The sequence below is a fragment of the Labrys sp. ALF-8 genome, assembly GCF_059699065.1.
This window is the reverse complement of record NZ_AP048537.1, coordinates 1106469-1162573: the sequence shown is the minus strand read 5'-3', so window position 1 is coordinate 1162573 and position 56105 is coordinate 1106469. Positions and strand designations below refer to the sequence as shown.

Genomic DNA, 56105 nt, shown 5'->3' with positions numbered 1-56105 from the left:
GAGCCTCGTCCCTGATGCATCTGGCCCTCTATCTTCTGCTTGCCGCCCAGATCGCCCTGGGGTTCCTCTGGCGCTGGGCGCAGGCCGAGGAGTTCGATTTCTTCGGACTGTTCTCGATCCCTTCGATACCGGTCGATGCCGGCCTGCGCCCGCTGCTGGGCGATGCGCACAACATCGTCGCCTGGACCATCATCGGCCTCGCGGGCCTGCATGCGCTTGCGGCGCTTGTGCACCATTACGCGCTGAAGGACGGGGTGCTCCTGCGCATGATGCCCGGGCGTGAGAGTGCGTAGCACGGATCCGGCTGGGCGATGCCTTCATCCAAGGGCTCAGGAGGATGCGCCGATAGTACGGCCGCCAGGGCTGAATTCGGACATTAGGCCCGATACATGCGCGCGAGATATGCCCTGACGTCTCGCCTGCTGGATATGTCATTCTATCGCCTATTCCTGGGTGTCTTCTCCCGCGTTGGCGCAGCAATCCCTCTCGGAGTAAGCCATGACCGATTTGAGCAAGATCGCCGATCCCGCCGTGCGGGCCGCACTCGACGCTTTCCAGAAGGGCGACAAGGCGGGCTGGCTCGCGGCCTTCGCGTCCGATGCCGAACTGACCGACGACGGCAATCCGCGGAGCTTCTTCGGTTTCAGCAACGATGCCCTTGGCCATGAGCGCTTTACCAGCATCGACGAGGTGGAAGAGGGCGGCCTGTCTGTCACAGGCCAGTATCATTCGGACCAGTGGGGCAATTTCAGGACCTTCTTCAAGTTCCATGTCGGTGCCGGCGGCAAGTTCGAACGGCTCGATATCGGCCAGGCCGGGTAGGTCCATCCAGGCTGCGTCAGCGCCGCCACGAATAGGCGTGTCCCTCCTAATGGGCGTTTAGCTTTCTCCATTCTGTTGTCTAAAATCACATTGTGAGATGAACTTCCGTCTGGTTGACCAAGCGCCCCGTTCGTTCGGTCAACAAATCGTTGCGCGCGTCATCGTCGCGAAGTGCGGCATGATCGTGTATCAGGGCTCATTGCCGCAAAAGGGTTCCTGATAATGAAGACTGAGGTTCGCGCCGTCGTAATTGGCGGGGGTGTCGTCGGATGCTCCATCCTCTACCATCTCGCCAAGATCGGCTGGACCGACGTCGTGCTGCTCGACAAGGATCAACTCACCTCGGGATCGACCTGGCACGCGGCCGGCGGCATGCACACCTTCAACGGCGACGCCAACGTCTCCAAGCTGCAGAAATACACCATCGATCTCTATCGGGAGCTGGAAGCCCTTACCGGCCAGTCCTGTGGCATCCATGCCAATGGCGGCCTGATGCTGGCGGCCAACGAGGGGGAGATGGATTATCTGCGCCTCGTCGCCAGCCGCGCGCGCTATCTGGGCATGGAGACAGAGATCATCCCGGTGTCGGAGGCCAAGCGCCGCAACGTGTTGATCGAGGAGAAGTACTTCACCGGCGCGCTCTGGCGTTCCGATGGCGGCCATGTCGATCCGTGGGGTACCACGCACGCCTATGCGGCGGCTGCCCGCAAGCTCGGCGCGGAAATCTACCAGTACACCAAGGTCACCGGCCTGAAGCAGCGCCTCGACGGAACCTGGGACGTGACCACCGACAAGGGCACCATCCACGCCGAGCATGTGGTGAATGCCGGCGGGCTCTGGGCGCGCGAAGTCGGACGCATGGTCGGCATCGAGTTGCCGGTGCTCGCCATGGAACACCATTACATCGTCACCGAGGCCATTCCCGAGCTGGAAGGACTGGAACGCGAGATCATCAACACCACCGACTTCTCAGGCGAGATCTATGTGCGCCAGGAAGGCAAGGGAGCGCTTCTCGGCACCTACGAGCACAATTGCATTCCCTGGTCCGTCGACCATACGCCGGACGATTTCCATACCCAGCTCCTGCCCGACAATTTCGATCGCATCGCTCCCGAACTGGAGGTCGGCTTCGAGCACTTCCCCGCCGTCGGCCGGGCCGGCATCAAGAAGTCGATCAATGGCCCCTTTACCTTCGCGCCGGACGGCAATCCGCTGGTCGGCCCGGTCAAGGGCCTTCCGAATTTCTGGGTCGCCTGTGCCGTGATGGCGGGCTTCAGCCAGGGTGGAGGCATCGGCCTCACTCTCTCGCGCTGGATGGCGGAGGGCGACCCGGGAGCCGACATCATGGCGATGGACGTAGCGCGCTTCGGCATCTTCGCCACGCCGCGCTACACCAAGGCCAAGGTCATCGAGAACTATCGGCGCCGTTTCCGCCTTGCCTTCCCGAACGAGGAACTGCCGGATGCGCGCCCGCTGCGCCGTACGCCGATCTATGATCGCCTGAAAGAAGCCGGAGCGGTCTTCGGCGCCAATTTCGGCCTGGAGCATGCCCTCTGGTTCGCGCCCGAGGGCGTGGATCCGGTCGAGAACCCGACCTATCGCCGCTCGAATGCCTTTCCCCATGTAAGGGCGGAATGCCTGGCAGTGCGCGAGGCGGTCGGCATCTACGAGACGTCGAACTACGGCAAATACGAGATCGAGGGCAAGGGCGCGCGCGCCTGGCTCGACAGGCTGCTCGCCTGCAGGCTGCCCAAGCCGGGGCGCATGGCTATCGCGCCGATGCTGAACGAGGCGGGGCGCATCGTCGGCGACCTTTCCATCGCCTGCCTCGACATGGATCGCTATCTCCTGATCGGTTCGGGTTTCGCCGAGGCGTTCCACATGCGCTGGTTCTGGCTGCAGAAGCCGCCGGCCGACGTGCATGTGCGCTCAGCCGCTTCCACGCTCACGGGCTTTTCGGTGGCCGGTCCCAATGCGCGCGCGCTGATGCAGCGCCTGGTGCGCGAGGATCTCTCGCCCGACGCCTTCAAGCTCTTCGCAGTCAAGGAGACGGCGGTCGGCATGTCGCCGGTGATCTTCTCGCGTGCCGGCTTCACGGGCGAACTCGGATACGAAGTCTGGACCACGCCGGACTTCCAGGCGACTCTATACGACGAAATTTTCGATGCAGGCCGGGATCTCGGGCTCAGGCATTTCGGCGGCCGGGCGCTTTCGTCGCTGCGCCTCGAAAAGGCCTATGGCTCCTTCAACAAGGATTTCCGGCCCGACTATACGCCGGCCGAGACCGGCCTGGACCTCTTCATCGACTTCAAGAAGGAGGGTTTCAATGGCCGCGACGCTGCCCTGGCCGAGCGTGAGGGCGGGCCAAGGCGCCGTTTCGCCGTGCTGGAGGTCGATACCGATACGGAAGTGATCGGTTACGAACCGATCCTGAAGGCGGGCCAGGTCGTCGGCCACGTCACCTCGGGCGGATATGGCCACTATGTCGGCAAGAGCCTGGCCATCGGCTATGTGAAGTCGGAGCACTACGAGGATGGCGGGGAGTTCGCCATCGACATCTTCGGACAGGATCGCCCGGCCATCATCCGCAAGGCGCCGTTGCATGATCCGAACGGTGGAAGGCTGCGTGGATGAGCGACGAGAGGCCCGACCAGCAGCCTGCCGCCCGCGAGAGCGCCCATTCCCGCCGTCGGGAACGGGGCGTGCGCAATACCGGCGCCGCCACGCCGCCCATGCCGCGCCTCACAAATCGCTTCGCGCCACTCGACATCCTCTCGGCGGAGCAGGTGGAGCGCATCCTGGATGCCGCCTTCACCCTGCTCGAGACCGACGGCATGAAAATCATCAGCGCGCGTGCACGAGAGGCCTATCGCCGGCACGGCGCGCTCGTCGACGACGAGACGCAGATGGTGCGTATCGGCCGAGACATCGTCGAGGCCATGCTTGCCCTGGCGCCCTCGACTTTCATCCTGCATGCACGCAATCCCGAGCGGGACCTTCATGTCGGTGGCAACGTCGTCAATTTCGGTCCCGTCAACGGCGCTCCAAATGTGCGAGATCTCGAACGCGGGCGCCGCTACGGCGATCTGGAGGCTTTTCGGGACATCCTCAGGATCACCAACGGGCTCGGCCTGCTGCATTGGCAGGGCGGCGTGGTGGTGGAGCCGGTGGACATTGCCGTGCCGGTGCGCCATCTCGAGATGTACCGCGCCCATATCGAGCTATCGGACCTCGTCTGGGCGGCACGCGGTGTCGGTGGCGTGCAGGCCCGGGACGCCCTGGCGCTTTCCGCCATAGAACACCGGACCTCCGTGGAGGCGCTGGCCGAAAGGCCCACGCTGATGACGGTCACGAACGTCAATTCGCCGCGCGTAGTGGACGAAGAGATCATGGACTCGATCATGACCATGGCCGAGCATGGCCAGTGCGTGGTGATCACGCCCTTCACGCTGATGGGCGCCATGGCTCCGGTGACCCTGGCCGGTGCCCTCGTGCAGCAGACGGCGGAGGCCTGTGCCATCATCGCCCTCTGCCAGATGCTGCGCCCCGGCAGTCCCTGCGTGATGGGCGGCTTCACCTCCAACGTGGACATGAAGACGGGCTCGCCCGCGTTCGGCACGCCCGAATATGTCAATGCCTGTCTCGCCACGGCCCAACTCGGCCGTCGGCTCGGCGTGCCCGTGCGCACCAGCGCCGTGAACGCAAGTCCCGCGCCCGATGCGCAGGCGACCTGGGAGACCGGCTTCTCGCTCTGGGCCGCCATCATGAGCCACAGCCATCTGATCAACCATGCCGCCGGCTGGCTGGAAGGCGGATTGTCAGCGAGCCTCGAGAAGATCGTCATCGACGCCGAACTGCTGCGCGGCTGGGCGGAAATCCTGAAACCCGTCGAATTCGGCGACGACGAGATCGCCCTCGATGCCATCCGCGGCGTCAGCCCGGGCGGCCACTATTTCGGCTCACCCCATACGCTGGCGCGCTACGAGCACGCCTTCTACCGCCCGGTGCTCTCGGACTGGTCGAATTTCGAGAACTGGCGCGACGCGGGCGAACGCACCGCCACCGATCGCGCGCTCGACGTCTGGAAGAAGACCCGCGACAGCTACGGGCCCCCGCCGCTCGATCCGGCGGTAAGGGAGGCGGTGGACACCTATATTGCGAAGCGCCGGGAAGAGATCGGGGCGTAGGGGCTCTATCTCCCCGACTCCAGCCAGTTCGGGTGCGACCGAATAATCGAAGTGCTCGCGTGTTCACATTGTGAACCCGCATCGGCGGGCATCTGTTATATTATTCGGTATTGGAGGTTTCCGCCATGATCGGCCGGAACGCGATTTCGGGCGTGCGCCTTTTCACCGCCGCCCTCTCGGTGATGACACTTCTCGGTACCGCCCCCGCCAATTCGGCGGAGGCGCGCAACTGGCGCATCAATCCCTCGCGCACCTCGGTGGGCTTCGTGGTCGACGGCATTGGCTGGCCACGCACCAAGGGCCAGTTCCGCGATTTCGAAGGCAGGATCTCGATCAATTTCGACAACCCTGCCGCAAGCCATGTCTCCTTCAAGGTGGCTGCGAAATCGGTGGACGTCGGATCGCCCTCCTTTAATGATTATTTGCGCACCGATGCCTTCTTCGATGTCAGCCAGTATCCCACCATTTCCTTCTCCTCCACGAAGGTCGAGAAGGTCGACAGCAGCCATGCCAAAGTCACCGGCGATCTTACCATCCGCGGCATCACCCGTCCGATCACCATCGATGTCGCCCTTGACAAGCCGGCCGACAGTTCGAGTTCGCGCGTCGGCTTCCGCGCCACCGGCGTGATCAAGCGTCTCGCCTTCAACATGAGCGCGGGCTTTCCGGCGATCAGCAACGATGTCGACCTGATCGTCACCACGGAGGCACAGGCGCAATGACCTTATCTGCCAACCCGCGCCACCGCTGGAGCGGCGTGGGCCAGGCGCTGCACTGGCTTTGCGCCGCCCTGATCCTGTTCATGCTCGGACTGGGGCTGTACATGGTGGAGTGGGTCGACGATCCCGCCCGCAAGTTCGATCTCTACCAGCTGCACAAGACCACCGGCGCCTTCGTCTTCCTGCTCATGGCCATCCGCGCGCTCTGGCGCCTGTTCACCGTGGCTCCAGCACTCCCGCAGACCATGCCGCGGCATGAACAGATACTCAGCCGGATCGTGCATCTCCTGCTCTATGGGCTGATATTCGGTGTTCTCATAGCCGGCTATGTCTATGTTTCTGCCTCGACCCTGCCGCTGCCGATCGAACTGCCGGGCGGCTATCACGTACCGAATCTGGTGGCGCCCGATTATGCGCTTTCGGAGACCATGAAAGTGCTGCACCACCGCCTGGCCTTTGTGCTGATGGCGCTCGTGGGCCTGCATATCCTGGCCGCGCTGAAGCACAGGCTCTGGGACCGGGACGAGGTGCTGCAGAGCATGCTTCCGGGAAGAGGATAGCCTGGACCGCGGACGCGACATCCACAGGCGCTCGCTCCATAGCGTGAGGCATAGGCCCGGAGTGGCGGTCTCCGGCCGCCATCTTCGCAAGCGGTGCGTCTCCGGCGGCTTTGCCATCTTCTCCACCCCTTGCTAAAGCTGCGTATCGTTTTCGGCGGAGTCTCCCATGAACGGTGCGCAGGATCTCGGCGGGATGATGGGCTTCGGGCCTATCGCGCCGGAGAAGGACGAGCCTTTTTTCCATGCTCCCTGGGAGAAGCGTGCGATGGCGGTGACGCTGGCCATGGGCGCTACCGGTTCCTGGCCTCTCGATGCCGGTCGCTTTGCCCGCGAGAGTCTCCCGCCCGCCGAATATCTTTCCTCGTCCTACTACGAGATCTGGATCAAGGCCCTGATGCGGTTACTGCTTGCCAAGGGCATGGTCAGCGAGGAGGAACTGGACAGAGGCGAGGCGATCGAAACAGCCAGGCCTGTGAAGCGCGTCATCAAGGCTGCCGAGGTGCCGGCGGCGCTGCTCGCGGGCACGCGATGCGACCGGCCGGTGACACGGCCGGCGCGGTTCGCGGCCGGCGATCCCGTGCGGGCGCGCAACGAGCACAAGCTCACCCATACGCGCCTGCCTCGCTATGCGCGCGGCCATGTCGGCACCATCGTGGAGGCGCACACCGCGTTCGTGCTACCGGACACGAACGCTCATGGCGAGGGTGAGAATCCCGAATGGCTCTATACGGTCCGGTTCGCCGGTACCGAGCTCTGGGGCTCGAAGGCCGATCCGACGCTGACGGTCATGCTTGATCTATGGGAGAGCTATCTTGACCCCGCTTGACGCCATTCCCTCCGTCCCGCGCGACCGTGGCGAACCCGTATTCCGCGAACCCTGGGAAGCGCGAGCCTTCGCAATGGCCGTTTCGCTGCATGAAAAAGGCGTGTTTACCTGGCCGGAATGGGCCCAGGCCCTGGCCGCGGAACTCGCGGCGGCGCCGGCCGACGACGGCTCGCACTATTACGAGCACTGGCTGTCGGCTCTGGAGAAACTGGCGGTGCGCAAAGGGCTGGCGTGAACTTCCTCTCTCGGCGTGCGGTGCTGCAGGTCGGTCTCGCGTCCCTTGCTGCAGCGCTGCCGGTGGCCGCCACTGCCGAGACACCGAAGCCCGATTGGAGCCTGAAACTGGTCGAAGCCGCTCGAAGCCAGATCGGCGTTACCCTTCTCTACGATCCCGCCTATGTCGGCATCGCCTATCCAGGCGGCGACGTTCCGGCGGAAAGGGGCGTGTGCTCCGATGTGGTGATCAGGGCCGATCGAACAGCCTTTGGGCTGGACCTGCAGAAGCTTGTGCACGAGGACAAGAGGGCGAATTTCGCTGCCTATCCGAAGACGTGGGGCATGAGGCGGGCGGATACGAACATCGACCATCGCCGGGTGCTCAATCTTGCGGCCTATTTCCGCCGCCGCGGGGCGGCTCTTTCCGTCAGCGAGGATCTCGTCGACTACCGGCCCGGCGATCTGGTGACGCAGATACTGCCCGGCAAGCTCCCTCATATCGCCGTGGTCTCGTTGGCGATGTCCGACGAGGTACAGGGGCGGCCATTGATGATTCACAATATCGGTGAGGGCGTGAGGGAGGAAGATACCCTGTCTGCCTTCGAACGGACCGGGCATTTCAGGTTTGTGCCCCGGTAGCTCGGACGTCCCGTCCGCCCTCCCGGTGCCCTGGGGCGTAAAGAAAAAGGCGGGACATGCGCCCCGCCTGATTCCAAAGGCGATAGGGGTCATGCGCGGACCAGTGCCCGCGCCCCCGCGAAAACTCAGCGCACCAGAATGTTCCTGAACTGCCAGGGATCGGATGTGTCGATGTCCTCCGGGAAGAAGCCGGGGCGGCCGTCGAGCGGTGTCCAATCCGTATAGTAGCCCTTCACCGGACCGAGATACGGCCGTTGCACTTCGAGGCAGCGACGGAAATCCATCTCGTCGGCCTCGACGATGCCGGCTTCCGGGTTCTCCAGGGCCCAGACCATGCCGGCGAGCACGGCCGAGGTCACCTGCATGCCGGTGGCGTTCTGGTAAGGGGCAAGCCTGCGGGTCTCCTCGACCGTGAGCTGGGAGCCGTACCAGTAGGCGTTCTTGCCATGGCCATAGAGCAGCACGCCGAGTTCGTCCGCGCCGTCCTCGATCTCCCTTTCATCGAGAATGACGAACTGGTCCTGCGCCTTGCCGGCGGCACCGAACATTTCGTGCAGCGAGAGCACGGCGTCGTTGGCCGGATGGTAGGCGTAGTGGCAGGTCGGACGATAGACCGCTTCGCCGTTCTCGCGCACCGTCAGATAGTCGGCGATCGAGATCGCCTCGTTGTGGGTAACGAGGAAGCCGTATTGCGGACCGGGTGTCGGGCACCAGGTGCGCACGCGGGTATTGGCGCCGGGCTGCAGCAGGTAGATCGCAGCGCCGCAGCCTTCCTTGTGGGTGCGTCCGGTTTCGGGCATCCAGGTCTCGTGGGTGCCCCAGCCGAGTTCCGCCGGCTGCAGGCCCTCGGAGATGAAGCCTTCCACCGACCAGGTGTTGACGAACACGCCGCGCGGCTTGGGGTGCTTGGCGCGCTGGGTGTCGCGCTCGGCGATGTGGATACCCTTGACGCCGATCTTGTGGGCCAGCGCGGCCCATTCCTCTCGGCTCTTCGGATCGAGCGTGCCATGGCCGGTGGCCTCGGCGACGTCGAGCAGGGCTTGCTTGACGAACCACGAGACCATGCCGGGATTGGCACCGCAGCAGGAGACGGCCGTCGCCCCGCCCGGGTTCCGGCGCTTGGCGGCCAGCATGCTCTCACGCAGGGCATAGTTGGTGCGCGCCTCCGGACCGGCATTCTTGTCGAAATAGAAGCCGAGCCAGGGCTCGACCACGGTGTCGATGTAGAGCGCGCCGAGGCTGCGGCAGAACTCCATGATGTCGACGGAAGACGTGTCGACCGAGAGGTTGACGCAGAAGCCCTGGCCGCCGCCATTGGTCAACAGGGGCTGAAGCAGCGTCTTGTAGTTGTCCCGGGTCACCGCTTCCTGAATGAAACGGTAGCCACGCTCCTCGATGATCTTGAGATCGGCGGGGAGGGGGTGCGGATCGACGATGACGAGGCGGCTCTTGTCGAAGGTGAAATGGCGTTCGATCAGCGGCAGCACGCCGCGTCCGATCGAGCCGAAGCCGATCATCACAATGGGACCGGAAATCTTACCGTAGACAGGCCACTCAGCCATGATACCTCCAAAATGGTTGACCCCCCAGCGTTTAGGGCGCGTGGGAGGAAGCTGCAAGTTTTTGTAGCGGGAGTGTGAAGGGGAGATGACATCGGGACAACGCAGGTGGCAGCGCGGACGTCTTCATGGGATCGCAGGTATCCTTGCCCTGCCTCTTGAAGCGATGTCATCAAACGAGAAGGGCGACCCCTTGGGGCCGCCCTTCTCAAATCCTGGATCGCCGAGGTTCAAGAGCAGGCGCGGATGCCTGCGATCCCAGGGATCACGCCGCGAACTTCCATCTCGTGTCGTTGGCGGCCTTGGCCACGAGCGCGGCGAAATCCGGCGTCTCCACCAGTTCGCCGGTGGCGTTCACGAGGCCGGCGGCGCCGACCAGGCCATCCGGCACAAGTTCCAGCCCGAGGAAGCGGTTGCGTTCCACGGGGCCGGGCAGCCACAGGCGCTCGGTCAGGTCGGTCGAGAAGCCGAAGCGGCTGTAGTAAGGCGCATCGCCCACCAGCAGGATCGCCTTGTGGCCGAGATGCTGGGCATGGCCGATGGCATGCCACATCATGCGTGCGCCGAGGCCTTCGCTGCGGCGCTCCGCATCGACGGCAAGCGGGCCGAGCAGCAGCGCGGCACGGCCGGGGCCGGCCGAGATGTTCCACAGGCGCAGCGTACCGATCAGCTTGCCGTCGTCGACGGCCGAGAAGGCCAGCCCCTTGGCAGGCAGGCGGTCTTCGCGCAGGCGCTCGCAGGTCTTGGCAAAGCGCGACGGCCCGAAAGCTGCATCGAGCAGCTTCTCGCGGGCATCGACATGGGACAGGGCTTCCTGGACAATACGGATCATGGCCGTGGCTCCTTGGAGGCTAGAGCGACAGCCCTCGCACCGATGAACGGCCGTTCGGGACGATGATGTTTCCGGGTGCACGGGCATCCTGCCCGCTCTTGGAAACGGCGACGTCGGAAAAGGGAGAACGGGCAGGATGCCCGTGCACCCGGAGCGTCAGATCACTACCGAAGCCAGCGGCGGAAAGCCGTTGAAGCCCACGGTGGAGTAGGTGGTGGTGTAGGCCCCGCAGGCCTCGATCAGCACCTTGTCGCCGATCGACAGGCTCACCGGCAGGTCGTAGGGGACCTTCTCGTAGAGCACGTCGACCGAGTCGCAGGTCGGTCCGGCCAGGACGCAGGGCGCCTTGGCGTCGCCGTCCCGCTCGGTGCGGATCGGATAGCGGATGGCCTCGTCCATGGTCTCGGCGAGGCCATGGAACTTGCCGATGTCGAGATAGACCCAGCGGATCTCGTCCGTTTCGGCCTTCTTCGACACCAGCACCACCTCGGCCTCGATCATGCCGGCATCGCCGACCATGCCGCGGCCCGGCTCGATGATGGTCTCGGGCAACTGGTTGCCGAAATGGCGGCGGAGCGAGTTGAAGATCGCATCGCCATAAGCTGGCACGCCAGGCATGGCGCGCAGATACTTGGCCGGGAAGCCGCCACCCATGTTGACCATCGACAGCGTGATGCCACGCTCGGCGAGCTCGCGGAAGATACCTGCGGCGGTCGCCAGCGCGCTGTCCCAGGCCTGGACGTTGCCCTGCTGCGAGCCGACATGGAACGACACGCCATAGGCGACGAGACCAAGGGACTGGGCGTGCTCCAGCACGGCCGGAGCCATGGAGGGGGCGCAGCCGAACTTCTTCGACAGCGGCCACTCGGCGCCCGCACCGTCGCACAGGATACGGCAGAACACGCGCGAACCGGGAGCGGCACGGGCGATCTTCTCGACCTCGGCCTCGCAATCCACCGCGAAGAGGCGCACGCCGAGCTGATGGGCACGGGCGATGTCGCGCTCCTTCTTGATGGTGTTGCCGAAGGAGATGCGGTCGGCCGTGGCGCCGGTCGCCATGGCCTGCTCGATCTCCACCACCGAGGCACAGTCGAAGGACGAGCCGAGGCGGGCCAGGAGGTCGAGAATCTCAGGAGCTGGATTGGCCTTCACGGCGTAGAAGACGCGAGTGTCGGGCAGCGCATGAGCGAACGCCTGATAGTTCCGCTCGACCACGTCGAGATCGACGACGAGGCGAGGGCCTTCGGCGGGGGTGGTGCGCAGATAGTCGCGGATGCGGTCGGTCATGGTGGGTTCCCCCAATCCTAAAGGTGTCACGGACCGGAACGTCGACAGGACCGCCACGGGGTGGAAACGTGGTTGGGCCGTGAAGACGCGCCGCCCACCGCCGGTCAGGCCTTATGCACGAAGCATGTGGCCTCACCGCGACGGGATGCATATCGCCACGCAACGGAATAACCCGCTGCATGGTTGGAACTGCCTTGGATTGGATCGGGAAACCCGGTCCGCACGCCTGGCAAGGAGAAACAAGCCTCTTCAGTCGCTGGCTCTGGACACCAGCCGAGACCAAAAAAGCCCGCTTCGTCGTTGCTTCAAGCTGCGTCCCCCGCGGAGTACGGGGTTCACCGGTCGCCTCCGGCTGCCGATCGTTGTTCGGGATTCGATGGCTACGACACTTAGTGCCAAACCACCTCAAGGGACCACTGCCGCGATCCCTAGTCCATCCCTGGCGACCGTCCAGCCTCTTGTCTGGATGTCCACCGACCGACACGCGGCCACAGGCACGTGCGAAATTGGGCAAGCGCGGAGATAGGGTTTATGGGCGTCACATGCAAGGAAAAAAATCGGGGTGGGATCAAAAAATTCAGGGATGCGTAAAAATTGAAATTCGCGTGGCCGGAGAAGGAGTTGCGCAGGGTTCGCGAGATGCGTTTTTCCGGGGCTGGCGGCTGTAAGGCGTTTGCCCCGGGAATTGGTGTATTTCGCCTTCAGACCCACGTGTCAGGACTTGCGAAACGCGTGGGGATCGATGGCTCGCACGGGAAAATCGTCTCGACCTGGAGGTCCTTTGCCTCAAAAGCCCGGCTCGGCCAGCTTGTGCGCATGCTCGCGAACATCCTGCGGCCAGGCTTCGATCAACGTGCCGAACTTCGTCCTGTCTCCCGCGAACAACGCGCGGCTGGCTTCCTCGAAATTCGGTTCGTCGCCCGCCATCGCACTCATGAAGCGGTAGGCCGATTCGCGAGCGTCACGGATGCGATCCTTCTCTTCGGAGGCGTGGCGCGCCTCGTCCACGAGCTTGCGCAATGCCACGGATGCGCCGCCCGGTTGGGCTGCCAGCCAGTCCCAATGGCGGGGAAGCAGCGTGACCTCGCGGGCGATGACGCCGAGCTTGGGCCGGCCAGGCCCTCGGGGAGGATCGATGGCGGTGTACCGGGCGCGGATCTCGGCCGGCGTGCCCCGCAGGTCGAGATCGACCGCGTGGCTGCTGGCGCGGTCGAAGACGAAGATGGAGGCAGCCTCGCCGCTGTCCTGGGCCTGCCGGATAGCGACCGCCACGCTAGCTGTGTCACCTTCGGCCAGACGGCGCGGGCCGGCAAAGGCGATGAGGGTGTGTGTCATTGAGATCATCCTGTGCTGATACACAAGATATACCCGGATAAAATGTTGCCGTCAATATTATCCGGGTTAAATTTATTCGGCGCTGGAAGCGATGAACTACCTATTTGTATTTGCGCTGGTTCTTCGGCTTCCACGTATCCAGCCAGCGCCGGATGCGGGCCATTAAGCCGTTCGCGCGGGTTGAAACCGCCACAGCATGATCGTCGACCGCGTCGGCCGCAGCGCTCATGCGGTCCTCTATGCGGTCGAACACCGGGTCGAGGCGTTCTCGCTTGAAACGGCGCAGACGGAAATAAAGCCAGAGCAGCAGGATCGCGAGGCCCCCGAACACGAAGATGCGCAGCCAGGGAATGACATATTCATCGGCACCGCTTGCCTCGCGGATCGAAAGAACATTCGGGAACATGGTGAGATAGGTGATGCGCCAGCCATAGCTCTTGATCACCACCCATTTTGGATTGTCCGTGTTGGACTGGAAGGCCTGCGCGGCGGCCATCAGGTTGCCGGAGTCGAACTTGTAGTACCAGGGAAAGCCCCAGTCCGTGTCCTCGTTGCGGAACACGCGCAGGGCGCCGCTGGGATAGACCGTGTTGATGAAGCGCACGTCGCGGGTGTTCGTCGCCTGCAGGCCGGGTTGCTCCGAGTCGAAGTAGCCGGAAGAGTCGAGGCGCTTGGTGTCGGTGCCGACGATGCGCACCACGTCGTAACGCGGCAGATATTGGTCGAGCCAGCAGGCGCCGGTGAAGAGCACCAGGGCGATCACGAACCATTTCAGCAGGCGCAGCATGCTAACTCCCGGATCTTGGACGTTCTTGCAGGGACGCGACGCCTGTTCCCTCCAGGAAGGAGTAAAAATTGCGGCACCTGCTCACGACTACCTAGAGCGTTTTGTATTTTGACGGAATCGGCAAAACGCAAAGACGCGTCGAAAAACAAAGAGCCGGAGCAAAGCGGCGTTTCTACCTAAACGCGCTTTGCTCTAGTGGACCGGCGCGGCGTTTCCAAGACGGCGCCGCCGTTCTATCGCGGTACCGCGCCCCACGGACCCGCCGCCGGCGCTTCCTCGGCCTCAGGAGTGCCGTCGCCGAACAGTTCCTCCCAGGCATCGTCGTCCCTCAGCGCCTCGTCGCGTGACAGGAACTCGACCACGTAATCCTGCTTGCGCTCGCTCCAGCCCTGATAGGCATTGTAGAAAGCCGGCTTGTTGCACAGGAAGAGCTGGCGGATGTCGAGGGGGGTGAATTCGGACAGGATCTGATTGACGAGGTCGCGGTCGGGTTGCTGCGCAGCACGATAGAGATAGAAACAACCGGGTTCCGCCGGTCCTGGCAGGCGCCTCGGCTTGATGCCTTCCTCGGCCGCGCGCAGCGCCTGGGCGATGACGTCGAACTCCGGCGGCAGCTCCCGTATGTGGCGCAGGGCGATGCGGCGCAGATCCGGCCTGCTGAGCCGAGCCAGCTCCGTCGGCGCGTCGGGCTGGTCGGCAAGGGCGTTGACCAGCATGAAATCGAGCCTTTGTCGCAGCAGACCCTTCACGTCGAGATCGGCCGCTTCGAAGATCGGGGTGATCAGCCCGTTGAGCTGCAGGAAATGCCAGACATCCACGGGATTGGCCAGGTTTTTGGTCTCGACACCGTCGATCTTTGGAAAGCCCGCCGCCACGTCCCGATAGAGCATCGCGGGGTAGGGGATATCGCGGAAGAGATAGAGCCCGCCGAAATAATTGGTATAGAAATTGCCCTGCTTGTAGCTGGTCCTGGCAAGATGAACGGGATTCCTGCCGATGTCGCCGACCCGCCCGGCGAGGCGGATCATCTCGTCGATCTCGGCATCGTCCTGCCAGACATCCTCGCCCGTGCGGAACGCCTCGATCAGGCGCGCGAGCTTGTCCGCGTCGCCGAGCCGGTCGGTCGCCGTGTTGGCTTCCACTTCCACCGAGCGCAGTTCCAGGAGGTCCGCGGGCGTCTTGATGCGCCACATGGAATGAACGAGTTCCCCGAGCACCGCCTCGCGTACCGTGAGCGCCATCAGCTCTTTCGAATTGTCCTGGAAGAAATTGCGCAGCACCGAACGCATCGTGGAGAACTGAGCGTTCAGCAGCGGTGCTCTCAACTGGTCCAGGCTCAGCAGGATGAACATCCTGTTGCAGCCCTCGGGGTTGAGATAGCGGATGTCGTCGAGTTCGTCGCCGATCTCGGGCGAGAAGCCGGAGAGGTCGATATGGAATTCTTCCAGCGCTGTCCGCTTGCCGATCAGCTTCTCCAGCGCGGCGTTGTAGCGCGATACCATCGTCGGCGAGGAGACCTCGATGAGATTGCCGAACATCAGCCCGGCTTCGATCAGGCGTTTCATCATAGCAATGGCCTTGACGAGGCTGGTGCGGGAAATCCGGAGGGGCGATTTCCCGGTCGGCATTCTTGGAAGCGATGTTCATCTCGCGGGGAAGGATATCGATCGGGTGATCGACGCCACGTGTTGACGGCGCTTCTCCTGGCAGGCGTCATCCGGCTGATAACCATCATGCGCGCTGCTCCAGATAGCGCTTCTTGGCCTCTTCCATGCGATTCATGTCCCGCACCGCATTGTCGATTGCCGCTTCGTCCGACTTGTCGGCATAGCGGAATTCGCTGTCGGCGTAGCGGTTGATCTCCTGGATCACCATGTCGATGGTGATGGGGCGGGCCAATTCCGAGATCATGCCAAGCTTGGCGGGATAGTCCTTCGCGAGGAAGAGCTCGGGCTTTTCCATCCATTCGTCCGGCAGCTCGAAATCCATCGCGCGCACCTTGATGGCGTCGGTGATGTTCTTGATGGCGCGGCCGGTGAAGCGCTCGTCGGCTTCCTGGATGGCCTTGAGATAGGTGCCGAGCTTGGCGATGGTATCGAGAGCGCCGATCCTGCCCTGCACCGCCTCGAACACCTTCTTCAGCCCATCCTCCCGCGGGCGAGAATGGGCATCGTAGGAGGCGGCCACCGCCTTCCTGATTTCCTGCGCAGCAAAGAGATCATGGTCTCCCAATGGGATGGAATGCCGTTTGCCGAGCAGCAGGGAGAGCAGGTCGATATAATCCTCCCGTGACTGCGGACCGTCGACCAGGAAGCGTGCGCCCGCTCGCTGGCGCAGGGCGTCGTCGACGTTCTCGGGAAAGTTCGAGAACATCCCGAAGGTGCAGTTGCCCCTCACCACCGTGTTTGCGCCGGCGAAGCTCTCCATCAGCACCGCCGTGATCTCGAGCTGTCCCGCCGATGACTGCCTGTCGCCGCGCTTGCCGGCGAGTTGGTCGATATCGTCGATGGTTCCGAAACCGATCACGGCAGGATCAGTAATCTCGCGGATGAAGGCCTTGGCATTCTGGGCCGACTTGCCCTGGTAGCTGTCGATGCTCTCCGTCGACAGATTGGCATAGCGCAACGGGTAGGAGGCATTGCGGCAATAGTCGTTGAGAAGCCCCGCCATCATCTGTATCAGGGTGGTCTTGCCGGTGCCCGGCTTGCCGTCGCCCATGAAGGTGAAGATGAAGCCGCCGAGTTCGGCGAAAGGATTGAGCCGCCGCTCGAAATCGTAGGCCATCAGCATCTTGGCCAGCTTCATCGACTGATATTTGGCGATGTGGTTGCCCACGACCTCCGTCGGCTTCTTGAAGGCCATGGTGAGCGTGGTGGATCGCTTGTGCGTGGCAGGCGAAAAGCCGTTGATCTCGAAATCGTCGGCTTCGATGCGATAGGCAGCGCCGGTGAAGGCTTCGAGGCGCGGGGCGTTGGCGGCCCGCACGCTCACTGCCTCCATCAGTTTCTCGCTCCAAGCCATCAGCGTCGGTACGAGGCGCGCGGGCTCGGTCATCAGGCCGAGGATGCCGTCCAGTTCCCAGAGTGCGCCCTGCAAGGCGAGAGGAGGATTGTCGGTCAGGATCTCATCGAGTTCGGCGATCTCCGCCTGACCTTCCCCTGCCTGCGAGGACAGGAGGAAGGCTAGCATGTTGGCTGTCACATGAAGACCGATCAGGGAGGCGGCGGCCAGCAGTTCGGAGAATTCCGTGCGCCGCGCGGGATCGAGACGCCCTTCGCGATTGTCGCGCTTGAGCTGGCCGAGAGCCGTGCGCTCCTCGTAAAGTTCGCAGATTGCCATGGAAGCGGCCAGTGCCCGTCGCAGGGCCTGCAGCACGGCCGCCTGGGCCGGGCTCATCAAGGCATCGCCCGGATCACCCTGCGCTATGCGGGCGAGGAGCCGGACACCGTCCTGTGCCGCGCTGGAGCGGGCCGTGAGCCCCGGCGTCGTCGCGCGGAAAAGGCGTCCGCTGGCGGTGGAAATGCCGGGCGAACGCTCTGCCGCAGCCGCGGCGGCCCGAGGCTTGGCGATACGCGGAGCATGCTCCAAATGCTCCATCATCGCGAAGGCGGCCGGATAGTGAGCCCGGATCGCCGCTTCTCGAACTTCCATCAGATTGAGCGATGCGGTCATGTGGCTTCTGCCCCGAGGTAGGGAATGGGATAGGATGCTTCATTGTGATGGGGCGGGCGCCGCACGGCCTGTCCAGGGAGTTGCTTCATGCCCTACAGCCCCGTCAGCAGCGAGCCGTTTTCGCCCACCACATATTTGCGCACGTCGCGGAAGCCGGGCGGGTCCCGGTCGACAAGCACCTGGTAGGGCAGCACGGGCAGGATCAGCGAGCGCTCGAGCCGGGTCACGCCGGCCTCGGCGGCGGCAGGCTGGTATTGGTCGAGATCGAAGATCTCGCGTTCGACGCTCGACAGGAAGCCCGACGGCACCGTCTCGCTGCGCGTGGAAACCAGCGTCTCGGTGGTCCAACTCAAGGCCCAGTCGCTTTCCTCGGTGCGTGACACCTCGGCGAGGATCTCGCGCAGAGGCCCGGTCTGCTCGGTGAAGGCATGCGAGTACATCGGGCCTACATGGATGCGGCGCAGGAGCTTGGGGTGGAGATTGGCGAAATCGACATCGAAGCCCCGCGCGATGGTCAGGAGCTTGAGACTGGAGAGGGACTGGGCCATCAGATGCGCCTGCACCTGCGGCCAGCGCATCTGGTCTTCGTTGAGGACGGTATAGCCGCTGTCCTCCACCACGAGGATATAGATGACCGGCAAGCTGAGCTGGCTATCGTAGACCGCCCAATGGATGAGATAGCGGCGGCGCCCGTTACGGGGACTGCCCAGCATGATGAGCTGGGGGTGGTTCTGGGCGAAGAACAGACCGCGCGACTTCAGGGTCTCGTAGTAGATCCGCTGGCTCATCGCATATTGCAGGTTGGAGGGCTTGGCGCGCTCGGAGAGGATATAGGCGATCATCTCCTCCTTCAGCCGGGCCGCGTCCGGCTGATTGGCGAGGTGGCGTTCGACCTGGGCAAGATCGTTGGCCATCATCAGGACTTCCTGGAAGACGGGGAAGCCGCTTTCCGAGCGGTCGATTGCCAGCGTGAGCGGCAGTGTGCTGACGCGACCGGCCATCAGGTGTTTCACGCTCAGCGCCGTAAAGGTCTTGGCCAGACGCTGGAGATAATTCTCGATCAGGTCGAGTTGCAGCTTGCCGAAATCATCGCCGCCCGACTTGCTGTCGTTGCCGAGCCCCGCCTGGCTGGCGATCTCGCGCAGGTGCCCGATGATGCGCGAGAACTTGGCGAAATAGCGCTTCATCGCCAGTGGATCGGGCAGGGTAGCGTGGTCGTCGCCAGGATAGGTCAAGGAGGGCCTCGGGGAATGTCATCCCGGATGCATCCTCACAAGCTTCGCTTGCAAGTGGCGACGCGCAGTGCCGCTTCGCATCCGGGACTGTTCTCGGGATCACGCGGGTGGCGGTACCGTGGCTGCATCGCATCGCCAGGCGCTGCGATGCACACGGAACGACTTCGTTACTCTCCGCCTCCATAAAGGTTCTTGTCGTGCTTTTCGACGATCTTGGCAAAGCGGCGGGCAAAGCGTTCGTCGGATTTCGCCTTTTCTTCCAGGACCTTGCGAGCGAAGACCATGTGGTCCTCGTGCTTTTCCATCATCTCGGCCATGCGCTGGTTGGTAGCCGAGCCGATGGCGGCCATGGCGGCCTGGGCTTCCTGGTCCGTCTTGACGCCGATCTCGTTGATGCGATGGGCGACGTCCTGCTGCTGAGCCGTCTTCAGCGACTTGGTGAGAGCGTCGTAGAGCACCACGCGCTGCTTGGTGTCGGTCTGCAGCTTGTTGATGAGCACCATCTGCGTCGCGGCCTGGTTCTGCAGGCTGTCGACCCAGCTCTTGCCCTGCTCGATGTAGCGCTCCAGCGTCTGCGACTTGGCGAGTTTGACCTGCTCGTCCTGGACGAGATTGTTGTAGGCGGCGTTGGTCTGCGCCAGTTCGGTTTCGAGCCTGGTGCGGGCAGTGGCGTCCTGCTCCATCGAGATCTTGTTCTCGAGGTCGATGATCTTTGGATCCATCCCCATTACCTGGGAGCGGATCCTTTCCAGGTCCGCCACCGTGGTCTCACGGTCGGACAGGGTGCCGGACAGATTCTTCTCGACGCGGCTCTTATGGTCGTTGAGCACGTTGAGCTGGCCCTGCAGCAGGTTGACGATGATGTCGGACTTGGCGATCAGGTCCTGCAGCTTGTCGTCGATGGAGGCGGCACGCATGCGCTCCTCGCGCATCGAATCGGACTTGGCCTTGGAGAACACGCCGACGAAGCTTTCCCAGCCGGATTTCTCGCGCATGGCGTCGAAATCCTTGGAAAAACCAGCAGTGACGTCGTCGAGGCCCATGATGAGCTCGGCGATATTGGCATTCATGGCATTGGAGTGGGCATGCACGTCGTCGAGTGTGGCGTTCTGGATGTCGATCGAGATATCCTGGCCCTGCTCCATCTTGGCCTGTGCAGTCTCAATCCTGGCGCTGACCTCGGCAATCCTGGCCTGTGCGGCCTTGATTTCTTCCTCGGCGTTCTTGATCGCGGCATCGAACTCGGCCATTCAGCGCTCCCCTTTGGGCTGGACCCATTTCATCTTGCAAAATCAAATAGGGTAAGTCGGGAAAAGTTTAAAGACAGGCGGCGGGCGGGTCGGTTCGTCATGTGACATAGGACACATGCCGTGCCGGCCAAGACCTACCGGAAGCCTCGTGATCAGGAGCAATATGCCTACAGGTCGAACCGCTCGCCCAGCGTGACATGGAGAAATCACCGGCATTTGCGATGCATGGCGTTTCAGTTCGAAAGCGCGGCGGGCTAGTCGGAAACCGGAGACTGGAATGATCTATGCGATCAAGGCCGACATTCGCGATCCCGACGCGCAGGAATTCGTCCTTACGTCGCAAAAGACGATGTATGGCGGCAAGAACATCGCCCCGGGCGATAGGGTCTTCGTGTTTGCCAGCGAGAATGAAGGCGGGCAGGGGCTCGTCGCCCGTGGCGTCGTCACTTCCGCAGAGGCGATCACCAGAAGGCCGGGCATCGTCCGGCAGACGCCACGTGTGAGCATCACCATCCGGCGCACCGAGCTCGTGCAGCGGCCGCTTGGCCGAGCCATGCTCAAGCCCTTTGCCGATTGGAGCGACGGACGCCCCGAAACCGAGCTCAACTTCAAATTCTATCGCCAGGCCACGAACAAGATCGTCGGCCTCTCCGAAGCGGCGGCAGCATTCCTCGACGCCTTCTTCCCGCGCGCTCCATAATCGCCTCCCACGATTCCGGCCCGACGCTCAGGATGGCTTGTGATCCGAGGTTTCGGGAGGGGCCGGCGTCCCGTCGATCGGCTGAACGGTGATCTCGGCGTCTTTCAGGTCGCGCTCATGCTCTGCCGCCCATTCTTCAGCCGCGGGCAGGGGCAGCGTGATGTCCAGGCCGACAACGTCATTTTCATGATCTTCCTCGTCCTTCCCTTCGTCCTCGAAGGTTATGGCGACGATGCCCATGGTTTGGTCGACAGGCTTTTCCCTGGTCATGCAGATCTCTCCACCTCAAATCGGCAGTGGACTTACCAACGCGCGACCATGGATTTCGTTGCACTGGGGCGCCTCCCCATCCTGACAGGTGGAAAGCTAGACGTCACCTCGTCCTTTCGGGCACGGCCCGACCCGCCTAGGCGTCGGTCGCTTCACCGGTGACGGGCGTGATCCGAAGAGAGGCGATGCGGTTCTTCTGCTTCCTCAGCACCTGAAATCGATAACCGTAGAAGGTGAAGGTCTGTCCCGCATCCGGGATGGTGCGCGCCTCATGGATGACGAGGCCGGCAATGGTGGTGGCTTCCTCGTCGGGCAGGTTCCAGTCCATGGCGCGGTTGAGGTCGCGGATGGGTACGGAACCGTCGACATTCACGGCGCCATCGGCCTGGGGGCGCACCCCGCTTACGACGACATCGTGCTCGTCGGAGATGTCACCGACGATCTCCTCGATGATGTCCTCCAGCGTGACGATGCCGAGCACCGAGCCGTATTCGTCGACGACAAAGGCAAAATGCATCTTCTTGCGCCGGAACGAGCGCAACTGGTCGACGAGCGAGGTGGTATCGGGCACGAACCAGGCCGGCAGGGCGATCTCCTCAAGATCGAGCTTGCTGGGATCGTTGCCGGCGGCGTCGAGGGCGCGCAGGAGATCCTTGGCATGCAGCACGCCGATGATGTTCTCGGGCGTATCCTTCCATACGGGAATGCGGGTATAGGGCGCGGCCAGCACGCTCTGGACGATCTGGCCCGGCTCCTCGTCGATGTCCACCGAGAGCATGTGGGTACGGTGAACCATGATGTCGCCGACCGTCAGCTCCTGCAGGTCGATCAGGCCGCCGAACATGTCGCGGTCGGTCTTCTCAACCGAGCCCTCCTTGTGCAGGAGGTCGACGGTGCCGCGCAGCTCGTCCGCTGCCGAGAGCAGCGAGGTATGTTCACCGATGCGCAGGCCGAACAGCAGAAGGATGCCGCGCACCAGCCAGCCGAGCGCCGAGGTGATCGGCGAGAACACCATCACCACGAAGCGCACCGGCCAGGCAACGGCCAGAGAAAAGCGCTCGGGGAAGTTGATGGCGATGGTCTTGGGCAGGATCTCGACGAAGATGATCGTCAGCACCGAGATCACGATGGTGGCGTAGAAGATGCCGACGTCGCCGAAAATGTCGAGCAGGATTCCCGTCGTCAGAGCGGCCGCGGCCGTGTTGACGATGCTGGTGCCGACAAGGAGCGAACCGATCATCGCCTCGCGGATATCCAGGAGCCGGTTCACCGCCTTGGCCGCACGGTTGCCGTTCTTCTCCAGAGACAGGAGGCGAGCGCGGGACGCAGCCGTCAGGGCCGTTTCGGAACCCGCGAAGAAGAAGCCCGCCAGCAGCAGCAGGAAGACGATGAAGATGGAGAACCAGGTCTCGGCCGGCATGGGTCTACGTAGTCTTGGGAGGCGGGAAGGAAGCAGCAATCCTTCCCCATCTGCAGGGAAGGTGGGCCGGCGGAGCCGGAACGAAAGGAGCAGGCTGGCGCGGTTCGGCAGGAAACGGGCACGATCCGGTCATGATAGCCCGTCCGTCATTTCCGCGAAATGACACCATCCCCGCATTCGGGGAAGGATTGGCCGTGCCCTTCCAGGACAGGTCGACGCTCATTTCCTAAGCGCTCACCTTCTGTGCGTCGGCCAGCTTCTCTTCGAGAAAGCCTGTCACGGCGGCCGGGTCGACGTCGTTGGCGATGAAGCTCTCGCCGATGCCGCGCGTGAGGATGAAGGTGAGCTTGCCGCGCTTGACCTTCTTGTCCTGCGTGATGGCGTTCATCAGTTCCGCTGCCGTGCCGACCCCGCCCGGCACCTGGTCGATGCGGGTCGGCAAGCCGGCCTGTGCAAGATGGCCGGCGACGCGAGAGGGCGTTTCCTGCGAGCAAAGGCCGAGGCGAGCGGAAAATTCATGCGCGAGGACCATGCCGATCGCGACACCTTCGCCGTGGACGAGGCGCTGCGAATTGTAGCCCGTCAGCGCTTCGAGGGCATGGCCGAAGGTGTGGCCGAGATTGAGCAGGGCGCGCTCGCCCGTCTCGGTCTCGTCGCGCGCCACGATGCCGGCCTTGGAGCGGCATGACACGGCGATGGCTTCCTCGCGCGCCTTGCCCCCCGCCATCACGTCCGCCCAGTTTCGTTCCAGCCAGTGGAAGAAGGGTGCATCGTTGATGAGGCCGTATTTGGCGACCTCGGCATATCCGGCGCGGAACTCGCGCTTCGAGAGCGTATCGAGCACGCTGGTGTCGGCCAGCACCAGGCTCGGCTGGTGGAAGGCGCCGACGAGGTTCTTGCCATGTCGCGAATTGATGCCGGTCTTGCCCCCAACGGAGGAGTCGACCTGGGCAAGCAGGCTCGTTGGAATCTGGATGAAGCGCATTCCGCGCCGGATGACCGCCGCCGCGAAGCCCGCGAGATCGCCGATCACGCCGCCTCCAAAGGCAATGACGAAGTCACCCCTTTCCACCCTTGTCGCGAGGAGGCCGTCGCAGACCTCCGCGAAGGTGGCGTAGCTCTTTGAGGCCTCGCCCGGTTTCACCATGACGGCCTGGTGACCGAGCCCTGCCTTGTCGAGGCTGGCGGCGAGCGTGGCCAGATGGAGTGCGGCGACATTCTCGTCGGTGACGATGGCCAGCCTTGCCTGTGGAGCGATGGCGGCAATGCGGGGGCCGGCCTCGGCCAGCAGCCCGGGGCCGATGGCGATCTCGTAGGAGCGCGCTCCCAGCACCACGGGAACGATGATCGGCGTGCTCATGCGAGAGAATCCGGCTTGCAGGTGTTCGAGGCTTCGGCCTTCAGATAGGTATCGAGCGCTGAGATCACGTCTTCCAGCACCGTTTCATGCGCCACATCTCGCGACAGGACGGTGACATCCGCCTGCGCGTAGGTGGGATAACGCGCTTCGATCAGCTTCTTCAGCGTTCCCTCCGGGTCCGGCGTCTGCAGCAGCGGTCGCGTCGGCTTGCGGCGCACGCGGCGCATCAGCACGTCGAACTCTGCCTTCAGCCAGATCGAGACGCCGCGTTCGGCGATCAGCGCGCGGGTCTGCTCGTTCATATAGGCGCCGCCGCCCGTCGCCAGCACGATCGGCTCCTCGCAGGAGAGGAGGCGGGCGATGACGCGGCGCTCCTTGTCGCGGAAGAAAGTCTCGCCGTCGCTGGCGAAAATCTCCGAAATGGTCTTCTTGGCCGCTTCCTCGATCTCGGCATCGGCGTCGCGGAATTCCAGCCCGAGCCGGCCCGCCAGGCGCTTGCCCACGGCACTCTTGCCGGCTCCCATCATGCCTACCAGCACGATCGACCGACCCGCGAGGGACTCGGCCATTTTCTTTTCGCGCTCGGCCGGGGCAAGGGATGTCGCAGCGCCGCCCATTTCGTCCTGCATCAACAAAGTCATATTTCTATTGGACCGGAGATGGGCCGGGACGCAAGGGTTTCCCACGTTTCATTCGTTGTATGCGCTGCCGGCCGGCCATAGCCCTGCCTGGATTCGTACATTATGGTGCGGTTGTTCCTGCCAGGTAGCCGATGCCCAGTCTGTTTCGTTTCCTGCTCGTCCTCGCCCTGATCGGTCTTGCCGGCTATGGCATCGTCTACGCCCTCGGTACCTATGTCCGGCCTGCAACGCGGCCGATGAGCGTGGACGTGCCGCTTAGGAACCTGCAGCCCGCCCCCGACGACACCTCCGGCAATACGCGCTGAGATTTGAACGAGATGACCGGTTCCAATTCCCCGGACGAATGGCTAATGCGGTGACGATGCCCAATCCCGCTTCCATCCGTTCCCGCTTCGCCGTCCTCGTGCCGCATGTTTCGCTGCCGCCGCGGGCGGACTGGGTGTTTGCGCTGCGCACCACCGTCGTCGGCCTTATCGCGCTGGTCGTCGCCTATGCCCTCGGCCTCGAGCAGCCGCAATGGGCGATGATGACGGTGTTCATCGTGAGCCAGCCCGTGGCCGGCATGGTGCTGGCGAAGGGCCTATTCCGCCTTGCCGGTACGCTGATCGGCGCCGTCGCCTCCGTGGCGATGGTCAAGGCGACCGGCACCGAGCATATCGCCTACGTCGCCCTGCTCACCCTGTGGATCGCGGTCTGTACCTACGTCGCCTCGGTGCTGCGCAATCCCGAATCCTATGGCGCGGTGCTTGCCGGATACACCGCAGCCATCATAGGCCTGCCGGCCTTCGACAACCCTCATCTGGTCACCGATCTAGCGTCGGCGCGCTGCATCGAGATCATGCTGGGCATTACCTGCGCCGGCATCGCCGGCCGCTTTTTCATGCCCCAGCTCGCGCGCAACGTATTGGTGGAACGCGTGGGCGCGGGCCTGCGCGACATTGCCCGCTATGCCGGCGGGGCTATCGGCGGGACCGCCAAGGGCGAGCTCGACGTGCGCTACCAGCGCCTGATCGTCGATATCGAGGCGCTCGCCGGCATGCGTGCCTATGCCCGCATCGAGGCACCCGGGCTGGTGACCCACGGCCGCATGGCCCGGCATACCATCGGCCACATGCTGTCTGCGATCTCGGCCATTCACACGCTGCTCGCCCATGAGAGCGCGCCGGACAGCAGCTGGCGTCCGTTGCTCAATCGCGTCAAGGGGATGCTGGACGGCATCGTCCAGCATGACTGGCTCGCGGAGGATGTCAGGCCCTGGCTGCGCCAGATCGACGAATTGACCTGCGAATCGGAGGCGATGCGCACCGCGCCGCTCCAGCCGACCGAGGATCGAGCGGCTGCGGCCGCCCGCCTCACGCTGCTGATCGAATTCCTTGCTGCCCTCCGCCTCGTGCTGGAAGGACTCGCGGCCCTCCGCCTGCGCGCGCCGGATCCGCCGGGGCAGTGGAAGCTGCCGACGCTCACCATCGATCGCGACCAGAAGGTGGCTCTCATCAATGCCGTGCGTGCCGCCATCGCAACCGCCGTCGTCACGGCCTATTGGATCGCCACGCGTTGGGCCGATCTCGCCGGTGCCGCGGTGATGGTGGCGGTGGTGTCGAGCCTTTTCGCCACCATGCCCAATCCCATGCGTTCCTCGCTGGAGTTCCTGAAGGGCGCGGCGCTGGCGGTGCCTGCGGCCTTCCTGGTCGGGCAGCTCGTATTGCCGCAGTTGCAGGGCCTGTTCTGGCTGCTCCTGCTGATCGCGATCGTCCTGATCCCAGCCGCACTGGCAATGGCGAATCCACGTTTCACCAGCATCGCTACGTCCTTCGCGATCAACTTCCTGCTCTTCGTCAATCCGCGCCAGCCGATGGTGGCCCAGCCCTGGCCGTTCCTCAACGAGGCGGTGGCGGTGCTCGGCGGTATTCTGCTGAGTGTCGGCGTCTTCGCCGTGGTGCTGCCGAGACGGCCGGAGAGCGTGATCGAGCGCGTGGTCGAGGCTTTCCGCGCGGATCTTACCCGGTTGTGCCTGCATGAGCGCCTGCCCAAGCCCTCGGCTTTCGAGAGCCTGGCCTATGATCGCATCAACCAGCTGATGGCGCCGCTGGAGCGTGTCGGGACCAAGGGCCAGTACGTCCTCGACGGCAGTCTGGCCGCCGTCATCATGGGGCTGGAGATCCTGCGCCTGCGCCGCTTCATCCGCGACGGCCAGCTCGAAGCGGCTCATGCCGGCGAGGTGTCCGCGATGCTCGTCCGTCTGGCCAAGCTCCTCGCGATCCGCGGGCCGCATGCCAAGATCCTGCGGGACATGATCGTGGACCTGCGAGCCCTGGCCGGCTCCAGCGCCACCGATGCCAGCCCCGACCTGCATCTGCAGGCCGCTGCCTCCCTGCGCGTCATCGCGCTCACGCTGGAAGACCATCCGCTCTATTTTTGAAGCCCGCCGCCGCGCCTGTCATCGCATCGTTACCCTAGGGTGGCATCACGCCCGGGTCCCTCAACCCATGGGTGTACCTTGCGGAAGATCATCATCCTCGCCGCCGTGCTGGCTGTCGCCGGCCTTTCTCCGGCCTTCGCCGAAGATGCCAAACCCTTCACCGATGCCAAGGTGGTCGACCTCACCATCCTGCTTCCGCCGCCGCCGACCGCCGATTCGGCGCAGACAAAGGCGGAGATCGCCGCGGTGCTGACTCTCCAGGTCGAGCGCTCGCCCGAGGAACTCAAGCACGCGCAGGCCGATGACGAGGAGACCGTCTGGCGTTTCGGCGGCGAGCTGTTCGGCCCGAATTTCGACAAGGCCAGGCTGCCGAAGTTCACCGCCTTCTTCGATCGCATCATCGAGACCGAAGCCGCCGTGGTCGATCCGGCCAAGAAGGCGCTCGGTCGCCGTCGGCCGCACCTGGTGAGCGATCTCGTCCGCCCGGCCGTCGAGCCAAGCAAGTCCGGTTCCTATCCGTCGGGTCATACCACGCTCGGAACGCTCGAAGGCATCGTCCTCGCCAACATGGTGCCGGAGAAGCGCGCGGAGATCATGGCCCGCGCCTGGGACTATGGGCACAGCCGCCTGGTGGTGGGCATCCACTATCCGTCGGATATCGAGACTGGCCGCATCTCGGGCAGCGTGATCGCCGAAACCATCATGCGCCAGGACGATTTCAAGGCAGAGTTCGGACCTGCGAAGGCGGAATTGCGCGCCGCCCTCGGCTTGAACTGATCTTTTCGCGTCGTTAACCGCGGCGGGCTAGGCTGTTCGCATGCCCAAGCCCGCCAGCGACACCCGCCTGATCAATGCCTTCCTGGATATGGTGTCCGCCGAGCGCGGCGGTGCCTACAACACGCTTGAAGCCTATCGCCGCGACCTTGCCGACTACAGCGATTTCCTCGGCGGACGAAGTGCGTCCATCGGCACGGCGACGTCGGACCATGCGCGCGATCACCTGGCCGCCCTCACAGCTCTCGGCTTCAAGGCGACGACGCTGGCGCGGCACCTGTCGGCAATCCGGCAGCTCCACAAGTTCCTTTACGCCGAGGGTTTTCGCAGCGACGATCCCACCACCGTACTCGACGGCCCGAAGCGTGGCCGCTCCCTGCCCAAGGTGCTGAGCGTCGAAGAGGTCGACAGCCTGCTGTCCGCGGCAGGCGAGGGGCTCGCCGATGCCTCCCGCCCCATCTCCGAGCGGCTGCGCGCCGCGCGAATGAGCGCCTTGCTGGAAACCCTTTACGCCTCCGGTCTGCGCGTTTCGGAGCTCGTCAGCCTCAAGCGCACGGCAGCCCGCCCGGGCCTCGCCATGCTCAGCGTGGTCGGCAAGGGCAACAAGGAGCGCCTCGTGCCCCTCACGGACGCAGCGCGGCAGGCGATGCAGGCCTATCTGGCGCTGCTTGCCGAAGCGGGCCGGGGCCTGGCTTCGCCCTGGCTCTTTCCTTCCTTCGGCGAAAGCGGGCATCTGACCCGGCAGCATTTCGCCCGCGACCTCAAGGCTCTGGGCGTGTCCGTCGGCATCCGAGGCGACCGCATCAGTCCGCATGTCCTGCGCCACGCCTTCGCCAGCCACCTCCTGCAGAACGGTGCCGATCTGCGCTCGGTTCAGATGATGCTCGGCCATGCCGACATCGCGACGACGCAGATCTACACCCATGTGCTGGACGAACGCATGAAGGCGATGGTCCGCGACCTGCACCCGCTGGGTGACTGAGCCGCCGTTCGGCCTATCTGGGTGCCTTCTGCCCCCCCGCGGCCGTGATGACGCCCACGATGATGGCACCCGTCAGCACCAGGCGGACACCCGCGCTGACGCCGAAGGTATTGAGCATGGTGAGCAGCAGCACCAGGAAGAGGGCGGCGCCCCAGATGCCGGGGATGTTGGCCTTGCCGCCGGCGACCGAGGTGCCGCCGATCACCACCACGGCGAGCGAGGACAGCAGATATTCATTGCCGATGTCGACATTGGCGCCGCGGAAATATCCCGCGAGCAGGGCGCCGTCGATGCCGCCCAGCGCGCCCGAGAGGGCATAGGTGAGGAAGCGGATGCGCTCCACCTTTACGCCGGCAAGCCATGCCGCGCGCATGTTCTGGCCGATCGCCAGCACGGACCGGCCATAGATCATGCGCTGGAGCATGATGGCGGCGAGGACGGTGAAGAGGATGACCAGGATGGAGAGGACGGGGATGCCGAGAAGCTGGAGGTTGGTGAAGTCGGCAAAGCCGGGCGGCGGCTTGATCTGCAGGCCGCGGCCGTAGCTGATGTCGATGGACTGGATCACGAAACTCGCCGAAAGCGTGGCGATGATCGGCGGGATGCGCAGGGCCCAGATCAGGAGGTAGTTGGCCATGCCGACGGCAAGGCCGCTGGCCAGCGCCGCGAGCAGTCCGAACGCAATCATGGCGTCGCTGCCGTCCATGACCTTCATGGCGACGGCGCTGGCAAGCCCGATATTGGCCGGCAGCGACAGATCGACATTGCCTGGCCCGAGCGTGATGACGAACATCTGGCCGACGCCGACGATCACCGTGAACTCGGCGAGCGCCAGGGCCGCGGTCATCATGCCGCCGGCGCCGTAGCCGCCGGTGAAGGCCACGGTGGCGAGGAACACCACGGCTGCTCCGACGAACGACCACAGCCAGGGCTTTTCCGAAAGGAGTTTCAAGGAACCCACGATCATCCCTCCCTGCGGCTGATCAGCGCCCGGGCGGCGAGCACGATGATGAGAATGGCGCCGTTCGCGGCGACCTGCCAATCCGGCGGTATGCGCATGAACGTCAGAAGCGGCGAGGCGGCGAGCGCAAGTGTCAGAGCGCCGATCACCGCCCCTATGGGCGAGACGCGGCCCCCGACGAATTCTCCGCCGCCGAGGATGACACCAGCCACCGCGAGCAGCGTATAGCCGTTGCCGATGTTGGCATCCGCGGAGGTGGTGATGCCGATCAGCGCCATGCCCGAAAGCACGCCGAACAGGCCCGTCAACGCGAACAGGCTCATCTTGATCTTGAGCAGCGACCAGCCGGCACGACTGATCGCGGCCGGGTTGCCGCCCGATCCGCGCAGGACCGCGCCATAGGAGGTGCGCATCAGGCCGAAATGCACGATGACGGCGATCAGCACCGCTGCGAGGATGGGGAAAGGCACGAAGGGCGGCTTGAAGCCGACGAAGGCGAGGAGCCAGTCGGGCGCCTTGCCGCCCGGCTTGGGCAGGATCAGGATGGCGAGCCCCTGCCATACGAAGCTCATGCCCAGCGTCACGACGATCGAGGGCAGATTGCGCAGGTGGATGAGCGCTCCGAGCGCCGCATAGACGAGGATCCCGCCCGCCAGCACCGCCACCCCGAGCAGGGGAGCGTCGCGCAGCCATGTGGCGGTGACGCAGGCGACGAAGCCGACGAAGGTGCCGATGGACAGGTCCAACTCGTTGCTGGCGATGACGAACATCTGCGCCAGCGTCGCGAGGGCGATGGGGATCGCCAGGTTCAGCATCAGGTTGAAGCCGAAATAGCTGATGGCGCGCGGATTGAGCCAGGCTATCGCGATCAGCACCAGGGCCAGCGACAGGGCGGGAAGGAGCGCGCGCAGCATTCGGGCCCGCGCCATACGCCGCGCTCCGGCCATGCCGGGATTGCTCTGGACGACAGGAACCGTCATTTCAGCTCGCCTCGCTGAAGGAGGAGTGGATGATCCGCTCTTCCGTCAATTCGGAGCGTGCGAGGTTGGCGACGATCCGCCCGTTGTGGAAGACGTAGACGTGGTCGCAATTGTCGAGCTCGTCGGTTTCGGTTGTGTACCACAGGAAGGTGCGGCCGTTGCGCGCCTCTTCCCGCACGAGGTCGTAGACCTCCAGCTTGGTGCCGATGTCGACGCCGCGCATCGGGTCGTCCATCAGCACGATCTTCGCGTCCGAGCCGAGGGCCCGGGCGAACAGCGCCTTCTGCTGGTTGCCGCCGGACAGCGAGAGGATGTTGTTGTTCATGTCGGGCGTGCGGATCTTGATCTTCTTCTGCCAGCTCTGCGCGAGTTCTGACTCCCTGCGAGGGGAGATGAGCAGGCCGTTGCGCAGCCTGCTCAGCGAACGGATGCCGATATTGGCTGCAATGGACCATTGCGGAAAGACGCCGTCGGACTGCCTATCGCCCGCCACGAGGGCCACGGGCGCGCTGACCGTGACACCAGCGGTCCGCCGCTGGGCCGCACGGTAGACGGCAAGGAGGAGGTCGGTCTGGCCATGGCCGGCGAGCCCGGCCAATCCGATGATCTCTCCCTCCCGGGCGACGAGTTCCTCTCCGTTGGTCTGTCGTCCGGGGCGGGCCCGGACGCGCTCGATGCCGGATGCCGCCCGCGCGGTCCCGATCGTCGCCTCGGCCCTCTGGCGCGGCTCGACCGAGCCCATCGCCGCCACCAGCCTGGCGCGGTCGAAGGACCCGGCAGCATCGGCGACCACCACCTTGCCGTCCCGCATCACCACGATTCGGTCGGTATTCTCGATGACTTCGCCGAGGATGTGCGAGATCAGGATGCAGCTCTTCCCCGCGGCGACGAAGCGGCGGACGAAAGCTAGCAACTGCCCCGCGGTCTGGGCATCGAGCGAGGATGTCGGTTCGTCGAGGATGACGAGATCGAGAGGCTCGTCCGTGACCGTGAAGGCCCGCGCGATCTCCACCATCTGCCGCCGCCCGATCGAAAGGTCGCTGACGACGTCGGCCGCCGAAATGTCATGGCCCGGAAAGATCTCGTCGAGCTTGCCGGAGATCAGGCTGGCGGCCCTGCGCCGCCAGCCGAAGCCGTGCAGCGAGGCGTGGCTGATGCGTGTGTTTTCCGCCACCGACAGGTTCGGGCAAAGCGACAATTCCTGGAATACGCAGCGGATGCCCCGCTGCCGCGCGCGCAGGATCGAATAGGCCTCCTCCACCGTGTCACCGATGGTGATACTCCCGCTGCTGAGCGAGAGCGTGCCCGCAACCATGTGCATGAGGGTCGACTTGCCGGCGCCGTTGTGGCCGACAAGGCCGATGCATTCGCCCTCGGCAACCGCGAAGTCCACACCGTCAAGGGCACGGACGGCGCCGAAGTGCTTTTCGGCGCCGTCCAGCTTGATGATCGTTCTGCTCGTCTCGGCGGGCACGGTCGTTCCTCACGAATTGGCGGTCGATGCCTGCGCCGAAGGCAGCAAGCTCACTTGATGTTCGCCTTGATGGCCGTCAGCGCCTCATCCTGGGTGTATTCGTGGCTGGCGACGCCACCCTTCTCGATGGTCGGCAGGGCCGCTTCGAAATTATCCTGCGTGAAGGCGAGATAGGGCACCAGCAGATCGTGCGGTATGTCCTTGCGTCCGTCCAGCACCTGCTGGGCAACCCAGAAGGCGAGGCTGGAGACGCCCGGCGCAATGGAGGCCGACCAGGTGGTATAGCCGTCCTTGTCCTTCTGTTCCTTCCACCACTGCAACTCGTCCTGGCGGTTGCCCATGATGATCGTGGGGCGCGGCTTGCCTGCGGCGGCGAAGGCCTGCGCCGCGCCGTAGCCGTCACCGCCCTGATCGACCACGCCGATGATGTCGGGCAAGGAGGGCAGTACGGTCGCCACGGCCTTCTGCGCCGTCGTCTGGTCCCAGTCGCCCGTCACGGAGGAGACGATCTTGAACTGGGGATTGGCGGCGACGCCCTCCAGCAGGCCGGCATGGATGGCATCGTCGATCGAGGTGCCCGCAAGACCGCGGATCTCCAGGAGGTTGCCGCCCTTGGGCTGGAACTTGGCCATCTGGTTGACCTCTTCCTTGCCCATGGCCTTGAAGTCGACCACTACGCGATAGGCGCAGGGCTCCGTGACGATGCCGTCGAAGGACACCACCACGATGCCGGCATCGCAGGCCTGCTTGATGGCACCGTTGAGGGCATCGGGCGAAGCCGCGTTGATGACGATGGCGTCGTAGCCCTGGAGGATGAGGTTCTGGATCTGGGCGGCCTGGGTAGGCACTTCCTTGTCGGCCGTCGTGAATACGTCGGCGGCGGCGACGATCTTGTCGGTGACGGCCTTCGAGGTGACGGCGCCATAACTCTTGAGCATGGCCTGGCGCCAGGAATTGCCGGCGTAGTTGTTCGAGAAGGCAATCTTCTTGCCGCTCGTATCGGCGAAGGCCGACGTGGAAAGCGCAGTGGCCGAAATTAGAACGCTGGCGAGTGCGCTCAGGACTAGTATCTTCTTCATATGGACGTCCTCCCGTTTGTCTTTGCCCGTCGTGCCGGCGGCTGGCTTTCCAGGCCGGCTTCGTCAGTTGCGGCGCCCTGGCGCCGTGCGCCCCCGGTTGAGACCGGCGGTCCTTTTGAGCCGAGCCCGGGTGCGGGCTCAGAACAGTCTCAGTCCGGGCACCCGCACCCGCAGGCGATGCAGGCTGCTCGATGCCGTGATGATGAGGCTGCGCAAATCGTCATCCCCGAAAGTGAAGTTCGCGCAAGGCTCCGGTGTCAGGATCACCCCCAGTATACCACCGGAAGGGTCGAACACGTGGATGCCGCCGGGACCGCAGCAATAGAGGTTGCCGCAGCTGTCGATCTTCATGCCGTCCGGTGCCCCGGGCTCGTCTCCCCTGGTCTGTGCCCATACCGCGCCCCCGCTGAGATCGCCATTGGCCTCGACGGCGAATACCCTGATGTGCTGGCGCTCGGTATCGTTGACGAAGAGACGCGAGCCATCCAGTGAAAAGCACAGGCCGTTGGGTTGGGCGAAATCATCGGCAAGCAGGGTCAGGCCGGCGGTATCCAGCCTGTACACGCCCTGGAAAGCCAGTTCCTGGGGGCGCTCGACGCCGAAGTAGCTGCGCCGCCCATAGCCGGGGTCGGTGAAGTAGATGGACCCGTCGGCCGCGACCACGATGTCGTTGGGACTGTTGAGGGCCTTGTCACCGTAGTGGGTGACGAGCACTTCGCTGCTGCCGTCGGCCCGCATGCGGGTGACGCGGCTTGTCGCATGCTCGCAGGACAGCAGCCGGCCCTCGCGGTCCAGCGTATTGCCGTTGGCCATGTTGCTGGGATCGCGGAACGTCTCGATCGTGCCGTCCGCATTCCGGCGATACATCCGGCTGTTGGGAATGTCGCTGAAGACGAGCCACTTCTTGTAAGGGTGCCAGACGGGACCCTCCAGGAAGCCGAAGCCGGTCGCCAGCGTCTCCAGGCCGGCATCGCCGACGATATCGGCAAAGCCGGCGGTCCGGGCGTGCACGGCCATGGATTCAATTCTCGGGTTTGGCCACGGTCTTGCCCGCGACGTACCAGTCGGGCGCGGCGACGTCCTCGAAGACGACCCAGATTGCCTCCCTGGGCAGTCCTGTTTCTTCGCTGATGGCATCGGTCACGCGGCGCGCGATGTCGTCCTTGCGCTTCTGGGGATGGCCCTTGAGAATCTGGATATTGACGAATGGCATGGCGCTTCCTCGAATTTTCTCGTTGTTGAGTTCGAGGCTACGCACGGTTGGTACGCGCCGATACGAGGCAAGAGACAATTTCGACTGCGTGTTTACGCAAACCCTATTGCGTAAACACGCGATGGCGGTCTCATGGAGGGCGACGACGGGCGCCCGCGTGTCCGCACTTCTGGAAAAATCCGCAGGCAGTGCAACAGGTTGCCCTATGGGGCGTTGTCGTCGAGGTCTCCCGCCTGCTGCAGCCACTGGTCGAATCGACGCTGCTCGCGCCGAAGGGCGTCGGCGTTGATGAGGCCCCGCGCGAGCCCGAGATAGATGGCGCGCGTGCGGGAGTTGAAGTTGGACGCGCTGTCGCCGGTGACGGTCGCCAGCCCGAGCTTCTCGTAGAGATGCTGGATCCGGCTCTGCGCGCCGCGCGTCGACAGCCCGCGCCGTTGGGCGATGGCCTTGTCGGTGAGACCGAGTGCGATGTCGATCAGGCTTTCATATTCGGTGTCGGTTATGCCTTCGAGCCTGTCGTGCACGCGGTGCTGGATGCCTCGTACCTCGCGGTCGATGATGCAGTGTCCTTCGCGGAAGACACCGCGAAGCGCCGAACGCATGCCCTCCTCGGAGGCCGATTTCAGCACATAGCCGTAGACGGAGCCGGGCGGCACGATGCGCGCGACCCCGCGCACATAGGCTTCGTCCGCGAAGTTGGACCAGAACAGGATATGGGTGTCGGCGCGGCGGTTCCAGATCGTGCGGGCCACCTCGATGCCTGTGGCCCGCGGCAGCTGCAGGTCCAGCACGACACAAGGAGGCTCGCGCTTCAGCGCGAGGTCGATGGCGCCGTCCCCGTCGCTTGCCTCGATCACCTCGACTTCGCCGGGCCAGAGCTGTTCGAGGATTCCGCGGGCAAAACTGCGGTGCAATCCGTCATCCTCGGCAATCATCACCAGCATCGCGACGTTCCACTCATCTTCCGGCCTCCATCGACGCGGGTACCGGCTTTGCCACGTTCTCGCCATCGGCTTGTCTCGCGATGGCGATCTCCACCCGCGTGCCTCCGCCAGGGCCGATCCTTCCAATATCGAGCCGGGCCCCGATGAGGGCGGCGCGGGTGCGCATGTGGCCGACCCCGCCTGACGAGTTCGTGCCGGCCGGACGGCAGCCCTTGCCATCGTCGGTAATCGCCACCGTCAGTTCCGCAGGCGTCGAAGCGATATGGACCTCGATGCGGCTGGCGCCGGCATGGCGGACGGCATTGTTGATGGCTTCCTGCGCTATCCTGTAGAGCGCGGTGCGCGTGGTCTCCGGCAGGTCGTCCGCGCTGCCGTCGCTCGCATCGGCGATGCCGACCGCGATCGGCGGCTTGGCGCGGCTGACGCTGCGGTTGAGATGGGCTTCGACCGCATCGCGGAAACCGAACAGTTCCAGCACGCTGGGGCGCATGTCGTCGACGATATGGCGCAGCTCCGTGAGGCAGCTGACGACTTCCCTTTCCAGATCCGCAAGCTGTGCTGCCCGGGCAACGCCCTGGCTGCGCAGGGCGGAGACCTGGCGGGCGACGCGAGCGAGATCCGCCAGCGTCTGGTCGTGCAGGTCCATCGCCATGCGGCGGCGCTCGCGCTCCATGCCTTCCGTGAGCCGTGAGGCCCCGACGCGCAGGAGTTCTTCCCTGCTGCGTGCTTCCGCCTCTGCCAGCATCGCCCGCTGCGCTCCGGCCGCCTGGATAAGGGCGAAGATGTAGGGCGCGATGAAGTCGGCGCAATGCTGGGCAATGCCGACATCGCCTAGCGTGTAGCAATCCTTCTCGTGCCGGCTGATGTTGAGAGCGCCGACGATCTCGCCCCGGGCCCGCAGAGGCACCACGATGCGGCTGCGAAGCTCGGCGGAGAAGATCGGACCGTCGAGCGCTCCCTCGAAGTGGAAGCGCGGATCGGCGACGGCATCGCCCGTGAGCAGATGGGGGATCTCACCCCACAGCACGGCGCGAACCGGACTGCGGTGCGTCGGAAGCGGCTCCTGGGCCAGACCGCTCCAACTCGTAGGATAGCCGGCTTCGTAACAGGCATGGCTCGCGCCCTCGTGCATGAGCACGGCGACGTCCATGTGATCGTGCGGGATGAGCCTGCCGATCTCCACGGCGGTGGCGCGGAATGCCTCGCCCGGATCAATATGACCGGCCAGGGCGCGCGAGATCGCCAGCAGCCGATCCACCAGTATTGGAGAAACGCTCGCCATGATTGACCGATCTCGCTCGTCTCGGCGGTTGTTCGCCGTATTGCCGTCCGGTTCCGGGGGAGGAACCGGCGCAAGGCATACAGACCCACCGAACAGGCGCGAGGTCAACCCCCGACACGATGCCGATCGTTTCGATCCGCCAAGGGCCTCAGAAGCGGTAGTTCAGGCCGAGGCGGGCAAGGCTGGCGGTGACGTGACCCTTGCTGCGTGCCGAATCGCCTCCGGTTCCCGCGAAGGAGAAGCGGAAATCCTTCTTGCCGAAATCGGCATAGAGATATTCCGCCTTCACGGACCAGTTGGAATGCATGATCGCATATTCCAGGCCGGCGCCCACGGCGAAGCCCACCATCCATTCCGTGTCGTCATCGCTGTAGCGTGGCCCGGTGAAGGCGCCGGGCACGCCGCCCTGCACGGCGAGGCTCGCCTTGCCCTGTCCCACGGCGAGGCCGGCGGTGCCATAGGCCAGGAGGTCATCCCATGCGTAGCCGACACGCGCCCTCAGCGTTCCGAAGGATTCCAGCTTCGCCGAGGTCTGGTAGTAGGGACCCGCGGCCGAGCCGAGGAATGCCGAATCGGTCTTGATGTCGATGCCCTGATAGTCGGCCTCCGCACCGATGACCCATTGGTCGATCTGGTAGTTGTAGCCGAGTTGGGCGCCGCCGAGGAAGCCGTCGTCATGGCTCTTGCTGTTCGCTCCGAGGAACGTGGCCGGCGGGTCGAACGTGCCGGGCGCTATGCCGACGAGCGCACCGCTGGTGGTCACCGTGTTGTCGGATGTCTTGATATCGCCCCAGCCCCAGCCCAGGTTCGCTCCGGCGTAGAAGCCGGTCCAGTTATACGCGGCCGGAGGCGGAGCAGGCTCGACGGGCGCTGGCGAAAGGTCGGCGGCGAGCGCCGTTCCCATGCTGCCGGCTGCTGCGATAGCGGCAATCAATATACGGGCAATCAACATCTGAAAGTCTCCAAGAATTGATATCCTCCAAAAGTAGTATGATTTGACCATCTGTGTATGTAGTTTTTTTGCAACATATAAGTCCAAATTTACACGCATATTCTTGGTTAATAATTTTAGGCTGATTTTTAAAGTAAAAATATCGATTTTTTGAGAAAATTATTATATAAATTCGAGCTATAAATCTATTTGTTGCTAGAATTTAACACATGTCGTTATGTTTAGAGCAGGTAAAGCCGAATATTAGGTGATAATAGATGATTTAGAAAATGAAAATTGGATTGTGAGTACATGATCGATCAGCGGCAAGTGATCGACTATTGTGGGTAATTTCCACACGTCGTGCTCTTGCAGCTTTGTCACGCTAATTCATCCCGATGCGGGATGACGCGCTGGCGTATCTTTTGGGGCCGTGTTTTTTCTGCAATTCCGGGCCGAGTCCTGCACCCATGTTCGAGCTTACCTTTCTCGGTACGTCCGCGAGCGTGCCGTCCGCCGAGCGCAACCATCCAGGCCTGCTCGTCGCCGCGGGCAGCGCACGTGTCCTCATCGATTGCGGCGAAGGGACCCAACGCCAGTTGCTGCGCAGTGGCGCCGGCTTCCGCCGACTGGGGCGGCTGCTTCTCACCCACGCCCATTTCGATCACATGCTGGGGATTCCGGGCCTGCTTTCCACGCTGGGCCTCCAGCGAAATTCGGACGGGATGGTCGTCAATGCGGGGCCCCGGACCTTGGAGAGCGTCGTTCGAATGCTGGCGGGGCTATGGGGCGACGGGCGGGCGCCGATTCCGCTCGAGCTTGTGCCCGTGGGGGATGGCGAGGTCATCCAGGAGGATGGGTTCACCATCACCTGCTTTCCCGTGCGCCACCGCGATACGGACAGCTTCGGCTATTCCTTCGAAAGTATCGGGCGCCGGCATTTCCGGCGCGATCGCTTCGAAGCTCTCCGAATTCCGGACGGGCCGATCCGCCGTGAATTGGCGGAGGGCAGGCGCGTGATGCTTCCAGACGGCAAGACGATAGCGCCCGACGACGTGCTGGAACCAGCGGAAAGTCGCAGAAAGCTCGTCGTCGTGGGCGATGCCGAATCCACGGACGGGCTGGACGGAATCGTACGCGATGCAGATATGCTCGTGATCGAGGCGACGTTCTTGGACGCGGATGTTGAGATTGCGCGCAAATACGGCCATCTGACGGCCGCGCAAGCGGCGGAACTCGCCGCCGTCTCCGGCGTGAAGCAACTCGTCCTCACCCATATCTCGGGACGATATCCGGCTGAAGACGTCCTGGCGGAAGCAAGAGCGGTTTTCCCCGCCGCGCGCGTCGCCGCCGACCTGGACCGGATGACCGTCTGAGGCCGGAATCAGCTCATCGCGCCGCGGGCGGCCACCGGCCACAGGCACTCGACCCGGCCGGATCGCACGCCGACATACCAGTCGTATCGATCCACGGTGGGATCGCAATGGCCGGGCACGAGCATGACGCGCTCGTCGAGCCTCGGGGGTGTGGCGTGGGGTTCGACAGCGAGCTTGCCGTGTTCGTCGGAGGCTCCGACATAGGCGATGCCGTCCCGTTGCCAGAGGAGGGGCAGGCCGCTGTCCGTCGCCAGGGCCTTGAGGCCGGCATCGACGACGGCCGTGTCCGGGCTCGGCACGCTCATCACCGTGCCGAGCACGAAGAGGGCCTGGCGGAACGGCGGCGCCGGGGCGTTGCGGCCGTAATCCGCGTCCATGAAGACATAGGAGCCGACCTGCAGCTCGTTGAAGACGCCGCTCGCCGCTTCGAGCGCGAAAGTGCCGGTTCCCGCGCCGCCCACGATGGGGCAGGGGAGACCGGCCCGGCGCAGATCCTCAACCATTTGTCCCGTGAGTTCGGCGGTGCGTCCGATACTGGCGCCGCGCTCCTCGAGGCTGCGCTGGTGCTGGGCGCGCCCGTGATAGGCCTGGAGGCCCCCGAAGACGAGATGAGGGCTCGCGGCGATCCGTTGCGCGAGGGCCAGCGCCTCGGGTCCCGGCGGCAGGCCGCAGCGGGTGGAGCCGACCTCGATCTCCATCAGCACCGGCATCCTGACGCCTGCGTCGGCGGCCGCTGCCTCGATCGCCGCCACACCGAGAAGGTTGTCGGCACAGACGGCGACGCGGGCGATCCTCGAGAGAGCGGCGAGGCGCGCCAGCTTCACCGGGCTGACCACCTCGTTGCTCACGAGGATGTCGGGCACGCCGCCCCAGGCGAGGATCTCGGCCTCGCCGACTTTCTGCACGCATTGGCCCACGGCGCCGCGATCCATCTGCAACCGCGCGATCACCGGCGATTTATGGGTCTTGGCATGAGGGCGCACCCGCACGCCCGCGGCGCCAGCGAGCTTCGCCATGAGATCGAGATTGGCTTCGAGGGCATCGAGATCAAGGACGAGGGCGGGCGTGTCGATCTCGTCGATCGACATTCCCGGCTCGGCGGGCGGGCGCTGCATCATGGCACGGACGTTCCGGTTGAGCCGCCGAACGGGGGCGTCCGGCTGGATTCCACGATGTTGTCGTGGATATGGCCCACCTCACGCAAGACCCGGGTGACGCCAGCAAGCCGCGATCGCTCGCGCGCTGCCTGGCAATCGCAAACCCCTAAATGCGCTTTTGTGTCCGGATGTCGGCAAGCAGCATACCATCGCTGCTGCGTTCGATACGGCAATGAAGAAGTCGGATGCCGCCTTGGTGCGCTGCCTCGGCGAGGTGGACGGTGATTCCTTCGCCCGGATCGAGGTTGGCGAAATAGGTTATATCCCGCTGCAGGATGCCGCCTCGTGCCAGGCTGGGCGCCACGGCCCATTCCGCCCTCTCTGCAAAAGCCACGAAGCTGGTGAAGTAAAGGAAGCCCGCACCGTTGAAGTCCTGGCTTGGGCAGGGCGTGAACGCCAGGGCGGCATACGCGATGCCGGGCGTGCAACTCGAGTCGGATCGAGCGGCGATGGGGCGCGTGGCTGGGTCGAAGGGCGGAAGGCCGGAGACTTCGATGCGGGCGATCGAATGATTGGAAGACCCTGACCTGCGGTGCACGAAGACCGAGGTCATGGTCACCGAACCGATGGGGGCGCCGCCGATCGCGAGTTCGTGGCGGCTGCGCATCTGCGTGCGGGAGATCCGCGACAGCGCGCTGCGGATATGCAGGACGTCGTTCTCCCGCACGCGTTCGAAGGCCGCCTCGCAGACTTCAACCGAACGGAAGGCTGCGTAGACGGGCGCGCCGGCCGCGTCCCTGAAGTCGGGTACCGGGCGGCCGGCCATTTGCGCCAGCATAAGCCAGTGCCGGTGCCCCAGTTCCTTGAGCAGCCAGGTTTCCGACAGGCCGTTCAGGGCCAGGTGCGGCATGCCGAGGAGCACTGGGCCAAAGGCGGCCTGCGCCTCGTGTAGTTCATGGGCAAGCGGTCGATCGATCAGAAGCGGAGCGTTCATGGAAAGTGCCTTCAGACGGCCATTCGGACAGGCGTCGCACGCGTCTCGTTCGCCCGCAGCGTCGCGAGATGGTCGACCGCGAAGCCGGCGTCCCGGCCGACGCTGAGGAAGCGCCCCGACCCCCAGGTCCAGAGCCACGGCATGCCGACTACGTAGAGGCCTCGCACATTCGTCACGCCGCGCCGGTGTGCGGGATAGCCGGTCTGGTCGAGGAAGGGCAGCTCCACCCATGACCAATCCGAACGGAAGCCGGTGCTCCATACGATGCCGGTGACGCCCGCGGCTTCGAGGTCGAGGCTGTGTACGGGTTCGCCGGGTTGCCAGACGGGGCTGTAGTGCGACCCCTCCGGCGCAGGGATGGCCTTTTCGGCGATGTGACGGTCGATCAGGGCACAGATACCGTTATAGACCGTATCGGCGGCGTCGAGGTTGCGGGCAAGGTCGTCGGCGAGGGCCAGTCGCCCGTCCTCGATGCCTGTGAGACGGCCATGCAGGACCATGCCCTCGCTCGCAAAGCGGCGCAGGTCGATGTCGCGGCCGCCTCCCCGCCCGGTGAGATAATGGTTGGCGTTCCTGCGGACCTTGTCTCCGAGCGGGTGATCCTCGACCGTCATCTCGTACTGGCCGAGATCGTCGAGCCAGTCCACCGCGTCGCGCCCGCGATAGAAGCGAGGGCAGCGCGGCGCACTGCCGACGACGAGGTGCACGGAGCGGCCCGCCAGATGCAGATCCTCCGCGATCTGGCAACCGGACTGGCCGGAACCGACGACGAGGATCTTGCCCGGCGGCAACTGGGCGGGATTCCTGTAGGCGGAGGAGTGAATCTGGACGATGCCCTTGGGAATGCTGGCGGCCATCGCCGGGATATTGGGCACGTGGTAGGCGCTGACGGCCAGGATGACGGCGTCCGCGGTCACACGGCCCTCGCTCGTCTCCACGAGAAAGCCTCCTTCCTCTGGTGCCACACGCGTAACGGCGACACCTTCCCGGACCGGCGCGCCGATCCGGCGGGCGAAGGCCTCGACATAGGCGACGATCTCGTCGCGCGGCATGAAACCGTGCGGCTCGGGGCCGGCATAGGGAAAGTCCGGCAGCTGGCATTGCCAGTTCGGGGTCACCAGGCAGAAGGCATCCCATCGCTGGTTGCGCCAGGTGTGGGCGATGCGGTTCTTCTCGAAGACGACATGGTCGATGCCGTGCCGTTCGAGGTGGTGGCTCGCGGACAGGCCGGCCTGTCCGCCGCCGATCACGACGACGCTGTGATGGGTGGGAAGAGGGGCACGCATGGGCAGCTCCTTCATTCGACAAAGGTGATACAGGTGACGGTGGGGGCGGGGGTATCGGCGAAGCGGCGGGCGTGGACTTCGATGTCGTGCAACTGCCCGAGCGCCCGTGAGCAGGGCACGCCGTATCGGGCCTCCACACGGTCGCTGGCGATATTGAGGGCGGTGCGGCTGCGTTCGAGAAAGTCGGCCAGCGAATAGCAGCCACCCGGCGCGAAATAGTCCTTGATGACGAGGGAGGGGGAGTAGCAGCTCACTTCCTCGCCATCGGGCCAGCGTATGACAAAGCGCATCTCAGGCATGCTGGCGTGCTCCAAGGGTTCGATAGATGGGCAGGTGGGCGCGCGCGGTGTCGGCCCAACTGTGCCGCGAGGCGACCGCCAGGCCACGCTGGACCAGCCTTTCGCGTTGCGGAGAACGGATGGCCGCGATCATCGCGTCCGCGATCGAGCCCGTCGACATCGGATCGCACCAGACCACGTCGCCATCGGCGAGGTAGTCGGTGAAGGGTGCGATATGCGAGACGATGACCGGGATCCCACACGCCATGGCCTCGATGACGGCCAGTCCGAATCCCTCCTTGAGGGAGGGAAAAACCAGCGCCGATGAGATTCGGTAGAGGGCGGCCATGTCGGCTTGGGGTATCGGCCCCGTCAGCACCACGGAGCCGGGCAGGAGACGGGACTGGCCGAGAGCCAGCCTGAATTCGGCCTGGTAGGCGGCGTGGTCGAGAACCGAGGCGCCGCCCGCCAGCACGAGCTGGGAGCCTGGCAGCACGGCCTGCGCCTGGCTGAACGCCTGCAGGATGCGGAGTGTGTTCTTGCGTTTCTCCACCCCGCCGACGCTCAGGAAGACGGGCCCTCGTCCAAGGCCGAGGCGGCGCACCAGCCCGGGCTCCGTGCCGTCCTTCTCGGGCTGAAAGAATGCGGTATCGACACCGTTCCCGACAACGGCCGCGGCGATCCCCATGTCGCGCCCGAGCCCGCGGCGCCAATGCTCGCTGACCACGAAATGCCGGTCCGCGCCGTGGATGGAGCGGGCCTGCAGTGCTGCGATACGGGGATCTTCGAAATGGTCGACATGGTGCACGGTGCGGGCGAAGGCGGGGATCAGCCGCTCCTTGCGCAGAGTCGCGAGTGCGTTGCCGGAAATGCCGTCATGGGCGTGGAACACATCGAAACGGCGGCGGGCATGGTCGCTGAAATAGCGCTGGTAGTCGGCGATGCGCGTCTCCACCATGGCGAGGGTATCCCCCTCGAAGGAGGCGGCGGGCACGCAGGCGGTTTCGCAGCGCGCCTTCCGGAAGAAACCCGCTGTCCTGGCGTCCGGCGCATGCACCACCGCCTCATGACCGAGGGCCGTCAGGGCTTCTCCCAGTGCGAGGGCGTGCACGACTCCTCCGCGCGGATTGGTCGAGTGGGTAAGGATCGCGATGCGGAGCGGACCGGGGATGCTCATGCCGCAGCCTCCTGTCGCGACAGGCCGAGCAGTGGCTGGATCGCATGATCGCGGATGACTTCGCGGTGCCTTCCCAGCGAGATCGCAACCTCGCGGGAACCGTTGAAGGACCCGATCGCCGCTGCGCCTATGTCGCGCCGGGCGAAGCGGTCGATGACGGTTCCCGCATCGCCCGGCTTCACGGCGATCAGGTAGCCGAAGCTCGGAAAGGTGGTGAGCCAGCGCTCCATCGGCACGCCCGGCGGCATGGGGACGGCGCCGAGATCGAGGTCGATGCCTGCGCCCGAGCACTCGGCGAGCATGATCGTCGTGCCGACGATGCCGCCCTGGCTGATGTCCTTGGCCGCGCGCGCCAGGCCATCCTCGGCAAGCGATGGCAGGATCTCGATGTCCGCGCGGAGCCGGGCGGGTGGCGCATCCGTTGCCGCCTCCCAGTTCGAGAAGGGCTCGCGATAGCGCCCCCTCAGGTCGATCGCGGCAATGAGCGTATCGCCCGGCCGGGCGTCGAAGCTGGTCAGGAGCCTGCCCGCGCGTCCGAGTATGGCGACGGAGAGCTGGCCGCGATCCGTCCGCACATTGGTGTGGCCGCCGACGATCGGCACGCCATAGGCGCGGGCGGCCGCGCGCAGGCCGGCAAGCACGGGCGCCGCCCCTGCCTCGCCGTCGGCCCAGACGGCGTCCACTACGGCGATGGGGCGTCCTCCCATGGCGGCCACGTCCGAGATGTTGACCATGACCCCGCACCAGCCGGCGAACCAGGGGTCGCGTGCGACGAATTCGTTCATGAAGCCTTCGATGGCGAAGAGAAGGTGACCATTCGCCTCCTCGATGACGGCGCAATCGTCGCCGACCGGGATGGGCATGTCGGCGGAGAGGCCCAGATTGGCCGCCACGGCGGCGATGTCCCGCTTGCCGTTGATGCCGCGGTTTTCGCGAAGGGATGCCGCTAGGTCAGCGAGGTGGATCGTCATCTCCATTTCCCTTACGCGGCCTTGCGGGCGAGGGCGCGGAAGCCCTGCTCGGCATTTTCGAAGGGGCGGTAGTGGTCGAGATCCGCAGTCATGAGATGATGCCGGCGGCCGAGCAGTTCGATCTCCTCGACACTGCGCCAATGCAGCCGGCGAAAGAGCAGCACGTTCTGCTCCTGCACGCGGGCGAGGAAGCGCCGGCACCCCTTCGCATGGGCTGAGGAGACCGCGAGGCGGATGAGAGAGGCGCCAAGCGCACCGACCTTGCGATAGTCGGCGGCTACGGCAAGGCGCGACCCCCACCACACGCCGTCCGTCTCCTCATGGATGCGGACAGTGCCAACGACCCGGTCGGCTGCGACCGCCAGCATCGAGAGCGCCACGATGGGGATGGCGCGATCGTCGATGGCATCGATGTCGTGCCCGTCGAACAGGCCCTGTTCCTCGCAGAACACGGCACGCCGGAGAGCGAGGGCACCGGCGCGTTCCCAGTTTTGCGTGGCGAACTTGACTTGGAACTCGCTCGCGATGAACGGCTTGAACGGCTCGAAGATCATTTCACCTGCATCCTCTCATAGGCGGACAGAGCCGAGCAGGCCCCGCAGCGCCCGCAACCGGCCTTGATGTCGGCAGCCTTCAGGCCGGCCTTCACCAGCATGGCCGACAGGGGGCCGAGAACGGCGTGCATGAAGGCGGGCGGCGGCGTGGGGTGGCTTTCGAGCGGCGTGCCGGAAATCGGCACGAAGGGCACCACGAACGGGTAGACGCCGAGGGCCACCAGCCTCTCGCACGTCGCGAGGATTGCGTCGGGCGTGTCGCCCAGGCCGGCCAGGATGTAGGTCGACACCTGGCCCCGGCCGAAGACCGGCACGGCGGCTGCGAAGGACGACATGTATTTCTCGAGCGATACCTGCGCCTTGCCCGGCATGATGCGCTCGCGGACTTCAGGGGTGACCGCTTCCAGGTGCATGCCGAGAGCGTCGACGCCCGCCTCGCGCAGGCGCTCAAACCAGGCGTCGTCCTCCGGCGGTTCGCACTGGGCCTGTATTGCCAGGTCGACGGCGGCCTTGATCGCTCGCGCGCTGTCGGCGAGGACGGCGGCTCCACGATCCTCGCCGCGCGGAGTACCCGTCGTCATCACCATATGCCTGACGCCGTCGAGCTCGACGGCTGCCTTCGCTACCTCCGCCAGCTGTGCCGGCGTCTTGCGCGCGATGGTGCGACCGGCCGCGAGGGACTGGCCGATGGCGCAGAACTGGCAGGTCTTGGTGCGGCTCTGGTAGCGAATGCAGGTCTGCAGCACCGTCGTGGCCAGCACGTCGCGGCCGTGGAGCACCGCGATCTTGGAGTAGGGCGTGCCGTCGGCCGTGGTCATGTCGTAGAAGCGCGGGCGCAGCGGGAAGGTGACTTCGCCGACAGGCCGCCCCTCCCGACTGATGCGGCTCCGGCCGAAGGCATCGGGCCTCTCGACGAGATAGGGGCTTTCGAAGGCCGGCGCGGTATGGACGGGCACCATCACGGTCATGCCGTCGATGGTCATCGCCTTGTGGTCGGATGGACCTGCGCCGCCCCGGCGGCTCTCATGCCCGGCCTTCGGGTCAACCAGCCGCGCTCCGAAGGACTGCAACTCGTTGATCAACTGCGTCGTCGGCAGGGTTGCTGCGTTTTCCATCGGACAGGCTCCTTGGATCGGGTTGTTCGGCAAGGGGGGCGGCGAATTCGAGGGCGCTGGCGGCATGGCCGTCGAGCACGAGATGCAGGAGTTCGGGGCGCGCATAGTGGCCGACCGAGTCCATCATCCGCTTGCGCTTGAGGATCAGGCTCATGTCGAGGTCGGCCAGGAGAATGCCCTCGCCCTCGGTGAGGGGCGGCACGACATGCCGGCCCTCGGGCGAGACGATCGCCGTCATGCAGCCGCCGCGCAGGCCGCGCTGCAGGCCTTCGTCCGGCGTGATCGAGGCGATCTGGGCCTCCGTCAGCCAGCCCGTGGCGTTGACGACGAAGCAGCCGCTTTCGAGCGCGTGGTGGCGGATGGTGACTTCGATCTGCTCGGCGAAGATCGGCCCCACCAGCGAGCCGGGAAACTGCGCGATATGGATTTCCTCGTGCTGGGCCATCAGGGCATAGCGGGCGAGGGGGTTGTAGTGCTCCCAGCAGGCGAGGGCGCCGATGCGCCCGGCCGCGGTATCGACCACGGCGAGACCCGATCCGTCGCCCTGGCCCCAGATCATGCGTTCATGGAAGGTCGGCGTGATCTTGCGCCGCTTGAGGCGCAACGTGCCGTCGGCGTCGAAGACGAGCTGGGTGTTGTAGAGCGAGCCGTGGTCGCGCTCGTTGATGCCGAGGACCAAGACCACGCCGTGCTGGCGGGCGGCAGCGGCCACGGCGTCCGTGGCGGGGCTCGGAACGCTGACGGCGTGCTCGTAGAGGCGCAGATGCTCCTTGCCGGTGAGCACGGGAGGCAGGACGAACGAGAAATAGGGGTACCAGGGCACGAAGGTCTCGGGAAACACCACGAGTTCGGCACCCTTGCCGGCAGCATCCGCGACGGCGGCCAGCACCTTGGCGATCGTGCCTTCCCGGGAGGTGAGGTCCGGCGCGATCTGCACGGCGGCGGCCCTGATCGATGTCTTTGCGGTCATTCCTGATCCTCCGCTCGATTTGTCGGGCGGCGGGGCGGACCCCGCCGGCGCGGTGCCTCACAAGGTCCAGGTATCGAGGATGAAGGCGTTGTCCTTGCGGTGAAGCAGGATGAGGTCGAGAACGTCGAGCGGGCTGATCGGCTGGATGCCCGGAATGAGCGAGGGTTCGCCGTGGCCGTAGAGGGCCTGCAGGGCAAAGCGGCACGCATAAACCTTGCCGCCCTCGGCCAGGAACTTCTCGATCTGGTTGTTGAAGTTGAGATGGCCTGGAAAAGCCTCGTCCCCGAGCTTGGGAAAGCCGCGTTGGACGCCGAGCGTCACGCCCGGGCCGTAGAGGAGGACCGAGGTGTCGAAGCCCTTGCGCTTGAGGCGCGTGGCCTGCAGCAGGTTGACGAAGCCGATGGAGCCTTCGAAGGCCACGGTGTGGAAGGTCACGAGAGCCTTCTCACCCGGCTCGGCTTTCACGTCCTCGAAAAGCTTCTGCTCGTAGTCGACGAAATAGTCGCCCTTCTGATGAGCGGGCTTGGTGACGGCTGGCATGCTGAAACTCCTCTTTGGGCAGGACACGCCCCTCGGCGGTCGCTTGCTCTGCAAGGCAATCGGCGTGCCAACACTCAAGCAGTCAATTAGTCGTCAAAAAATCCAAAAATCCATTCAACATTACTGTCAACATTGATCTCATATGGTCAAAGATGGTCAATTTATATGCGGATATACGGTTCATTATGCTTCAAAATCCCGCATTGGCTCTTCCGGCTAAGATGCAGTCAATTATCTTGAAATTTATGAATGACAGGCGGTGAGGCCTTCAATATACAGTCAATTTATGAGGTGACTGGAGGTCTGCATGAAGGATTGGCGACCCGATCTGGCTCGAAGCGAGGGACCGCTCTATCTCGCGATCGCGGACGCCATCGCGCAGGACATCGCGCAGGGCGTCCTCGCGGTGGGCGCTCGCCTTCCACCCCAGCGCAAGCTCGCCGCTGTGCTGGATGTCGACTTCACCACGGTGGCCCGCGGCTATGTCGAGGCGGGCAAGCGCGGTCTGATCGAGTCGACCGTCGGCCGCGGCAGTTTCGTGCGCAGCAATGCCGCCCTGCGCGACGATGGCGATCCCCGGCGCCAGCAACTCGCCGACTTCTCGATGAACATGCCGCCCGAGCCTGATGATCCGGAACTCGTCGCCCGCATGCAGGACGGCTTCGTCAGCGTCGCGCGGGATCTTCTGCCGCTGCTGCGCTACCAGGGCTTCGGCGGAGCACCGATGGACAAGGATGCCGCGTCGGCCTGGCTCGGTCGGCGTGCCCTGGTGCCCGCCCAGGAGCGCATCTTCGTCACGCCCGGCGCACATCCCGCCCTCGTAGGCATCTTGAGCCTTCTCGCGAAAACGGGCGATACGGTGCTGTCCGAGGCGATCACCTATCCGGGCGTGCGCTCGATCACCGCCCAGCTCGGCCTCAACCTCGTCGGGCTCGAGACCGATGGCGACGGCATCCTGCCCGAGGCGCTGGAGGAAGCCGTGCGGCGCCATCATCCGAAGGCGCTCTATCTCAATCCGACCTTGCAGAACCCGACGACGGTGACCATCCCTGAACGGCGGCGTTCCGAGATCTGCGCTGTGGCGCGCCGGCACCGCTTGCAGGTCGTCGAGGACGATGCCTATGGCTTCATTCCGGCCTATGGGCCGCCGCCCCTGGCGGCGATCGCCCCGGACATCTGCTGGCACATTGCGGGCCTGGCCAAGTGCATTGGCGCGGGCCTGCGCCTGGCCTATGTCGTGGCTCCCGATGCACGGGCGGGCTGGTCTTTCGTCGCCGCCTTGCGGGCGCTTTCGGTCATGGCTTCCCCGCTGACCGCAGCCGTGGCGACGCGCTGGATCGAGGACGGCACCGCCGATACCATCCTGCGCTTCATTCGCGCCGAGGCAGCAGCCCGGGAAAAGCTGGCCTCCCAGTTCTTCGAGCCGGGCACCTATCTTTCCGATCCGCTCAGCTTCAACATCTGGCTGCCGCTCGGCAATGGCTGGACGCGATCTGCCTTCGCCAGCCATGTCCGCCGCACCGGTATCGGCGTCGTTGTCAGCGACGCCTTCACCGTGGCCGGCCCGCCGCCGGAAGCGGTGCGAGTCGGTTTGGGCGGGCCGATCAGCCGTGAACGGTTGCGCACCGGGCTCGAATTCATGGCGCATGCCCTGGAGGGTTCGCCGGAGACTGCGGCCGCCTTCTTCTGAGCAGCCGTCCGGGGGCGTCACCCCATCCAGTTCCGCGCGCCGGGACCCCTGCGGCTGGCTTCGTCCGCCGGATTGGCGAGGCGGCAGCGGTCGATCGACAGGCAGCCGCAGCCGATACATTCGGTCAGCCCGGCCCGGAGGCGCTGCAGTTCTGCGATCCGCTCGTCGACCCTCTTCGTCCACTCGCCCGAGAGCTTCCGCCAGTCCTGGCGCGAGGGGACCCGGTCCGCCGGCAGCCTGGCGAGCTGGACTCCGATCTCATCGAGGCTCAAGCCGATCTTCTGCGCAAAGACGATGAAGGCGATACGGCGTAGCGTCGAGCGGGGATAGCGGCGATGCCCCGATCCTGCCCGCTCCGAACTGATGAGGCCACGCTCCTCGTAGAAGCGGAGAGCCGACGAGGCGACACCGCTGCGCCGCGCGATTTCACTGATGGGAAGCACGACATCCATTGGCGGACTAGAGCACATGCGGCTCTTGACTTCAAGTTCACTTGAACTTGTATCCATGTGCCTTCATTGAACGAAGGAGCTTTGGTCCATGTCCGATCACAATGCCGTTGCCGGGCTGCGAGTGGCCATTACGGGAGGTACGTCAGGCCTGGGATTGGCGCTGGTCCGGCGGTTGTCCGCCGAAGGCGCGCACCTGGCCTTCATTGCGCGAACGACGGCCACGGTGGAACGGATCGCCCGCGAGTCGGGTGCCCACGGCCTCGTCGGCGATATCGCCCGCAAGGAAGACATCCATCCCCTCTGCCTGCAGATCCTCGGCATGCTCGGGGGGCTCGACGTGCTCATCAACAACGCTTCGAGCCTTGGGCCGGTCCCGCTTGCGCTGCTGGCGGATACCCAATGCGAGGAACTGGAACAGGCGCTGGCCACCAATCTCGTCGGACCCTTCCGGCTGACCAAGGCGCTTTATGGCGCTCTCGCCGCCTCGGCGCGCGAGGGGCGGGGGGCCGTCGTCGTCAACATCTCCAGCGATGCCGCCGTCAGCGCCTATGCCGGATGGGGTGCCTATGGCGCGAGCAAGGCCGCCCTGCGTCAGCTCACCGCCATATGGGCGGAAGAGGCGAAGGGCGAGAATGTGCGCTTCCTGTCCATCGATCCCGGTGACATGGACACGCCCCTGCACGCTATTGCGGTTCCGGAAGCCGATCGCGCCGCCCTGAAAGCGCCGGCGATGGCCGCCGGCGAGATCGTCGAGAGCATCCGCGATGCGCTCGCCGGGGCGTCCGCCGCAACGGCCGAGGTCCAGCCATGATCCTTGCCGACAGTCCCGGTCGCGACGGTCCGAGGCTCCTTTCGCTGGACGTCGGGGGGCAGATCCGGCATCTGCCGCGCCGCGCGCTGGGACAGCTGTTTCGCGCGGGCGACCTCGTGGTGGCCAATGACGCGGCGACGTTACCGGCGAGCCTCCACGGCAGGCATGAGGCGAGCGGCGAGGCGATCGAGATCCGACTTGCAGCCTGGATTGAGCCGGGCGACTGTCCCCATTTCCTAGCTGTTGCCTTCGGAGGGGGCGACTATCGCACCCTCACGGAGGAGAGGTCCCCGCCACCCCAAATATCGCCCGGCGACCGTCTCGTCCTGGGGCCTCTTGCAGCGGTCGTGGAACACCTGTGCGATCATCCGCGCTTGCTGGCCTTGCGCTTCGCCTCGGACCGGGCCGGCTTTTTCACCGGGCTGGCACGACATGGTCGGCCCATCCAGTATGCCCACGTCGAGCAGCCCCTGGCCCTATGGGATGTCTGGACGCCGGTTGCCGCCGATCCCATGGCCTTCGAAGCGCCCTCGGCAGGGTTCTCGCTCGGCTGGCATACCCTTGCGGCATGGCGGCAGCGCGGGGTCGGCTTTGCCACCCTCACGCATGCCGCCGGCATCTCCTCGACAGGGGATCCGGCGCTCGACCGGCGATTCCCACTGGACGAGCCGTACCGCATCTGCCGGGCAACTGCTGCAGCGGTGAACGAGACCAGGGCACGTGGCGGGCGCATCATCGCCATCGGGACCAGCGTCGTACGGGCGCTCGAAACGGCGGCGGCGCAAACGGGATATGTCGCCTGGGGAGATGGTACCGCACGCGGGCGCATCGGACCGCAGACAAGTCTGCGTGTCACCGATGCCATTCTTACCGGCGTCCACCAGCCCGGCGAAAGTCATTTCGAACTCCTGCGCGCCTTCGCCGACGACAAGGTGCTGCACCGCCTCGTCCTGATGGCCGAAGCGTGGCAATATCGCCCGCACGAGTTCGGCGACTCCATGCTGATAGAGCGGCAGGGCCGGACATAGCGCGATGGTCACGGCCCGGTCACGTCGGCCGGCCTAGATGGCCGACGTCCAGGACCGACGGGAGACCCATGATGACCGAGACAGCCGCCAAGCCGAACCGGGAGCCAGTCTGCACGGTGCTGCGCAGCAGTACCCCTTTCATCGGCAAGCAGGGCTTCTCCTATGCCCCAGCCATCTCGTCAGAGACCGTGGGCTCCCGCTCCATCCACATGCAGATCGTCACCATTCCGCCGGGTGCCCGTGCCAAGGCGCACAGGCATGAGGCGCATGAGACGGCCATCTACGTGCTGACGGGCGAGAGCGGCATGCACTATGGCGAGAAGCTCGAACATCACATGGTCGCCAGGGCCGGGGACTTCGTCTACATCCCCGCCAACATGCCGCATCTTCCCTACAATCTCAGCGACACCGAACCCTGCACGGCGGTGATCTCACGCACCGACCCAAACGAGCAGGAGAGCGTCGTCCTGATGCCGGAACTCGACCGCATCAACGCCTGAGCCAGAGGGGTCGCCCCCGCATCTATTGCGGCGGGTAGATGGTATACATGCCCGCGGGCAGGTCCTGGACCGGGCAGTTTCCGAGTTCGTAGATGAAGTCGACCTTCTTCTCCGTATCGAGATAGAAGTGGAAGTCGGCGAAGAACTGGCCGGTCTGGGTGACGTCGATATCGAGCGCCTTGTACCCCGCCAGCACGGCGTCGAAGTCCCTTTCCTCGATTTTTTCCTTGATGTGGTGAAGTCCCTCGCCCTTCTCCTCGAGAAAGCGCTTGTAGATGGTCGGTCCGTAGACCGGCTGGATGATTTCCACTTCCATGTCCCCGATCCAGGAAATGGCGATCAGGAACTTGAAGGGTTCGGTGACGGGCTCTCCGCCGACCTTGAGGTTCCTCACCGTATCGTTGGTGAAGGAGAAGACCTTCCAGGGCCCGACCTTGAGGTTCTCCACCCAGGCTTTCAGGCTTTTCTCCAGATCCCATGTGACCCAGGCAATCTGATAGATCTTGCGTGTGGCGTTGAAGGCCTTGAGCTCGTCATTCGTCATGTTTCCCATCCCCGATATTGATTTGCCTGGTTGTTGTGGCTGTCCCGCGCGTCTTCGGGCCGCGCAATACGGTGCAACATGCGCGCCGAAGACCAGCCGGCGGGATCTTAAACAGGATGGATCACGACGTGCAAAGCATAGTCGCCGCCGCACCTACAAAGCCGAGAGGATCTTCTCGATCTCCGATACGGGGTGGGAGGTCAGCTCCTTGGGGACTTCGGCCGAGATGCGGGCCGTGACCTCCTTATGAAAGGCCTTGCGCATCTCGCCGAGCACCTTCGGAGGAGCGACGACGACGAGCTTGTTGCAATGGCCGGCATGAATGCGCCTGTAGAGCGTGCCGGCGATTTCGGCGGCGAAGCGTTCCTCGGCCAGCCGGTGCCAATCGGTCTCTTCCATGGCGCTGCGCCCACTTCCCACGCCCGCCACTGCGCGCCCGGGCTGATCGGTGCCTTGTTCGGAAGTCGAGGGATTGTCCTGCTGGAAAACGTCCTCCACCTCCAGGCGCAGATGCGCGGCGCGTCCCTTGTTGCGGAGGAACAGGGCCTTCCGGCCATCGCCGACGAGAACAAGGGCGTCATGGGGGATAATGTTGTCGATCATTTCGCTAAACCACTTTCTTCAGGACCGGCGCGGCGGTGGCGGGGAACGTAGCGTACCGGTGCTTCCAACGGGGCCCGCAATGCCGCGGGCCGACCTTCCCGGGAAACGAAAGCCCGGCGGGTAAAGTTCCGGCCGGCAGGCTGCCCAACCGCGCGCAGCCGAAATGAATCTTCCGACATTTGACGTTTTGTCAGCGGCGATGGCATAATCACCAACATGCAGTGGATCGCTACGTCGCGAGACCATTTGCAATGACATGCATGACAATAAAAGCATGAAATTGGGAGGATTGGATGGCTTCGAAACTCGGAGTTTTCAGCGCTGCCGTCGCGGCCGTGGCCCTTGCCACCACGGCTCTGCCTGCGGGCGCGGGCGAATTCGACGGCGTGACAGTGAATGTCATGACGCAGACCGGCGCAATTCAGGAGCCGCTGCAGCGGCGGGCGCCTGAATTCGAGAAATTGACCGGCGCCAAGATCAATGTGATCGCGGTTCCCTTCTCCGACCTCTACCAGAAGGTCCTGACGGACTGGGCGAGCGGCACCAATTCGGTCGACGCGGCAGTGTTCGCGCCGCAGTGGATGGTGGACTATGTCGCCGGCGGGTATCTGGAAGACATTGGCGACCGGGTCGCCAAGGACAAGAACATCGAGTGGAACGACATCGCGCCGTTCTTCCGCGATTTCTCGTCGAGCTACGGCGGCAAGACCTATCTCGTGCCGCTCGATGGCGACTTCCACATGCTCTATTACCGTACCGACATCTTCGAGAAGGCTGGCCTCAAGCCGCCGACGACCTGGGACGAATATCTGGAAGATGCCAAGAAGCTGAACGGCATGGAGGTCGACGGCCAGAAGGTCTACGGCTCCTGCATCGCCAAGAAGCGCAACGCCCAGAGCTACTGGTTCGTCACCGACGTGGTCAGCTCGATGACCCAGTCGAAGGGTACGGCGCAGGGCACCTTCTTCAACACCAAGGACATGACGCCGCTCGTCGACAACGAGGCCTTCCGCAAGGCGCTGGCCTTCCTGAAGGAATCGAGCAAATACGGCCCGCCGGACGAGCTCAACATGGATGTCTCCGACACCCGCCCGCTGTTCACCTCCGGCAAATGCGCCCTGAACCTGGACTGGGGTGATGTCGGCGTGCTCGCCATCGATCCCGCCACCTCCAAGGTGATCGACAAGACCGGCGCCACCATCATGCCCGGCTCCAAGGAAGTGCTGAACGTCGACACGGGCAAGCTCGAAGCCTGCACCAAGGATAATTGCCCCAATGCCATCGACGGCGTGAACCATGCGCCCTACGCGGCCTTCGGCGGCTGGAGCGGCGGCATCAATGCCAAGGCGAGCGACAAGGTGAAGGACGCTGCCTACGCCTTCTTCTCTTATCTCAGCGCCCCGGCTCAATCCAATGTCGACGTCACCATCGGCAAGACCGGCTTCAATCCCTATCGCCTGTCGCAGCTCTCCTACAATGACAGCTGGAAGAAGGGTGGCATGAGCGAGAAGGCCGCCGGTTTCTATCTCGGCGCCATCAAGGACAGCCTCAACAGCCCCAACATGGTGCTGGACCTGCGTATCCCGCAGAACCAGAAGTACCAGCAGGTCGTGCTGGACGAGGCGATTGCCCGCTACCTGGCCGGCGAGATCGACGAGGATACCACCATCAAGACCATCGCCGATGGCTGGAAGGACCTCAACGACCAGATCGGCACCGAGGATCAGCTGAAGTTCTACAAGAACACGCTCGGCGCGAAGTAAGCGCATGGCACGGCCGTGGCGGCCTGCCGCCACGGCTTTTCGATAAGTCGCAGTGACTGGGGCGGTAGACGTGCCCGTCAGCACTTATCCTATTGTACCCGTACCGTTTCAAAGAGGCGGACGGGGACGACCGCGGTCCCAGCCGCTGAGCGTTCCCGGCCAAGTTTCGCAATATCGGGCAGCTCATGGCCGTCAACGTCTCCATCCCCGACGAAACCGACCGGCGCGAGCGTCTGTCGCAGTGGATCGACCGCCATTCCGGCCGCATCATGGTGCTCCCGGCGGTGCTCATCCTGCTGGCCTTCGCCATCTTCCCGCTGATCGCCTCGGCCTATCTGTCACTGTCTCGCTTCGCCCTGGCGGCCGGCAGCTTCAAGCTGACCTTCATCGGCTTCTACAATTACAGCCGCCTTTTTCTCGGCGTGCAGCAATATCATTTCCTTGGCACGCTCAAGGCACTGGGCCCACTCGGCTGGGTGTTGCTGGCTGTCGCCATCGCCCTGATGCTGGTCTGGCTCGTGCGTTTCGCCATGACCGGTTTCAACGTGCTGGGCCTGCTGGGCCGGCTCATCACGGCGAGCCTCATCGTCGGCGTCTGGTATGTCGTACTCGCCACGGTCTTTGCCGGATCCATACCCGGTACCCTGCTCAATACACTGCTCTACGTTATCGTCGGCGTGTTCTTCCAGTTCCTGATCGGCCTCGGCCTGGCGCTGCTCTGCGCCCAGCCCATCCGGGCCCGCAACTGGTTCCGCGTGATCTTCTTCATTCCGGTGATGGTGACGCCGGTGGGCGTGGCCTACATCTTCCGCATGCTTGCGGACATGCAGAAGGGGCCGTTCGCGCCTCTCAGCCAGATCTTCGGCGTCAGCCAGTGGTCCTGGGCGACCGAGGCATGGTCGGCCCGGCTGATGGTGATGATCGGCGACACCTGGCAGTGGACCCCCTTCATGTTCATCGTCCTGCTGGCGGCGGTGGAGAACCAGCCGCGCGACCAGCT

The 56105-nt window shown here is 64.5% G+C and carries 55 protein-coding genes and 1 pseudogene (2 of these 56 cut by a window edge); 21 read left to right on the top strand and 35 right to left on the bottom strand.

The features are described 5' to 3' along the window. From AC6H34_RS05325 to AC6H34_RS05285, 9 genes and pseudogenes are all read left to right on the top strand, one after another. A protein-coding gene (locus AC6H34_RS05325; protein ID WP_497538121.1) for a cytochrome b crosses the window boundary here: on the top strand, window positions 1–293 show its 3' portion. Its footprint begins 274 nt before the window's first position; only the last 293 of its 567 coding nucleotides appear in the window; the start codon falls outside the window, past its left edge; the stop codon is at window positions 291–293. A 205-nt stretch (window positions 294–498) separates the two neighbouring features. After that, window positions 499–822 carry a nuclear transport factor 2-like protein gene (locus tag AC6H34_RS05320; RefSeq protein WP_448151001.1) on the top strand — a complete coding sequence of 108 codons (324 nt, stop codon included), beginning with the start codon at window positions 499–501 and terminating at the stop codon, window positions 820–822. 222 nt (window positions 823–1044) lie between these two features. After that, window positions 1045–3456 (top strand): GcvT family protein, encoded by a 2412-nt coding sequence (locus AC6H34_RS05315; protein WP_497538120.1) that lies wholly within the window; start codon window positions 1045–1047, stop codon window positions 3454–3456. Beyond that, a complete protein-coding gene (locus AC6H34_RS05310) occupies window positions 3453–5009 on the top strand; it encodes a trimethylamine methyltransferase family protein (protein ID WP_497538119.1) in 1557 nt (518 codons plus the stop codon). The genes AC6H34_RS05315 and AC6H34_RS05310 overlap by 4 nt, the downstream gene beginning before the upstream one ends. Window positions 5010–5134: 125 nt before the next feature. Beyond that, window positions 5135–5731: a YceI family protein gene (locus AC6H34_RS05305; protein ID WP_448151004.1), complete on the top strand. Its 597-nt coding sequence runs from the start codon at window positions 5135–5137 to the stop codon at window positions 5729–5731. Further along, on the top strand, window positions 5728–6288 hold the full coding sequence (locus AC6H34_RS05300; RefSeq protein ID WP_448151005.1) for a cytochrome b: 561 nt from the start codon (window positions 5728–5730) through the stop codon (window positions 6286–6288). The genes AC6H34_RS05305 and AC6H34_RS05300 overlap by 4 nt, the downstream gene beginning before the upstream one ends. 166 nt (window positions 6289–6454) lie before the next feature. Further along, a complete protein-coding gene (gene nthB / locus AC6H34_RS05295) occupies window positions 6455–7114 on the top strand; it encodes a nitrile hydratase subunit beta (RefSeq protein ID WP_497538118.1) in 660 nt (219 codons plus the stop codon). Then, window positions 7083–7346: pseudogene (locus AC6H34_RS05290) on the top strand (nitrile hydratase accessory protein); the annotation flags it as partial. The gene nthB and the pseudogene AC6H34_RS05290, both read left to right, overlap by 32 nt. Continuing rightward, window positions 7346–7969, top strand: coding sequence for a DUF1287 domain-containing protein (locus AC6H34_RS05285; protein WP_497538117.1), 624 nt, complete (start codon window positions 7346–7348; stop codon window positions 7967–7969). The pseudogene AC6H34_RS05290 and the gene AC6H34_RS05285, both read left to right, overlap by 1 nt. A 125-nt stretch (window positions 7970–8094) precedes the next feature. Here AC6H34_RS05285 and AC6H34_RS05280 read toward each other — a convergent pair whose 3' ends face one another. From AC6H34_RS05280 to AC6H34_RS05240, 9 genes are all read right to left on the bottom strand, one after another. Then, window positions 8095–9531: a homospermidine synthase gene (locus AC6H34_RS05280; protein ID WP_497538116.1), complete on the bottom strand. Its 1437-nt coding sequence runs from the start codon at window positions 9529–9531 to the stop codon at window positions 8095–8097. Window positions 9532–9793: 262 nt separating this feature from the next. Further along, on the bottom strand, window positions 9794–10360 hold the full coding sequence (locus AC6H34_RS05275; RefSeq protein WP_497538115.1) for a GNAT family N-acetyltransferase: 567 nt from the start codon (window positions 10358–10360) through the stop codon (window positions 9794–9796). A 156-nt stretch (window positions 10361–10516) separates the two neighbouring features. Next, the gene (locus AC6H34_RS05270) at window positions 10517–11647 is read right to left on the bottom strand and encodes a type III PLP-dependent enzyme (RefSeq protein ID WP_497538114.1); all 1131 of its coding nucleotides are present in this window, start codon (window positions 11645–11647) and stop codon (window positions 10517–10519) included. Between the two features lie 786 nt (window positions 11648–12433). Further along, window positions 12434–12982 (bottom strand): DUF2239 family protein, encoded by a 549-nt coding sequence (locus tag AC6H34_RS05265; RefSeq protein WP_497538113.1) that lies wholly within the window; start codon window positions 12980–12982, stop codon window positions 12434–12436. Window positions 12983–13082: 100 nt separating this feature from the next. Continuing rightward, window positions 13083–13769, bottom strand: a complete 687-nt coding sequence (locus AC6H34_RS05260) for a DUF1523 family protein (protein ID WP_497538112.1) — start codon at window positions 13767–13769, stop codon at window positions 13083–13085. 233 nt (window positions 13770–14002) lie between these two features. Then, a complete protein-coding gene (locus AC6H34_RS05255; protein ID WP_497538111.1) occupies window positions 14003–15337 on the bottom strand; it encodes a DUF6638 family protein in 1335 nt (444 codons plus the stop codon). Window positions 15338–15500: 163 nt separating this feature from the next. Further along, a complete protein-coding gene (locus AC6H34_RS05250) occupies window positions 15501–17441 on the bottom strand; it encodes an AAA family ATPase (protein WP_497538110.1) in 1941 nt (646 codons plus the stop codon). 92 nt (window positions 17442–17533) lie between these two features. Beyond that, window positions 17534–18676, bottom strand: coding sequence for a hypothetical protein (locus tag AC6H34_RS05245; RefSeq protein ID WP_448151016.1), 1143 nt, complete (start codon window positions 18674–18676; stop codon window positions 17534–17536). A gap of 167 nt (window positions 18677–18843) precedes the next feature. Beyond that, window positions 18844–19926, bottom strand: coding sequence for a coiled-coil domain-containing protein (locus AC6H34_RS05240; RefSeq protein ID WP_448151017.1), 1083 nt, complete (start codon window positions 19924–19926; stop codon window positions 18844–18846). Between the two features lie 277 nt (window positions 19927–20203). Between AC6H34_RS05240 and AC6H34_RS05235 the strand changes: the two genes are divergently transcribed. Beyond that, the gene (locus AC6H34_RS05235; RefSeq protein ID WP_497538109.1) at window positions 20204–20626 is read left to right on the top strand and encodes a hypothetical protein; all 423 of its coding nucleotides are present in this window, start codon (window positions 20204–20206) and stop codon (window positions 20624–20626) included. Between the two features lie 27 nt (window positions 20627–20653). Here AC6H34_RS05235 and AC6H34_RS05230 read toward each other — a convergent pair whose 3' ends face one another. The 4 genes from AC6H34_RS05230 to AC6H34_RS05215 all read right to left on the bottom strand — a co-directional run bounded on the left by AC6H34_RS05230 (window position 20654) and on the right by AC6H34_RS05215 (window position 24305). Beyond that, window positions 20654–20896, bottom strand: a complete 243-nt coding sequence (locus AC6H34_RS05230; RefSeq protein ID WP_497538108.1) for a hypothetical protein — start codon at window positions 20894–20896, stop codon at window positions 20654–20656. 136 nt (window positions 20897–21032) lie between these two features. After that, a complete protein-coding gene (locus tag AC6H34_RS05225) occupies window positions 21033–22316 on the bottom strand; it encodes an HlyC/CorC family transporter (protein ID WP_448151020.1) in 1284 nt (427 codons plus the stop codon). 226 nt (window positions 22317–22542) lie between these two features. Continuing rightward, entirely contained in the window at window positions 22543–23676 is a 1134-nt protein-coding gene (gene aroB / locus AC6H34_RS05220) for a 3-dehydroquinate synthase (protein WP_497538107.1), read from the bottom strand. Then, on the bottom strand, window positions 23673–24305 hold the full coding sequence (locus AC6H34_RS05215) for a shikimate kinase (protein ID WP_497538106.1): 633 nt from the start codon (window positions 24303–24305) through the stop codon (window positions 23673–23675). The genes aroB and AC6H34_RS05215 overlap by 4 nt, the downstream gene beginning before the upstream one ends. 143 nt (window positions 24306–24448) lie before the next feature. Here AC6H34_RS05215 and AC6H34_RS05210 point away from each other — a divergent pair, with 143 nt between their 5' ends. The 4 genes from AC6H34_RS05210 to AC6H34_RS05195 all read left to right on the top strand — a co-directional run bounded on the left by AC6H34_RS05210 (window position 24449) and on the right by AC6H34_RS05195 (window position 28492). Further along, the gene (locus AC6H34_RS05210) at window positions 24449–24622 is read left to right on the top strand and encodes a histidine kinase (protein ID WP_448151023.1); all 174 of its coding nucleotides are present in this window, start codon (window positions 24449–24451) and stop codon (window positions 24620–24622) included. A gap of 56 nt (window positions 24623–24678) precedes the next feature. Then, the gene (locus AC6H34_RS05205; RefSeq protein WP_497538105.1) at window positions 24679–26736 is read left to right on the top strand and encodes an FUSC family protein; all 2058 of its coding nucleotides are present in this window, start codon (window positions 24679–24681) and stop codon (window positions 26734–26736) included. 78 nt (window positions 26737–26814) lie between these two features. Then, window positions 26815–27513, top strand: a complete 699-nt coding sequence (locus AC6H34_RS05200) for an acid phosphatase (protein WP_448151025.1) — start codon at window positions 26815–26817, stop codon at window positions 27511–27513. A gap of 40 nt (window positions 27514–27553) precedes the next feature. Beyond that, a complete protein-coding gene (locus AC6H34_RS05195; RefSeq protein ID WP_497538104.1) occupies window positions 27554–28492 on the top strand; it encodes a site-specific tyrosine recombinase XerD in 939 nt (312 codons plus the stop codon). A 13-nt stretch (window positions 28493–28505) separates the two neighbouring features. Here AC6H34_RS05195 and AC6H34_RS05190 read toward each other — a convergent pair whose 3' ends face one another. The 9 genes from AC6H34_RS05190 to AC6H34_RS05150 form a co-directional block, all read right to left on the bottom strand. Next, complete coding sequence (locus AC6H34_RS05190; RefSeq protein WP_448151027.1) at window positions 28506–29459, bottom strand: ABC transporter permease; 954 nt, start codon at window positions 29457–29459, stop codon at window positions 28506–28508. After that, window positions 29456–30400 carry an ABC transporter permease gene (locus AC6H34_RS05185; RefSeq protein ID WP_448151415.1) on the bottom strand — a complete coding sequence of 315 codons (945 nt, stop codon included), beginning with the start codon at window positions 30398–30400 and terminating at the stop codon, window positions 29456–29458. Before AC6H34_RS05185 ends, AC6H34_RS05190 begins: the two co-directional genes overlap by 4 nt. A gap of 34 nt (window positions 30401–30434) precedes the next feature. Continuing rightward, on the bottom strand, window positions 30435–31907 hold the full coding sequence (locus AC6H34_RS05180; protein WP_497538103.1) for a sugar ABC transporter ATP-binding protein: 1473 nt from the start codon (window positions 31905–31907) through the stop codon (window positions 30435–30437). Window positions 31908–31957: 50 nt separating this feature from the next. Then, window positions 31958–32986, bottom strand: a complete 1029-nt coding sequence (locus AC6H34_RS05175) for a substrate-binding domain-containing protein (protein WP_448151029.1) — start codon at window positions 32984–32986, stop codon at window positions 31958–31960. A gap of 138 nt (window positions 32987–33124) precedes the next feature. Continuing rightward, window positions 33125–34003 carry an SMP-30/gluconolactonase/LRE family protein gene (locus AC6H34_RS05170; protein WP_448151030.1) on the bottom strand — a complete coding sequence of 293 codons (879 nt, stop codon included), beginning with the start codon at window positions 34001–34003 and terminating at the stop codon, window positions 33125–33127. Window positions 34004–34007: 4 nt separating this feature from the next. Next, window positions 34008–34199, bottom strand: coding sequence for a tautomerase family protein (locus AC6H34_RS05165; RefSeq protein WP_448151031.1), 192 nt, complete (start codon window positions 34197–34199; stop codon window positions 34008–34010). Window positions 34200–34402: 203 nt separating this feature from the next. Then, window positions 34403–35143: a response regulator transcription factor gene (locus AC6H34_RS05160; protein WP_448151032.1), complete on the bottom strand. Its 741-nt coding sequence runs from the start codon at window positions 35141–35143 to the stop codon at window positions 34403–34405. Between the two features lie 13 nt (window positions 35144–35156). Continuing rightward, on the bottom strand, window positions 35157–36425 hold the full coding sequence (locus tag AC6H34_RS05155) for a GAF domain-containing sensor histidine kinase (protein ID WP_448151033.1): 1269 nt from the start codon (window positions 36423–36425) through the stop codon (window positions 35157–35159). 148 nt (window positions 36426–36573) lie between these two features. After that, window positions 36574–37377 (bottom strand): outer membrane protein, encoded by an 804-nt coding sequence (locus AC6H34_RS05150; RefSeq protein ID WP_448151034.1) that lies wholly within the window; start codon window positions 37375–37377, stop codon window positions 36574–36576. A gap of 449 nt (window positions 37378–37826) precedes the next feature. Between AC6H34_RS05150 and AC6H34_RS05145 the strand changes: the two genes are divergently transcribed. Further along, a complete protein-coding gene (locus tag AC6H34_RS05145) occupies window positions 37827–38732 on the top strand; it encodes an MBL fold metallo-hydrolase (protein WP_497538102.1) in 906 nt (301 codons plus the stop codon). Window positions 38733–38740: 8 nt separating this feature from the next. Here the strand turns inward: AC6H34_RS05145 and AC6H34_RS05140 are convergent, their stop codons facing one another. The 10 genes from AC6H34_RS05140 to AC6H34_RS05095 all read right to left on the bottom strand — a co-directional run bounded on the left by AC6H34_RS05140 (window position 38741) and on the right by AC6H34_RS05095 (window position 47714). Then, complete coding sequence (locus AC6H34_RS05140) at window positions 38741–39850, bottom strand: DSD1 family PLP-dependent enzyme (RefSeq protein WP_497538101.1); 1110 nt, start codon at window positions 39848–39850, stop codon at window positions 38741–38743. 145 nt (window positions 39851–39995) lie between these two features. Next, a complete protein-coding gene (locus tag AC6H34_RS05135; RefSeq protein WP_497538100.1) occupies window positions 39996–40823 on the bottom strand; it encodes a Pnap_2097 family protein in 828 nt (275 codons plus the stop codon). Between the two features lie 11 nt (window positions 40824–40834). Next, window positions 40835–42109 carry an MSMEG_0569 family flavin-dependent oxidoreductase gene (locus AC6H34_RS05130; RefSeq protein ID WP_497538099.1) on the bottom strand — a complete coding sequence of 425 codons (1275 nt, stop codon included), beginning with the start codon at window positions 42107–42109 and terminating at the stop codon, window positions 40835–40837. Between the two features lie 11 nt (window positions 42110–42120). Then, a complete protein-coding gene (locus AC6H34_RS05125) occupies window positions 42121–42408 on the bottom strand; it encodes an MSMEG_0570 family nitrogen starvation response protein (protein ID WP_448151038.1) in 288 nt (95 codons plus the stop codon). Next, window positions 42401–43564: an MSMEG_0565 family glycosyltransferase gene (locus tag AC6H34_RS05120; protein WP_497538098.1), complete on the bottom strand. Its 1164-nt coding sequence runs from the start codon at window positions 43562–43564 to the stop codon at window positions 42401–42403. Before AC6H34_RS05120 ends, AC6H34_RS05125 begins: the two co-directional genes overlap by 8 nt. After that, window positions 43561–44535, bottom strand: coding sequence for a sll0787 family AIR synthase-like protein (locus tag AC6H34_RS05115; protein WP_497538097.1), 975 nt, complete (start codon window positions 44533–44535; stop codon window positions 43561–43563). Before AC6H34_RS05115 ends, AC6H34_RS05120 begins: the two co-directional genes overlap by 4 nt. 11 nt (window positions 44536–44546) lie before the next feature. Further along, complete coding sequence (locus AC6H34_RS05110; protein WP_497538096.1) at window positions 44547–45089, bottom strand: MSMEG_0567/Sll0786 family nitrogen starvation N-acetyltransferase; 543 nt, start codon at window positions 45087–45089, stop codon at window positions 44547–44549. Next, a complete protein-coding gene (locus AC6H34_RS05105; protein WP_497538095.1) occupies window positions 45086–46204 on the bottom strand; it encodes an MSMEG_0568 family radical SAM protein in 1119 nt (372 codons plus the stop codon). Before AC6H34_RS05105 ends, AC6H34_RS05110 begins: the two co-directional genes overlap by 4 nt. After that, complete coding sequence (locus AC6H34_RS05100; RefSeq protein WP_448151043.1) at window positions 46131–47174, bottom strand: Nit6803 family nitrilase; 1044 nt, start codon at window positions 47172–47174, stop codon at window positions 46131–46133. Before AC6H34_RS05100 ends, AC6H34_RS05105 begins: the two co-directional genes overlap by 74 nt. 57 nt (window positions 47175–47231) lie before the next feature. Then, window positions 47232–47714 carry an MSMEG_0572/Sll0783 family nitrogen starvation response protein gene (locus AC6H34_RS05095; RefSeq protein WP_448151044.1) on the bottom strand — a complete coding sequence of 161 codons (483 nt, stop codon included), beginning with the start codon at window positions 47712–47714 and terminating at the stop codon, window positions 47232–47234. A 307-nt stretch (window positions 47715–48021) separates the two neighbouring features. Here AC6H34_RS05095 and AC6H34_RS05090 point away from each other — a divergent pair, with 307 nt between their 5' ends. Then, entirely contained in the window at window positions 48022–49404 is a 1383-nt protein-coding gene (locus AC6H34_RS05090; protein ID WP_448151045.1) for an aminotransferase-like domain-containing protein, read from the top strand. Between the two features lie 17 nt (window positions 49405–49421). Here the strand turns inward: AC6H34_RS05090 and soxR are convergent, their stop codons facing one another. Beyond that, window positions 49422–49856 (bottom strand): redox-sensitive transcriptional activator SoxR, encoded by a 435-nt coding sequence (gene soxR / locus AC6H34_RS05085; protein WP_448151417.1) that lies wholly within the window; start codon window positions 49854–49856, stop codon window positions 49422–49424. An 88-nt stretch (window positions 49857–49944) separates the two neighbouring features. Between soxR and AC6H34_RS05080 the strand changes: the two genes are divergently transcribed. From AC6H34_RS05080 to AC6H34_RS05070, 3 genes are all read left to right on the top strand, one after another. Beyond that, entirely contained in the window at window positions 49945–50667 is a 723-nt protein-coding gene (locus tag AC6H34_RS05080; RefSeq protein ID WP_448151046.1) for an SDR family oxidoreductase, read from the top strand. Beyond that, complete coding sequence (locus tag AC6H34_RS05075) at window positions 50664–51695, top strand: S-adenosylmethionine:tRNA ribosyltransferase-isomerase (RefSeq protein WP_497538094.1); 1032 nt, start codon at window positions 50664–50666, stop codon at window positions 51693–51695. The genes AC6H34_RS05080 and AC6H34_RS05075 overlap by 4 nt, the downstream gene beginning before the upstream one ends. Before the next feature lie 68 nt (window positions 51696–51763). Beyond that, window positions 51764–52195, top strand: a complete 432-nt coding sequence (locus AC6H34_RS05070) for a cupin domain-containing protein (protein ID WP_497538093.1) — start codon at window positions 51764–51766, stop codon at window positions 52193–52195. 22 nt (window positions 52196–52217) lie between these two features. On the opposite strand, the gene AC6H34_RS05065 is transcribed toward AC6H34_RS05070, so the two are convergent. Together AC6H34_RS05065 and AC6H34_RS05060 are read right to left on the bottom strand one after the other, a co-directional pair. After that, window positions 52218–52739 carry a VOC family protein gene (locus AC6H34_RS05065; RefSeq protein ID WP_497538092.1) on the bottom strand — a complete coding sequence of 174 codons (522 nt, stop codon included), beginning with the start codon at window positions 52737–52739 and terminating at the stop codon, window positions 52218–52220. Between the two features lie 153 nt (window positions 52740–52892). Beyond that, window positions 52893–53342 (bottom strand): baeRF12 domain-containing protein, encoded by a 450-nt coding sequence (locus AC6H34_RS05060; RefSeq protein ID WP_497538091.1) that lies wholly within the window; start codon window positions 53340–53342, stop codon window positions 52893–52895. Between the two features lie 293 nt (window positions 53343–53635). On the opposite strand from AC6H34_RS05060, the gene AC6H34_RS05055 reads away from it, so the two are divergent. Both AC6H34_RS05055 and AC6H34_RS05050 read left to right on the top strand, forming a co-directional pair. Next, window positions 53636–55105, top strand: coding sequence for an ABC transporter substrate-binding protein (locus tag AC6H34_RS05055; RefSeq protein ID WP_448151051.1), 1470 nt, complete (start codon window positions 53636–53638; stop codon window positions 55103–55105). A 185-nt stretch (window positions 55106–55290) separates the two neighbouring features. Beyond that, window positions 55291–56105, top strand: partial view of a carbohydrate ABC transporter permease gene (locus tag AC6H34_RS05050; RefSeq protein ID WP_448151052.1) — the 5' portion only. Its footprint extends 319 nt past the window's final position; only the first 815 of its 1134 coding nucleotides appear in the window; its start codon is at window positions 55291–55293; its stop codon lies beyond the right edge, outside the window.

Bases quoted from the DNA above. Each gene is read 5' to 3' on its own strand.
- AC6H34_RS05320 (WP_448151001.1), top strand. From the start codon at position 499: ATGACCGATTTGAGCAAGATCGCCGATCCCGCCGTGCGGGCCGCACTC.
- AC6H34_RS05315 (WP_497538120.1), top strand. From the start codon at position 1,045: ATGAAGACTGAGGTTCGCGCCGTCGTAATTGGCGGGGGTGTCGTCGGA.
- AC6H34_RS05310 (WP_497538119.1), top strand. From the start codon at position 3,453: ATGAGCGACGAGAGGCCCGACCAGCAGCCTGCCGCCCGCGAGAGCGCC.
- AC6H34_RS05305 (WP_448151004.1), top strand. From the start codon at position 5,135: ATGATCGGCCGGAACGCGATTTCGGGCGTGCGCCTTTTCACCGCCGCC.
- AC6H34_RS05300 (WP_448151005.1), top strand. From the start codon at position 5,728: ATGACCTTATCTGCCAACCCGCGCCACCGCTGGAGCGGCGTGGGCCAG.
- nthB (WP_497538118.1), top strand. From the start codon at position 6,455: ATGAACGGTGCGCAGGATCTCGGCGGGATGATGGGCTTCGGGCCTATC.
- AC6H34_RS05280 (WP_497538116.1), bottom strand. From the start codon at position 9,531: ATGGCTGAGTGGCCTGTCTACGGTAAGATTTCCGGTCCCATTGTGATG.
- AC6H34_RS05275 (WP_497538115.1), bottom strand. From the start codon at position 10,360: ATGATCCGTATTGTCCAGGAAGCCCTGTCCCATGTCGATGCCCGCGAG.
- AC6H34_RS05270 (WP_497538114.1), bottom strand. From the start codon at position 11,647: ATGACCGACCGCATCCGCGACTATCTGCGCACCACCCCCGCCGAAGGC.
- AC6H34_RS05265 (WP_497538113.1), bottom strand. From the start codon at position 12,982: ATGACACACACCCTCATCGCCTTTGCCGGCCCGCGCCGTCTGGCCGAA.
- AC6H34_RS05260 (WP_497538112.1), bottom strand. From the start codon at position 13,769: ATGCTGCGCCTGCTGAAATGGTTCGTGATCGCCCTGGTGCTCTTCACC.
- AC6H34_RS05255 (WP_497538111.1), bottom strand. From the start codon at position 15,337: ATGATGAAACGCCTGATCGAAGCCGGGCTGATGTTCGGCAATCTCATC.
- AC6H34_RS05250 (WP_497538110.1), bottom strand. From the start codon at position 17,441: ATGACCGCATCGCTCAATCTGATGGAAGTTCGAGAAGCGGCGATCCGG.
- AC6H34_RS05240 (WP_448151017.1), bottom strand. From the start codon at position 19,926: ATGGCCGAGTTCGATGCCGCGATCAAGAACGCCGAGGAAGAAATCAAG.
- AC6H34_RS05235 (WP_497538109.1), top strand. From the start codon at position 20,204: ATGATCTATGCGATCAAGGCCGACATTCGCGATCCCGACGCGCAGGAA.
- AC6H34_RS05230 (WP_497538108.1), bottom strand. From the start codon at position 20,896: ATGACCAGGGAAAAGCCTGTCGACCAAACCATGGGCATCGTCGCCATA.
- AC6H34_RS05225 (WP_448151020.1), bottom strand. From the start codon at position 22,316: ATGCCGGCCGAGACCTGGTTCTCCATCTTCATCGTCTTCCTGCTGCTG.
- aroB (WP_497538107.1), bottom strand. From the start codon at position 23,676: ATGAGCACGCCGATCATCGTTCCCGTGGTGCTGGGAGCGCGCTCCTAC.
- AC6H34_RS05215 (WP_497538106.1), bottom strand. From the start codon at position 24,305: ATGCAGGACGAAATGGGCGGCGCTGCGACATCCCTTGCCCCGGCCGAG.
- AC6H34_RS05210 (WP_448151023.1), top strand. From the start codon at position 24,449: ATGCCCAGTCTGTTTCGTTTCCTGCTCGTCCTCGCCCTGATCGGTCTT.
- AC6H34_RS05205 (WP_497538105.1), top strand. From the start codon at position 24,679: ATGCCCAATCCCGCTTCCATCCGTTCCCGCTTCGCCGTCCTCGTGCCG.
- AC6H34_RS05195 (WP_497538104.1), top strand. From the start codon at position 27,554: ATGCCCAAGCCCGCCAGCGACACCCGCCTGATCAATGCCTTCCTGGAT.
- AC6H34_RS05190 (WP_448151027.1), bottom strand. From the start codon at position 29,459: ATGATCGTGGGTTCCTTGAAACTCCTTTCGGAAAAGCCCTGGCTGTGG.
- AC6H34_RS05185 (WP_448151415.1), bottom strand. From the start codon at position 30,400: ATGGCCGGAGCGCGGCGTATGGCGCGGGCCCGAATGCTGCGCGCGCTC.
- AC6H34_RS05175 (WP_448151029.1), bottom strand. From the start codon at position 32,986: ATGAAGAAGATACTAGTCCTGAGCGCACTCGCCAGCGTTCTAATTTCG.
- AC6H34_RS05170 (WP_448151030.1), bottom strand. From the start codon at position 34,003: ATGGCCGTGCACGCCCGGACCGCCGGCTTTGCCGATATCGTCGGCGAT.
- AC6H34_RS05165 (WP_448151031.1), bottom strand. From the start codon at position 34,199: ATGCCATTCGTCAATATCCAGATTCTCAAGGGCCATCCCCAGAAGCGC.
- AC6H34_RS05160 (WP_448151032.1), bottom strand. From the start codon at position 35,143: ATGCTGGTGATGATTGCCGAGGATGACGGATTGCACCGCAGTTTTGCC.
- AC6H34_RS05155 (WP_448151033.1), bottom strand. From the start codon at position 36,425: ATGGCGAGCGTTTCTCCAATACTGGTGGATCGGCTGCTGGCGATCTCG.
- AC6H34_RS05150 (WP_448151034.1), bottom strand. From the start codon at position 37,377: ATGTTGATTGCCCGTATATTGATTGCCGCTATCGCAGCAGCCGGCAGC.
- AC6H34_RS05145 (WP_497538102.1), top strand. From the start codon at position 37,827: ATGTTCGAGCTTACCTTTCTCGGTACGTCCGCGAGCGTGCCGTCCGCC.
- AC6H34_RS05140 (WP_497538101.1), bottom strand. From the start codon at position 39,850: ATGATGCAGCGCCCGCCCGCCGAGCCGGGAATGTCGATCGACGAGATC.
- AC6H34_RS05135 (WP_497538100.1), bottom strand. From the start codon at position 40,823: ATGAACGCTCCGCTTCTGATCGATCGACCGCTTGCCCATGAACTACAC.
- AC6H34_RS05130 (WP_497538099.1), bottom strand. From the start codon at position 42,109: ATGCGTGCCCCTCTTCCCACCCATCACAGCGTCGTCGTGATCGGCGGC.
- AC6H34_RS05125 (WP_448151038.1), bottom strand. From the start codon at position 42,408: ATGCCTGAGATGCGCTTTGTCATACGCTGGCCCGATGGCGAGGAAGTG.
- AC6H34_RS05120 (WP_497538098.1), bottom strand. From the start codon at position 43,564: ATGAGCATCCCCGGTCCGCTCCGCATCGCGATCCTTACCCACTCGACC.
- AC6H34_RS05115 (WP_497538097.1), bottom strand. From the start codon at position 44,535: ATGACGATCCACCTCGCTGACCTAGCGGCATCCCTTCGCGAAAACCGC.
- AC6H34_RS05110 (WP_497538096.1), bottom strand. From the start codon at position 45,089: ATGATCTTCGAGCCGTTCAAGCCGTTCATCGCGAGCGAGTTCCAAGTC.
- AC6H34_RS05105 (WP_497538095.1), bottom strand. From the start codon at position 46,204: ATGGAAAACGCAGCAACCCTGCCGACGACGCAGTTGATCAACGAGTTG.
- AC6H34_RS05100 (WP_448151043.1), bottom strand. From the start codon at position 47,174: ATGACCGCAAAGACATCGATCAGGGCCGCCGCCGTGCAGATCGCGCCG.
- AC6H34_RS05095 (WP_448151044.1), bottom strand. From the start codon at position 47,714: ATGCCAGCCGTCACCAAGCCCGCTCATCAGAAGGGCGACTATTTCGTC.
- AC6H34_RS05090 (WP_448151045.1), top strand. From the start codon at position 48,022: ATGAAGGATTGGCGACCCGATCTGGCTCGAAGCGAGGGACCGCTCTAT.
- soxR (WP_448151417.1), bottom strand. From the start codon at position 49,856: ATGGATGTCGTGCTTCCCATCAGTGAAATCGCGCGGCGCAGCGGTGTC.
- AC6H34_RS05080 (WP_448151046.1), top strand. From the start codon at position 49,945: ATGTCCGATCACAATGCCGTTGCCGGGCTGCGAGTGGCCATTACGGGA.
- AC6H34_RS05075 (WP_497538094.1), top strand. From the start codon at position 50,664: ATGATCCTTGCCGACAGTCCCGGTCGCGACGGTCCGAGGCTCCTTTCG.
- AC6H34_RS05070 (WP_497538093.1), top strand. From the start codon at position 51,764: ATGATGACCGAGACAGCCGCCAAGCCGAACCGGGAGCCAGTCTGCACG.
- AC6H34_RS05065 (WP_497538092.1), bottom strand. From the start codon at position 52,739: ATGACGAATGACGAGCTCAAGGCCTTCAACGCCACACGCAAGATCTAT.
- AC6H34_RS05060 (WP_497538091.1), bottom strand. From the start codon at position 53,342: ATGATCGACAACATTATCCCCCATGACGCCCTTGTTCTCGTCGGCGAT.
- AC6H34_RS05055 (WP_448151051.1), top strand. From the start codon at position 53,636: ATGGCTTCGAAACTCGGAGTTTTCAGCGCTGCCGTCGCGGCCGTGGCC.